Source organism: Roseburia sp., assembly GCF_041325975.1.
In the GTDB taxonomy this organism is placed as follows: Bacteria; Bacillota; Clostridia; order Lachnospirales; family Lachnospiraceae; genus Roseburia; species Roseburia rectibacter.
The window spans coordinates 1-57,671 of record NZ_JBGLEJ010000003.1; the positions used below are offsets into that span (position 1 = coordinate 1).

50 protein-coding genes and 1 pseudogene (1 of these 51 running past the window's edge) are annotated in these 57,671 nt (G+C 43.3%); 4 read left to right on the forward strand and 47 right to left on the reverse strand.

All coding sequences use genetic code 11. The features are described from left to right. A partial coding sequence (locus tag ACDD58_RS00405) for an ATP-binding cassette domain-containing protein (protein ID WP_370774943.1) occupies window positions 1-590 on the reverse strand: 590 nt, incomplete at its 3' end. A gap of 237 nt (window positions 591-827) precedes the next feature. Here ACDD58_RS00405 and ACDD58_RS00410 point away from each other — a divergent pair. Beyond that, window positions 828-3,323 carry a helix-turn-helix domain-containing protein gene (locus tag ACDD58_RS00410; protein ID WP_015520062.1) on the forward strand — a complete coding sequence of 832 codons (2,496 nt, stop codon included), beginning with the start codon at window positions 828-830 and terminating at the stop codon, window positions 3,321-3,323. Here ACDD58_RS00410 and pgmB read toward each other — a convergent pair. From pgmB to ACDD58_RS00520, 22 genes are all read right to left on the reverse strand, one after another. Beyond that, window positions 3,313-3,960 carry a beta-phosphoglucomutase gene (gene pgmB, locus ACDD58_RS00415; protein ID WP_015520061.1) on the reverse strand — a complete coding sequence of 216 codons (648 nt, stop codon included), beginning with the start codon at window positions 3,958-3,960 and terminating at the stop codon, window positions 3,313-3,315. The two genes, ACDD58_RS00410 and pgmB, sit on opposite strands and share 11 nt — an antisense overlap. A 114-nt stretch (window positions 3,961-4,074) precedes the next feature. Continuing rightward, window positions 4,075-5,043, reverse strand: coding sequence for a helix-turn-helix transcriptional regulator (locus tag ACDD58_RS00420; RefSeq protein ID WP_022111898.1), 969 nt, complete (start codon window positions 5,041-5,043; stop codon window positions 4,075-4,077). A 30-nt stretch (window positions 5,044-5,073) separates the two neighbouring features. Continuing rightward, on the reverse strand, window positions 5,074-6,711 hold the full coding sequence (locus ACDD58_RS00425; protein WP_022111899.1) for a spermidine synthase: 1,638 nt from the start codon (window positions 6,709-6,711) through the stop codon (window positions 5,074-5,076). Between the two features lie 34 nt (window positions 6,712-6,745). Continuing rightward, window positions 6,746-8,440 carry an AAA family ATPase gene (locus tag ACDD58_RS00430; RefSeq protein ID WP_349202475.1) on the reverse strand — a complete coding sequence of 565 codons (1,695 nt, stop codon included), beginning with the start codon at window positions 8,438-8,440 and terminating at the stop codon, window positions 6,746-6,748. 35 nt (window positions 8,441-8,475) lie between these two features. Further along, window positions 8,476-9,795, reverse strand: a complete 1,320-nt coding sequence (locus ACDD58_RS00435; RefSeq protein ID WP_370774949.1) for an ATP-binding protein — start codon at window positions 9,793-9,795, stop codon at window positions 8,476-8,478. Continuing rightward, on the reverse strand, window positions 9,792-10,502 hold the full coding sequence (locus tag ACDD58_RS00440; protein ID WP_022111903.1) for a LytTR family DNA-binding domain-containing protein: 711 nt from the start codon (window positions 10,500-10,502) through the stop codon (window positions 9,792-9,794). The genes ACDD58_RS00435 and ACDD58_RS00440 overlap by 4 nt, the downstream gene beginning before the upstream one ends. A gap of 195 nt (window positions 10,503-10,697) precedes the next feature. Then, window positions 10,698-13,094 (reverse strand): glycoside hydrolase family 3 C-terminal domain-containing protein, encoded by a 2,397-nt coding sequence (locus ACDD58_RS00445; RefSeq protein ID WP_370774953.1) that lies wholly within the window; start codon window positions 13,092-13,094, stop codon window positions 10,698-10,700. Between the two features lie 157 nt (window positions 13,095-13,251). Next, on the reverse strand, window positions 13,252-13,983 hold the full coding sequence (locus tag ACDD58_RS00450; protein WP_015520057.1) for a hypothetical protein: 732 nt from the start codon (window positions 13,981-13,983) through the stop codon (window positions 13,252-13,254). Window positions 13,984-14,125: 142 nt separating this feature from the next. Next, the gene (locus ACDD58_RS00455; protein ID WP_370774956.1) at window positions 14,126-15,526 is read right to left on the reverse strand and encodes a sensor histidine kinase; all 1,401 of its coding nucleotides are present in this window, start codon (window positions 15,524-15,526) and stop codon (window positions 14,126-14,128) included. A 3-nt stretch (window positions 15,527-15,529) separates the two neighbouring features. Continuing rightward, window positions 15,530-16,204 carry a response regulator transcription factor gene (locus ACDD58_RS00460; protein WP_370774958.1) on the reverse strand — a complete coding sequence of 225 codons (675 nt, stop codon included), beginning with the start codon at window positions 16,202-16,204 and terminating at the stop codon, window positions 15,530-15,532. Window positions 16,205-16,431: 227 nt separating this feature from the next. After that, on the reverse strand, window positions 16,432-16,878 hold the full coding sequence (locus tag ACDD58_RS00465; RefSeq protein ID WP_006858190.1) for an Hsp20/alpha crystallin family protein: 447 nt from the start codon (window positions 16,876-16,878) through the stop codon (window positions 16,432-16,434). 253 nt (window positions 16,879-17,131) lie between these two features. Beyond that, a complete protein-coding gene (locus tag ACDD58_RS00470; RefSeq protein ID WP_370774962.1) occupies window positions 17,132-17,659 on the reverse strand; it encodes an acyltransferase family protein in 528 nt (175 codons plus the stop codon). Next, on the reverse strand, window positions 17,568-18,035 hold the full coding sequence (locus ACDD58_RS00475) for an acyltransferase family protein (protein WP_370774965.1): 468 nt from the start codon (window positions 18,033-18,035) through the stop codon (window positions 17,568-17,570). Before ACDD58_RS00475 ends, ACDD58_RS00470 begins: the two co-directional genes overlap by 92 nt. Before the next feature lie 145 nt (window positions 18,036-18,180). Then, window positions 18,181-18,489 carry an AbrB/MazE/SpoVT family DNA-binding domain-containing protein gene (locus ACDD58_RS00480; protein ID WP_370774968.1) on the reverse strand — a complete coding sequence of 103 codons (309 nt, stop codon included), beginning with the start codon at window positions 18,487-18,489 and terminating at the stop codon, window positions 18,181-18,183. Window positions 18,490-18,549: 60 nt separating this feature from the next. Beyond that, complete coding sequence (locus tag ACDD58_RS00485) at window positions 18,550-20,172, reverse strand: recombinase family protein (RefSeq protein WP_035300463.1); 1,623 nt, start codon at window positions 20,170-20,172, stop codon at window positions 18,550-18,552. Window positions 20,173-20,279: 107 nt separating this feature from the next. Further along, a complete protein-coding gene (locus tag ACDD58_RS00490) occupies window positions 20,280-20,465 on the reverse strand; it encodes a hypothetical protein (RefSeq protein ID WP_004849804.1) in 186 nt (61 codons plus the stop codon). Window positions 20,466-20,735: 270 nt separating this feature from the next. Next, window positions 20,736-22,076: a virulence-associated E family protein gene (locus tag ACDD58_RS00495; protein WP_009321442.1), complete on the reverse strand. Its 1,341-nt coding sequence runs from the start codon at window positions 22,074-22,076 to the stop codon at window positions 20,736-20,738. Continuing rightward, window positions 21,961-22,701 (reverse strand): CHC2 zinc finger domain-containing protein, encoded by a 741-nt coding sequence (locus tag ACDD58_RS00500; RefSeq protein ID WP_014079457.1) that lies wholly within the window; start codon window positions 22,699-22,701, stop codon window positions 21,961-21,963. The genes ACDD58_RS00495 and ACDD58_RS00500 overlap by 116 nt, the downstream gene beginning before the upstream one ends. Window positions 22,702-22,748: 47 nt before the next feature. Continuing rightward, window positions 22,749-24,221: a MobQ family relaxase gene (gene mobQ / locus ACDD58_RS00505; RefSeq protein ID WP_074104019.1), complete on the reverse strand. Its 1,473-nt coding sequence runs from the start codon at window positions 24,219-24,221 to the stop codon at window positions 22,749-22,751. Between the two features lie 2 nt (window positions 24,222-24,223). Beyond that, complete coding sequence (locus ACDD58_RS00510) at window positions 24,224-24,541, reverse strand: DUF3847 domain-containing protein (RefSeq protein ID WP_008816380.1); 318 nt, start codon at window positions 24,539-24,541, stop codon at window positions 24,224-24,226. 286 nt (window positions 24,542-24,827) lie between these two features. Further along, entirely contained in the window at window positions 24,828-25,031 is a 204-nt protein-coding gene (locus tag ACDD58_RS00515) for a hypothetical protein (protein ID WP_004614949.1), read from the reverse strand. Window positions 25,032-25,178: 147 nt separating this feature from the next. Further along, complete coding sequence (locus tag ACDD58_RS00520) at window positions 25,179-25,403, reverse strand: helix-turn-helix domain-containing protein (protein WP_005362423.1); 225 nt, start codon at window positions 25,401-25,403, stop codon at window positions 25,179-25,181. Window positions 25,404-25,705: 302 nt separating this feature from the next. Between ACDD58_RS00520 and ACDD58_RS00525 the strand changes: the two genes are divergently transcribed. Further along, window positions 25,706-26,746, forward strand: a complete 1,041-nt coding sequence (locus ACDD58_RS00525; RefSeq protein WP_008816376.1) for a DUF6076 domain-containing protein — start codon at window positions 25,706-25,708, stop codon at window positions 26,744-26,746. Window positions 26,747-26,970: 224 nt separating this feature from the next. Here ACDD58_RS00525 and ACDD58_RS00530 read toward each other — a convergent pair. The 10 genes and pseudogenes from ACDD58_RS00530 to ACDD58_RS00575 all read right to left on the reverse strand — a co-directional run. After that, window positions 26,971-27,826: pseudogene (locus ACDD58_RS00530) on the reverse strand (ABC transporter permease); the annotation flags it as partial. A gap of 109 nt (window positions 27,827-27,935) precedes the next feature. Next, window positions 27,936-30,428, reverse strand: a complete 2,493-nt coding sequence (locus tag ACDD58_RS00535; protein ID WP_370774976.1) for an ABC transporter permease — start codon at window positions 30,426-30,428, stop codon at window positions 27,936-27,938. Between the two features lie 17 nt (window positions 30,429-30,445). Continuing rightward, window positions 30,446-31,111 (reverse strand): ABC transporter ATP-binding protein, encoded by a 666-nt coding sequence (locus ACDD58_RS00540; RefSeq protein WP_005936003.1) that lies wholly within the window; start codon window positions 31,109-31,111, stop codon window positions 30,446-30,448. A gap of 176 nt (window positions 31,112-31,287) precedes the next feature. Then, window positions 31,288-32,319, reverse strand: a complete 1,032-nt coding sequence (locus tag ACDD58_RS00545) for a sensor histidine kinase KdpD (protein WP_117676357.1) — start codon at window positions 32,317-32,319, stop codon at window positions 31,288-31,290. Beyond that, window positions 32,316-33,008, reverse strand: a complete 693-nt coding sequence (locus tag ACDD58_RS00550) for a response regulator transcription factor (RefSeq protein WP_370774981.1) — start codon at window positions 33,006-33,008, stop codon at window positions 32,316-32,318. Before ACDD58_RS00550 ends, ACDD58_RS00545 begins: the two co-directional genes overlap by 4 nt. Before the next feature lie 211 nt (window positions 33,009-33,219). Next, window positions 33,220-33,345 (reverse strand): helix-turn-helix transcriptional regulator, encoded by a 126-nt coding sequence (locus tag ACDD58_RS00555; RefSeq protein WP_330676080.1) that lies wholly within the window; start codon window positions 33,343-33,345, stop codon window positions 33,220-33,222. A 257-nt stretch (window positions 33,346-33,602) separates the two neighbouring features. Next, the gene (locus ACDD58_RS00560) at window positions 33,603-35,099 is read right to left on the reverse strand and encodes a glycoside hydrolase 43 family protein (RefSeq protein WP_370774984.1); all 1,497 of its coding nucleotides are present in this window, start codon (window positions 35,097-35,099) and stop codon (window positions 33,603-33,605) included. A 276-nt stretch (window positions 35,100-35,375) separates the two neighbouring features. Then, window positions 35,376-36,710: a diguanylate cyclase domain-containing protein gene (locus tag ACDD58_RS00565; RefSeq protein WP_243096008.1), complete on the reverse strand. Its 1,335-nt coding sequence runs from the start codon at window positions 36,708-36,710 to the stop codon at window positions 35,376-35,378. A 220-nt stretch (window positions 36,711-36,930) separates the two neighbouring features. Next, entirely contained in the window at window positions 36,931-38,511 is a 1,581-nt protein-coding gene (hcp, locus tag ACDD58_RS00570; protein WP_370774989.1) for a hydroxylamine reductase, read from the reverse strand. Between the two features lie 57 nt (window positions 38,512-38,568). Further along, window positions 38,569-39,279, reverse strand: coding sequence for a 4Fe-4S binding protein (locus tag ACDD58_RS00575; RefSeq protein WP_117922522.1), 711 nt, complete (start codon window positions 39,277-39,279; stop codon window positions 38,569-38,571). 120 nt (window positions 39,280-39,399) lie between these two features. Here ACDD58_RS00575 and ACDD58_RS00580 point away from each other — a divergent pair, with 120 nt between their 5' ends. Beyond that, window positions 39,400-40,080: a Crp/Fnr family transcriptional regulator gene (locus ACDD58_RS00580; protein WP_117922521.1), complete on the forward strand. Its 681-nt coding sequence runs from the start codon at window positions 39,400-39,402 to the stop codon at window positions 40,078-40,080. Between the two features lie 44 nt (window positions 40,081-40,124). On the opposite strand, the gene ACDD58_RS00585 is transcribed toward ACDD58_RS00580, so the two are convergent. The 14 genes from ACDD58_RS00585 to ACDD58_RS00650 form a co-directional block, all read right to left on the reverse strand. After that, a complete protein-coding gene (locus ACDD58_RS00585) occupies window positions 40,125-41,213 on the reverse strand; it encodes an HD-GYP domain-containing protein (RefSeq protein WP_370774993.1) in 1,089 nt (362 codons plus the stop codon). A 50-nt stretch (window positions 41,214-41,263) separates the two neighbouring features. Beyond that, complete coding sequence (locus tag ACDD58_RS00590) at window positions 41,264-42,028, reverse strand: HAD family hydrolase (protein WP_370774996.1); 765 nt, start codon at window positions 42,026-42,028, stop codon at window positions 41,264-41,266. 209 nt (window positions 42,029-42,237) lie between these two features. Next, complete coding sequence (locus ACDD58_RS00595) at window positions 42,238-42,972, reverse strand: SigB/SigF/SigG family RNA polymerase sigma factor (RefSeq protein ID WP_117922518.1); 735 nt, start codon at window positions 42,970-42,972, stop codon at window positions 42,238-42,240. A gap of 1 nt (window position 42,973) precedes the next feature. Beyond that, window positions 42,974-43,423 carry an anti-sigma F factor gene (spoIIAB, locus tag ACDD58_RS00600; RefSeq protein ID WP_243006942.1) on the reverse strand — a complete coding sequence of 150 codons (450 nt, stop codon included), beginning with the start codon at window positions 43,421-43,423 and terminating at the stop codon, window positions 42,974-42,976. Between the two features lie 36 nt (window positions 43,424-43,459). Further along, window positions 43,460-43,795: an anti-sigma factor antagonist gene (locus ACDD58_RS00605; RefSeq protein WP_117922516.1), complete on the reverse strand. Its 336-nt coding sequence runs from the start codon at window positions 43,793-43,795 to the stop codon at window positions 43,460-43,462. A 142-nt stretch (window positions 43,796-43,937) separates the two neighbouring features. Further along, complete coding sequence (locus ACDD58_RS00610; protein WP_118209666.1) at window positions 43,938-45,302, reverse strand: tetratricopeptide repeat protein; 1,365 nt, start codon at window positions 45,300-45,302, stop codon at window positions 43,938-43,940. Between the two features lie 47 nt (window positions 45,303-45,349). Next, window positions 45,350-45,493, reverse strand: coding sequence for a hypothetical protein (locus ACDD58_RS00615; RefSeq protein ID WP_015560889.1), 144 nt, complete (start codon window positions 45,491-45,493; stop codon window positions 45,350-45,352). Between the two features lie 177 nt (window positions 45,494-45,670). Further along, window positions 45,671-47,047 carry a DUF342 domain-containing protein gene (locus ACDD58_RS00620; RefSeq protein ID WP_370775002.1) on the reverse strand — a complete coding sequence of 459 codons (1,377 nt, stop codon included), beginning with the start codon at window positions 47,045-47,047 and terminating at the stop codon, window positions 45,671-45,673. A 279-nt stretch (window positions 47,048-47,326) separates the two neighbouring features. Further along, entirely contained in the window at window positions 47,327-49,990 is a 2,664-nt protein-coding gene (locus ACDD58_RS00625) for a valine--tRNA ligase (protein WP_370775005.1), read from the reverse strand. A gap of 602 nt (window positions 49,991-50,592) precedes the next feature. Continuing rightward, window positions 50,593-50,730 (reverse strand): hypothetical protein, encoded by a 138-nt coding sequence (locus ACDD58_RS00630; protein WP_186900032.1) that lies wholly within the window; start codon window positions 50,728-50,730, stop codon window positions 50,593-50,595. 238 nt (window positions 50,731-50,968) lie between these two features. Then, complete coding sequence (locus tag ACDD58_RS00635; RefSeq protein ID WP_186900033.1) at window positions 50,969-51,829, reverse strand: carbohydrate ABC transporter permease; 861 nt, start codon at window positions 51,827-51,829, stop codon at window positions 50,969-50,971. 5 nt (window positions 51,830-51,834) lie between these two features. Next, the gene (locus tag ACDD58_RS00640; RefSeq protein WP_117922450.1) at window positions 51,835-52,749 is read right to left on the reverse strand and encodes a carbohydrate ABC transporter permease; all 915 of its coding nucleotides are present in this window, start codon (window positions 52,747-52,749) and stop codon (window positions 51,835-51,837) included. A gap of 200 nt (window positions 52,750-52,949) precedes the next feature. Next, a complete protein-coding gene (locus ACDD58_RS00645) occupies window positions 52,950-54,395 on the reverse strand; it encodes a carbohydrate ABC transporter substrate-binding protein (RefSeq protein WP_117922451.1) in 1,446 nt (481 codons plus the stop codon). 137 nt (window positions 54,396-54,532) lie between these two features. Further along, entirely contained in the window at window positions 54,533-55,543 is a 1,011-nt protein-coding gene (locus ACDD58_RS00650; RefSeq protein ID WP_117922452.1) for a LacI family DNA-binding transcriptional regulator, read from the reverse strand. A gap of 437 nt (window positions 55,544-55,980) precedes the next feature. Between ACDD58_RS00650 and ACDD58_RS00655 the strand changes: the two genes are divergently transcribed. Then, window positions 55,981-57,671 carry the 5' portion of a GH36-type glycosyl hydrolase domain-containing protein gene (locus tag ACDD58_RS00655; protein WP_370775011.1) on the forward strand. It continues 754 nt past the right edge of the window, so 1,691 of the gene's 2,445 nt are visible here — the first part of the coding sequence; its start codon is at window positions 55,981-55,983; its stop codon lies beyond the right edge, outside the window.

Genomic DNA, 57,671 nt, shown 5'->3' on the forward strand with positions numbered 1-57,671 from the left:
GACTTATTTTCTTTGCGGAAACGATTCATAATATCATATAAAATTTCCCTTCCATCATGAGATAAGGCAGTGCTTGTCTCATCAATTACCAAAATCTGAGGCTGTTTCATCACGACCTTTGCAATCTCTACAAGCTTTCTTGTCTGAAAATCCAGCTGTTGCATAAGCATATCGCCAGTAATATCATTTACCCCAATTTTTTTCATGACTTCAGTTGCATCTGCATTCATCTTCCTGCGATTGATCAATCCAAACCTGTTTTTATACCTCTCTGTCTCTGCCAGAAAAATATTTTCCGCAACTGTAATTCCCGGTATTGTTCCGCTTTCCTGAACGATCATTCCAATCCCCTTGTGAAGTGCATCAATCATACTAAGAGGTTTCCAGTCCTGATTTTTAAATATCATCTTACCACTATCGCATGCCTGCATTCCTGCTACAATGGAAGTAATGGTTGACTTTCCTGATCCATTCTCCCCAATTAATCCCCGAATTTCCCCCGGATATACAGAAAGTGACACATCTTTTAAAGCCACTGTACTTCCGAATCTTTTATTCATGTTTTCAACTTTTAATATTGGTTCACTCATGTTTATCACCTCGTCTTTATAGATATTATAAGTTTTCATTAATTTTCATGTGATTTTGTTTTTTATCTGTTTCACTTTAATTTTTAACTTTTTTATGTCTGCTCTTCTTTTCTTTCCACATCTTTTCAATCCGTCATACAAAACAGATTAAAAATTCGATGTTTTTATTGATTTTTTCATTACATTTATGTTTTAATCATTACAATATCTTATTTAGTTTTAAATGGGGGATTTTTTATGTCAGAAAATTACGATCTTATTTCAGAAAATGATATGCACATGCCCATTCGCTGTATAATGCAGCGTTTTGATCATATTCGTTCACAAATGCATGACTATTTTGAATTATCAATGATTGTTTCCGGGAACTGTACATTGCAACTGGATGATCATATATACAATTTAACAGAAGATGACGTGTTCTGTGTTAATCCACTCTCGCTTCATGAACTTCATGGTGTCAACTGTGTGATTGTAACCGTTTTATTCAACCAGACTTTGTTTGAACAGATTCTACCCGTTCCATTCCATCCTCGCTTTTTCTTTATCAGTACGATGACCGATAATCAGGAAGCTATTGTCCAACTCCGCACTCTGATAGCGCACATTATCAAAACAAATATTGATAAAAAAGATGGGTATGAATTACGAAACTGGTCTTATATCTACAATATTATGGATGTACTGTATCGGAACTTCCGCATCAAACTCTCTACTGCTAAAGAAAAGAAAAATCACAAGTATGCTTTACGTATTTCCGAAATCTCACAGTTGATCCAGCAGCATTACACGGAAAATATAACCTTACAAGAACTTGCTGATGCAGTCCATTTGTCCGTTCCATATCTTTCTAAGTTTTTTGTGGAATATTACGGAATGAATTTTTTAAGCTATCTTAACCAATACCGCCTTATGCACGCAGTACAGGAACTCTCAACCACTGATAAGAATATTGATGAAATAGCGATTGACAGCGGTTTTTCCAACAGTCATGCCTTTGTAACTTTTTTTAAAAAGCAATACGGGATGTTACCAAAAGACTATCGCCGTGAACAAAAAAAGAAGAAAGAGAATACTGCCCAACGTGTAGAACAACATAACTATATTTACGGATTAAAAAAATATTTGAAAGAAGATACATTTTTTCAGGTTGTATCTCCTGTGAAAAAAACTGAAATTGAGATTTCTGTAAACGGAAGTTCCTATACTCTGCTTCACACCTGGAAAAAAATGATGACCGTTGGGCGGGCAAGTGATGTACTAATTTGTGATGTTCAAAAAATGTTAACACAGATTCAGGAAACAGTTGGATTTGAATATATTAAATTATGTGGCATCTTTTCTGATGATCTGCATATATACAATGAAACTGCAAGTAAAGTCCCGGTCTATAGCTTTTCTTATCTTGATAAGATTTTGGATTTTGTTATCGTCAATCACCTAAAACCCTGGCTTCAATTATCCTACATGCCGGAAAAACTTGCAAAATATCCAAACAGACGATTGTTTGGTGCAAATGTCAGCCAGCCCCACTCTGTCAGTGCATGGTGTCAGCTGGTCCATGAATTTTTGCTTCACATCACTGACCGTTACGGGTTAGATACCATAAAGACCTGGAAATTTGGTCTATGGAACCAACCGAATACTTCTTCCGACCTATTTGGCTTTACAAACGAAAATGACTTTTTTCTATTCTATAAAAGCACTTATGATTGTATTAAAGATTTTTGCCCTGATATCGAATTTAGTCTTCCTCCAACCTACTACATTGTAGGCGAAAGCTATGAAAACTGGTATCTGAACTTTTTGGAATGGTGTAAAAAAAATTCCTGTCTTCCAGACTGTTTAAGTTTTACATACTACGACACTAAAATGATTTCCGATAAAAATCATTCCAAGGAATCGTTTGGTTTTGTGTATGCAATGAGTCTTTCTGAATCTCCTGATGGGTTAAAAGATTTTGTTATGCAGGTTCTCCGTGAACGACGCCAGCTTGGACTTGGTAATATGCCAATCTACCTGTCAGAATGGAACAACACACCAAGCCAGCAGGATTTGCTCAATGATACATGTTTTAAATCGTGCTACATTGTAAAAAATATTTTGGAAAATTATGACCGACTAGATAGTTTTACTTATCAGGCTCTTACCGATCTTATGGCAGATGACGCTCTGCCCAACAAACTCTTTTTCGGTGGACTAGGTCTGTTCACGGTAAATGGAATTCCAAAAGCAAGTTATTATGCTTATACTCTCTTACGGCAGTTAGGAGATCAGTTTTTAGGACGAGGAGACGGTTATTTCATTACCCGTAAACACAACAGTTATCAGATTATGTTGTACAATTACAAACATTTTAACTATCTTTATGCCAACGGAGAACGTTTTGATATGACAGAAACAGATCGCTATACTGTATTTGCAGATTCTGATCCAGTCACAATCGAACTATGTCTTTCTAATATTCCGCAAGGTACATACAAAATTTCTGAGACTTATGTAAATCGAACACATGGGAGTTCTTATGACCAATGGGTTTCCATGGGTGGATTAGAACTTACCACTCCTTATGAATTTGACTTGTTAAAAAAAGCATCCTCTCCAGGATTCCATCAGAAGCTGATGCATATCGCTTCTGATGAAACCCTAAGATTGAATGCAGAATTAGAACTATTAGAGATTCGACTTATTCAAATCACACCTGTCATCTGCCCATCTGACGTTAGCAGATAGAACAAATAGAAAGCAGATCTTTAAATGCCTGAATCGGATATGTCACTTGGCTATGACCTGCGGCATCTCCGATTCCAGCACTCTGAAAATCACCAGCATAAGCAGCATCAATACCGGCAAGCGCATCCTCTACGACCAGACAATTTTCAGGTTTTTCACCAAGCATCTCAGCCGCTTTCAAAAATACTTCCGGATCCGGCTTTGATTTCGTAATATTCGTTCCGTCACTGATTGCATCAAAGTATCCGTTTAATCCAATCTGTGTCAGAATCTTTTTCGTATTTTTACTGCTTGATCCAATCGCAAGCTTATACCCTCGCTGACGTAATATTTCCAGTGTCTTTTTTACCTCCTGCGACAGATCATCCGGAGACATCTTTTCCAACAGACGAACATAACTTTCATTCTTCCTTGCGGCAAGTTGTTCTTTTTCCTCCTGTGTATATTCTCTTGATGCTTTCTCCAAAATAATGTCCAGACTTTCCATACGACTTACTCCCCGTAGTCTGCCATTAATTGTCTCATCGAAATAAATTCCTTCTGCGTCTGCCATTTCTTTCCATGCCTGATAATGATACTGATCCGTAAAGCATATAACACCATCCAAGTCAAAAATAATTGCACGTATTGTATTCATAGGATACCCCCTTGTAAACTTATAGACTATGTATCTTTTTTTAAGATAACAAAAATAAGGACAGCTTTTTAGACTCTCATTCGACTAAAAAACTGTCCTTATTTTCTGCATTGTCTATCTTTTATAATGTTCTAACCGATACTTTCGCGGTGTCATTCCATATCTTTCTTTAAACTGCCGGAAAAAATAGCTCTGATTTTCATAACCAACATCTAACGCAATCTCTTCCACTGACAAATCTGTCTCCAATAATAAATGTTCAGCTGTCTCAAACCGCCTGTGCTGCAAAAGTTCCTGAAAATTATATCCGGTCTTTTGCTTGATGAGTCTGCTAAGTACCGTCATGGACTGATGGGTATCTGCTGCTATCTTGGTAAGATTTGCATTTTTGCAGTCACTGTTAATATATCCAAGTACTGCCTGTACAACCGTCTCCTTATAATCCATGGAAGAATTATGGCTTAAGCTTTCAAGATGATTCAGCAGATATAAAAATACAAGTCCCATAGAATACTGATTAATTACATCCTCATTTGCATGTTCATGTAACATGGAATCAATCATATTTTCCATAAGATTTTCCACCTGCGGATCTTCCTGCAGCTGGAACAGCAGGTAATGTGAAACGGGATCTTTCTGCCGGAACGCACCGACAATAAATTCCGCCAGTACATTTTTCTCATGCAGCATGGAGAGCGGGATTTCAAAAAACTCCGGTAGCGCAATAAAATTGATCCCGATATCCTCATATTCCGCCCGCCGGATCGCATGACGCACCTGCTGGTTTAACATCAGCACATCTCCCTTGTGAAGGGTCAGCTCTTTTCCCTCAATGATATGTGTGATGTTTCCCTGCACCACATACATCATCTCCACATAATTGTGCCTGTGCTCCGGGAATTCCACAAAACGGCTGTGCGGGCGCACCGTGACGAGCCGTCCTCTCTCTAACAGCAGTTCCCGGTCGATCTCACTGATCGAATCCTTCGCATATAACTGTTTTTCGATGTTTCCCTGTCCTGACTGATACTTCTTTTCTTCTTCTGATATGAGTTTCAGTTCCTGTAAAAGCTGTTTGCGCATGCGCTTGATTTCCTGTCTTCTAAAATCTTTTTATAGTGACTCCAGCAGTCCGTTGATCCCGTCTTTTTCAAAAATATCCTTATAATATGCAACTTCCCCCTGGATCAGCTGGTCGATCACCTGCATGCCGAGAAGCTCCACAGGCGCCTTGTCGTCCGTCATGATATAATCTCCCGCCTCATACACACTGCTGGTGTCTGCCACATGAAGCATCATATCGCGCAGATCGGAATGTCCGGTCTCATTTGCGTTATTCTCTAATGTCTTTACCATGTCTGCATTGGAGGAAGCATACAGCTCCCGGTTTGTGGAACCGTCCACATCCACGGTCACGATATGGTCAAATACGGATGCAATGGTATCCGACAAATACTGGTTGATATTGCCCTCATTGTTTCCGCGCATATTCATGTTTACGACCATCACGCCGTTCTCGTTTAAATGCTCTTTGACCATCGTAAAAAATTCGACCGATGACATCTGAAACGGGATGGTGATATCCTGGTAGGCATCCACCATGATAACGTCATATTTCTCGTCGATCGCCTGTAAATATGCCCTGCCATCATAGGTCGTCACTTTGACATCGTCCGGCAGGGAAAAATATTGTCTGGAAAGCGCCGTGATCTTATCGTCGATCTCCACGCCCTCGATTGACATATCACCGAAATATTTTTTACACTGGGTCGCGTAAGTTCCGGTTCCCATTCCAAGGATCAGAACATTCATATCCTCTGCCTTTTTATCCGGGATCATGAGCGGCGCCGCCATCGCATAATCGTAATACATTCCGGTCAGACCGCCGTCTTTCATGTAGAGTGACTGCACACCGAACAGGACATTCGTGGATAAGATCACGCGCCTGTCATCCTCGGAGACCTGTAAATAATTATAAATGGATTCCCCTTCGTAACTTAAGTCATTCTGCCAGAATGCAAAAGAATCCGAATAGCCAAGTCCACAGCAGAGTACGAAAATAACTGCCGATACTGCCACCTTCTTCTGTCCCCTGTGGCTGCTCAAAAAATACACTGCGGCTAATGCGATCAGAATTCCCGCAAAAATGAGAAACGTGATAGAGGTTCCGACTGCCGGAATCGTCACAAAAGTCGGCACAAATGTTCCGATAATGCTTCCGATCGTGTTGAATGCTCCCAGCGTTCCGACCGTTTTTCCACTGTCGTCAAGACTGTCCACCGAGTATTTCACAAGGGATGGCGTCACTGTGCCGAGTAAAAACAGTGGGAATACAAAAATCACCATACATGCCACAAATGCGGCAATAATGAGGAAATTGCTGCTGACGGTAAAGATCAGCAGTGCCGATATTCCAAGGATAATGTATTTTCCGACGACCGGTATCAGTGCGATCCAGATCGCAGCGATCAGTATTCTGCGGTACAGTTTGTCCGGGTCCGGCGACCGGTCCGCACTTTTTCCTCCATAAATATTTCCAAGCGCCATTGCGATCATGATCGTTCCGATGATGATCGTCCACACGATCTGCGACGAGCTGAAATACGGCGCCAACAGCCTGCTCGCACCCAGTTCTACTGCCATCACGGACATTCCGGCAAAAAATTCCGTGAGATACAAAAACAGCTTATTTTTTAAAATTCCTGACTTTTCCATAATTCTCCTTTCTTTTTCCCCTCTAGTATAGCTCATAAAGTGGACTCCAAGTCAAGTTTTTTATCCCGCATCAGGATTTTTCCCCAATCATTACCCTGCATCTCTTTTTATAAAATGCGATTCCATATTTCAGAATCTTTTCCACACCATCCTCTTCAAGAATGTCTATATAATTGTTCCCACCGATCTGTTCTAACGCAGACTGGCATGCCGTTTCCAAATCTCCATCCTGTGCATACTTAAGTTCCAGAATGATTCCCATTTCACCGTCATCCGTCTCGATCACAATATCACTGTAACCATCGCCTGATTCTTTATTCGAAGAAACACTCCACGATTCCTCATACCCGAGAATTCCAAGTAAGATACCGTGATAAAAGTTTTCTTTCATCTTTTTTCTCACAAAAGTATCCCGGATACTGATGGCCCGCCGCAGATAATCACACAGGCATTTTTCTATCGTTTCTGTTTCTCCGTTTCTTAATGCTTCACAGAATGTATTTAACAGCACGCCATTCTTCGGTACATTTTCTTTAAAAAAATCCATAATCTGGTCTGTAAAAATCTTCCGGATCTCCATATTCGGAATCACCAGCTGGAACGTATCCCCCGCTGCCCGTCCTCTTTGTGTAAGATATCCTGTTGTAAATAATACACTCCATAGATTGTCAATACTGTCATACATTTCTTTATAAGTCAGTTCCTGATGGATTTCTTTCTCGATCACTTCACCTGCAACAAGCCGCTCTATCTCACGCCTTAGCGTTACTTTATCCGATTCCCTGATAAATCTTTTGACCGCCTCATTGCTGCTTGTATTTGACCAGTAATTTTTAGGCTCTGCCAGCGGGTCCGCCCGCAACGTGTCCACATAATTGATTACATCCCATGGACAATAAACTTCTGCTTTTCCGAACTGATATCCGTCATACCACTCCCTAATATCCTCGTAATGATCGGAAAGTTCATAGTATTCCAGCATCTCCCTTACTTCTTCATCGGTAAATCCGAAATACTCGTCAAACTGTACATCTGCAATGGAAAGAACTTTCAGATTATTCAGTCCTGTAAAAATACTTTCCCTGGAAATGCGCATACATCCAGTCAGCACCGCAAATTTCAGGCTGTCATTTGTCTTAAGCGCATACTCAAACAGGTTGCGGATAAAGATAACCATCTGATCATAATAGTCCCGTTCAAATGCTTTTGCCAGTGGAACATCATATTCATCAATCAGAATAATTACTTTTTTCCCATAATGCTTTTCAAGAAGTTCGGAAAGCACTTTTAAACTGCTGCATAGTGTTCCCTCATCCACATCCGTTTCAAGTAATGCCGTATATGCTTTTTTATCATATCCCGTGAGCCTGCTGCTTTCTAACAGATATTGAAACCTTCTTGCCTCCCCTTTGATAAGCTGGACCGTCATCTCTATTGCTTTTTCATAAGTCTGCGCATTGATTCCTTTTAAAGAAACAGATATCACCGGATATTTTCCCATGTACTCTTCACACAGCCTGGTTTCTTGTGCAATCTTTAAATGCTTAAAAATTTCTTTATTTCCGTTTATGTCAAAGAATTTTTTTAACATACTCATATTCAGGGACTTTCCAAATCGCCTTGGACGGGTAAAGAGTGTGACTTTTGCCCAATTTTCCAGAAGTTCTTTGATCAAATATGATTTATCTATATAATAAAATCCAGCTGACTGTATTTCTTCAAAATTTTCTATTCCAATCGGTAATTTTTTCTTCTCATTTTTCATTTCAACACCCCAAATAGATTTTTACATTTTTGTTTTCATATAGCCTTATCTCTCATCGGGATCAGGATCTTTAAATCAAACCAGTTCTCTTTTGTATCAATGCTGACCGCACCGTCATATTTGTTGACCGTATAGCGGATACTTTTGAGTCCGTACCCGTGATATTCTTTCTCTTTTTTGGTCGTGACCAGTTTTCCCTCCTGATACTCTAAGTTCCCTTCGTAATAATTTTCAAACCGGAGGATCAGGAAATTTTTCTGCTTGGAAACCGTCACATGCACAAGCCGCTTCTCTTTGTCCGGTATTTTCAGTTCACACTCAATCGCGTTATCGAGCGCGTTTCCAAAAATGCTGCAGATATCCATCACATCCATAAAATCAAGCAGTGTGCCGTCCGCAACACAGGTAAACGTGATCCCATGTTTCGCACAATAGAGGCTTTTGGTAGTGAGCACCGTATCGAGCACTTTGTTTCCGGTCTTATTCTGTGTCTCATACTGTCTTATCTCATCCTCCATGCGGTTTAAATATTCTTCGCGTTTTTTCGGATCATCCTCACTCCGCAGGAATGCGATCTGGTGTTTTAAATCGTGATATTTATAATTGATCAGTTCGATGCTCTCTCTCGACTGCTTGTACTGCACATACTGATTCTGCAGCACATTCTGCACGGATTCTAGTTCTTTTCTCACACGCAGTTCCCGGCACTGGATCAGATGCGCATAAAGGATCGCGATACCGCCAAGATCTACTAATGTACGGATATTTCCGATCTCAAACGAATAGCGCCCGGAAAACGGTGTATTTTCCGTTAGAAAACTCATGTTGCTGACAGCAAACACCGCAACTGCGATCAGTCCGGCGGAAATATATTCCCGGTGGCTGATATTCATTTTCCCATCTTTAGGCATATGTACCCGCAGAATTTTATACAGGATCAGTGCGATCGCACCATAGATCAGAACCAGAAGACCTCTGCAAAGCCACCAGTTTGTCATCGCCTCGTCGAAAAAGTAACATACAACCTGCCATTCGAACGATGCCATAAATTCCGCGACAACAAATGCGATCATCCCAAAATAGGCAGCATCGGTAAAAGTAATTTCGCAGCAGCTGTAGATAAATACGATCATTAAAAATACAGCCACGATCATACAAGGAATCCAGAAATAAATCTTAATATCATCCGTCATGACTAAAAACACACTCTGTATCAGAAGCACAGCCGCCATAATGCCTGCCGTCTGCCATTTTTGAAATCTCTTTTTGACCGGCAGGATAAATAACATGCATGCCATCCACTCTGCGACCGCTGTGTAGATTCTTGGTATATCCGGCATAATATGTTCCATCATTTGATAACCTCTCCCCAGTATTTTGTCAGTTCTTCCATAAATTCTTTTTTGCGCGCACGGCTTAATACCAGCTGCTCACCTTTTACCATGGCACAGCCGTCCGTGATCCCGTCCACATGCGCTAAATTGATGAGATACCCCTTGTTACCACGGCAGAAGTTCATATCAGCTAATTTTTCTTCCATCTCTTTCATTGTGCCTGTTGTCTCATAGTCGCCAAGAATTGTGTGCAGGATCAGCGTATGCCCCTGGCTTTCGATATAATAAATATTTGCGATATTGATCCGCACCGTCCCGCCTTTCATGCTGACCATGATCATCTTTGTCTCTCTTTTTTTCATGCGCCCGATCGCACGGCTCAGTCTCTGTGAAAATGCAAAATAAGACACCGGTTTTAATACATAGTCGAGTGCATCCACCGCATAGCCACGGATCGCATACTGTGCCATGTTTGTGATAAAAATGATAACGACCTCCGTGTCCACTTTTCGGATCTCCTCCGCCGCTGACATGCCATCCATGAATTTCATCTCCACATCCATCAGAATAATGTCATACTGCGACCGATATTTATTGACGATCTGATCCCCATCCGAATAGATCGTGATATCAAAAGCCTCCCCATTTTCTTTTTCATATTGCCGCAAAAACTCTTCAAGCTGTTTTGCATACATCGCTTCATCTTCTACGATTGCAATTTTTATCATATATTTTTCTCCATTTTCTTTTCCAGTGTACCTGCTCCAATTCGCCGTTCGGCAATCATGTGAACATGTTGACTCACTTGCGCTCATGATATCATCCCCCACAAACGTTTTGTGAACGCAAATGGGGACCTGCACCAAATTTATTTTAGTACAAGTCCCTGTTATTTACCACTTTTTTATCTGATTACATTTTACCTAATCACGTTTCACTGCCGCTTTGATCAGGTGCGCTGTTCCCTTAATGCGGTGTCCGTTTGCCATCTCGGTCAAAGCTTCTGCCATCTTCATTGTGACAAAACCACCTGTCATTTTTGCATAGCCGCGGATCGGCATATTGTAATTAAACAATACGTTCAGATTCGGTTTTCCCTGCCATTCGCTGATCTTTAACAAAATACGCAGTACCCCGTAAAACAGTTTACCAAAAATTCCTTTTCCATAATAAAGCTGGCAGACTGCATCATTCATACGGATTTCTCCGCTCCAGCTTCCATCCGGGATCTCTCTGCCATACAGTCTGCGGAATGTATCATCAGAAATATTTTTGATCTCACCATTAAAATATTCCGGCAGGCTTTCTCTGCTGTAACCACCCTCTGTGACAGTTCCATTTACCGCAAGTGATCCCTCAAGCAGCATTTCTTCCGCATTGCTTCCGATCATGATCTGATAGGTTCCCGTTTCCACTTCCCAGCTGTCTGTCCGTGTATCATAAAAACGGAATGTCTTATCGTCAAATAAAATCCTTATTTCTTTTTCTTCTCCCGGAGCCAGTTCCACCCGCGCGAAGCCTTTCAGTTCGCGCAGCGGACGGAACACGGAATCAGATTCTTTTCCGACATAAAGCTGTGCAATCTCTGTTCCGGTCACATCTCCGGTATTTTTAATTTTAAATGTCACACCATCCTGATCTACCGCCAGATCACGGTAAGTAAATGTGGTATAACTGAGTCCGAAACCAAACGGGAAACGCACTTTTTTACCTACTGTCGTGTAGTAGCGGTATCCTACATAAAGTCCCTCCCGGTATTCGCTGCTTCTCTCTTTGCTCGGATAGTATTCGTATGCCGGCGTATCTTCATAATGAAGCGGATAGGTTTCATTCAATTTTCCGGATGGACATACTTTTCCGGTCAGAACATTAAGCATCGCAGACGCTCCCGCCTGACCGCCGAGGTAACCGTGCACAATTCCTTTGACATACGGATACCACGGCATTTCCACGGAAGATCCCGCTGAGAGGACTACAATCACATTTTTGTTTACTGTGGTAAGCTCATTGATCAGTTCATCCTGTGCCACAGGCATATGCATATGGGCACGGTCGAGTCCCTCCGATTCGCTGATCTCGTCAAGACCTCCGAAAAACAGCACCACATCCGCATTTTTTGCTGCATCAACAGCTGCCTTTACCAGTTTAGCATTTGGTTTTCTGTTTCTGATATAACCCTGTTCACAGGCTGTCATCGTAAGTCCGCTGTCTTTTATCTCCTCTAATATGGACTCCGGCGGCATTGCCGGATTCACTAAGGAAGATCCTGCTCCCTGATATCGCGGAGTCTTTGCAAAGTCTCCGATCACAGCCACTTTTGTCCCCTGTTTTAATGGAAGGATCTGCTCTTCATTTTTTAAAAGGACGATGCTCTCCTCGGCCGCTTTGCGTGCAAGTTTATGATGCGCTTCCTTATTGAAAGTAGTTCCTTTTCCATCCACGGTCGCCTGATGCGTCGCAAAAATGACACGGAGCAGTTCATCTAAGCGCTGATCTAACACACTCTCCTCTAATGTTCCGTTTTTCACGGCATTTACGATATCATGCATTCCGGATTTTCCGGTGCCCGGCATCTCAAGATGACTTCCGTTTTTCACTCCGAGTGCGTGGTCGTTGCTTCCACCCCAGTCGGATACCACATATCCGTCAAAGCCCCATTCATCGACTAAGATTTCCTGTAACATGTGGCGGTTCTCATTGGCATAGACACCGTTTACTTCATTATAAGAAGACATGATCGACTTCGCTTTTCCTTCTTTTACCGCGATCTCAAATCCGGTCGTATAGATCTCGCGGAAGGTTCTCTCATCCACAACGGAATCATTTGCCATACGGCGCAATTCCTGGCTGTTTGCTGCAAAATGCTTCGGGCAGGCTGCGATTCCTTTGCTCTGGATTCCCCTTACATAGGCTGCCGCCATTTTTCCTGCATGGTACGGATCTTCGGAAAAATATTCAAAATTTCTTCCACAGAGCGGGCTTCTCTTGATGTTTAATCCCGGTCCTAAGATCACATTGACATCCATGGTCACGGCTTCCTCTGCTAATGCCGTTCCGATCTCCTCACCTAATGTTTCATCCCAGCTGTTTGCAACCGAGGCTGCGGTCGGAAAACAGGTCGCAGGGAGACTTGCATTTAATCCCAAATGGTCTCCGGCTCCCGCCTGTCTTCTCAATCCGTGCGGTCCGTCAGACATTGCCATGGACGGGATTCCGTATTTTTCAAAATCCACTGTCTCCCAGGTGTTTTTGCCGGACATCATCAGGGCTTTTTCTTCGAGTGACATCTGTTTTATGATAGATTCGTATTTTAAACTCATGATTGATCCTCTCTTTATTTGTGATCTGCGCATCTTTCACTTTCGTAATTTCAGCATAGCACAAACAAAAGATGACGAGGGAGTATTACACAAATGGGGGCATTTTTTGCATAAACTGTCAAAAATGCCCCCGAAGAGCTTTCGCTCTCAATCATGCTCAATCATAGTCATCATAATAGTCATCATCGTAGTCATCATCATCGTAGTCATCATCATCGTAGTCATCATCATCCGCAATAACATTCACGGTATATACTACTTTTTTACCCTTTGCCTTACCACTTGTACATGTACAGGTTACCCGTACTGTTCCTGTCTTTTCCGCATAAAACTCAACGTCCGTTCCGGTTGTTTTTCTTTCTGCAAACGAGACAATACTTGTATCACTGATCTCCCATTTTAACTGACTGTTCTTTATTGAGGATCCTTTTTTGACCTCTAAATCAAAATCATCCCATGCTTCTACATATTTGACTGATTCTCCAACCTTTGCCAATGAATAATCACTCTTTTTCTTCGTCACAGTTACAGTTATTGTATCACCATATTTCTTCTTACTCTTTCCCTGTACATAACACCGGATTTTTGCTTTTCCTGGTTTTACGGCAATGAAATCCATTTCATCGCCTGTGCGGTCACGATCCTCAAATTTTACATATTTTTTTCCTGAAATAATTTCCCAGCGGATATAATCGTCCTCAGCATCTATTGGAGTTACTTTCGCTCTGATTTCAAACTCCTTGCCCTGAGAAACCTTTTTTGCCGACTGCGCTATGGAAACCTTCTTCGGTTTCCAGTTATAATCTGCCTGTGCTGAAATGTTTCCCGTACCAATTACCGCCATCACAACCAAAAGTACAATTAAAACCTGTTTTGCTGCTCTCTTCATAAACAAATCCTCCTTTTTTCATGAGAGTTTCTCATTCCTAATTGTTTTGCTTTGTACTTTGATTATATCATGCATTTATTAGAACATTATTAATACGACAAATTTTTTATAATCATTATTGATTTCCATATGTCTGCTTTTATCAAAGCGGCAGTTTTACCTGAAAAACACTCCCACTGCCTGCCTCACTTTTCACTTGGATTTTTCCTCTGTAAAACTTCACAATTTCATAAACCATGGCAAGCCCAAGTCCACTTCCCTCGCCTCCTCGCGATACATCAGTCTGATAAAACCGCCGGAAGATCTTTTCCTGCTCTTCTTCTGCAATTCCTATCCCATCATCCGTTACAGACAAAACAAGTTCCGTTTCTTCTTTCTTTAATTTCACAAAGATATGCCCATTCTCTTTCCCATAACGATAGGCATTGCTGACAAGATTAACGAGAATTCTTGATAAAAGTTCACGATTTCCATAAAACACTGCCTGCTCCGTCTCATAATCAAGCATAATTTCCTTTTCTCTTATCAGCTTCATATCAGAGCAAATAGATGCCACCAGTTCTTCCATATCAACAGCTTCCTCTGCATATTTTCCTGATTTCATTTCCAGTCTGGCAAAGTCCAGCATATGATCAATAAGTTTTGTCATTTTCCGCGCCTGACGCCTGATTACCCGCAAGGCATCTTCATATTCCCCTACGCTTCTTTCTTTTTCAAGTGTATACTCACACTGTGCTGAAATGACAGCCATCGGTGTTCTTAGTTCATGTGAAACGTCAGATGTAAATTGTTGTTCCTTTTCAAATGTACTTTCCAGTCGTTCAAACATCTCATTAAATATATCCGCAAGCTGGTGCAGTTCATCATTCCCTTTTCCAAGATTGATCCTGCATTTCAAATCATTTTCTTCTCCAATCTTTCTTGCAGTCCCAGCTATTTTCTGAATTGGATTTAATGTACGTCCAGCAATAAAATATCCTCCCGCAGATGCTATTACGACCAGAACCGGCAGAAGAACCAGTGCAATCCGCATAATCCCAAAGCTCTGACGCTCTCCCTGTTCCTCTGATACCACTCCACGAAGCCATAATCCGTTAAGTCCTTCTGCTGTGAGTTTCCGGTCAAAAATATAATACCCCGTTCCATCCTTCATTACTTTTTGAATCTCGGAATCCACAAATTCCAGATCTGCCACTTTTGCAGCTATTGGATTTTCTCCATAAATAAGCCTTGACTTTTCATCATACAATCCTGTATAGACTTCATTTACCTTGCTCAGAAAATCGTCGTCAATTTCCAGATACCCTTTCCGGTAATCAATCAAATAATCAATATCCGCATCTGTACGGATTTCATCCATCCCAGAAAAATATTCAATCTCATCCACATTATTTTCCACTGTCTCCACCAGACTATCCTGTATTGTTTTTATCAAAATCTGACGGCTGACGACAAAAATCACCAGATATGCAAATAGTACTATTACCACCAATGCTGCAGTAAACCAGATTGTTATTTTCAGACGGATTGAGAATCTCCCCATATCTTAAATTTCCTCTCTCATTATATATCCTCTTCCACGGACTGTATGAATCAGCTTTTTGTCATATCCATCATCAATTTTTTTTCGAAGATAGCTGATATAAACATCCACTACATTCGTGCCCCCTTCGTAATCAAAATTCCAGACATGATCCTCTATCATCTCACGAGACAGCACACGCCCCTGATTGTACATGAAATATTCCAGCATGGCATATTCTTTAGCCGATAATGTGATCTCTTTTTCCCCCCGCATTACCCTGTGGGAAGTGCAATCCAAAGAAAGATCCGCAATATGCAAAACATTGTCAGTAACTCCGAAAGATCCCCTCATCATTGCGCGCAGACGTGCTGACAACTCTTCAAACGAAAATGGCTTCACAAGATAATCATTTGCCCCACTGTCTAATCCCTTTACTCTGTCCGAAACAGCATCCTTTGCTGTCAGAAATAGCACCGGTGTTGTCTTTCCCATTCCCCTCAGCGCACGCAGCACTGTAAATCCATCTGCTTTTGGCATCATAATATCAAGAATCACTGCATCATACTCCGTACAGGAAAGGATATCTATTGCTGTCCTGCCATCAAAACAATGATCCACACTGTAACCATCCTCAGTCAGTTTTTGAACAATAATGGCATTTAAATCCTGTTCATCTTCCGCCAAAAAAATTCTCATGTTTGTTTTCTTCTCCTTTGTTTTTTACCGCGTCATTATAATCCCCTTTAAATCCAATTGTTATATAATAAAAGTAACGAAACCAACATTTATAACATTCACGAAAGAAGATATTTCTTGCAGATACTATACAACATTCATTTCTCATATACAACCTGTAAAAAATCTCCTTACGCACAAAAATGCCCCCGAAGAGCTTTCGCTCTCCGGGGGCATCCTCTCATCTGTTATCCCTCAATGGATATGTATCGTTTTTCCGGAACTTTCTTTGCTTCTTCCTTCGGGACATCCAGTGTTAAAATACCATTTTCGTATTTTGCGTGGATATCGTTTTCGGTAACACTCTCGCCTACATAGAAGGTACGGCTCATACTTCCGGCGTAACGTTCACGTCTGATGTATTTGTCTTTCTTATCCTTCTCTTCCTTGTCGAGACCCTTCTCAGCGCTGATTGTAAGGTAACCATCGTTTAACTCAAGCTGGATCTCGTCTTTCTTAAATCCTGGAAGATCAACGGCTACTTCGTAACCTTTCTCGGTCTCCTTTACATCTGTCTTCATCATGTTCTTTGCATGTTTACCATACAATGTTTTATCAACATCCGGAATCTCTGGGAATGAGAAATCCATCCAGTCATCAAATAAGTTTTCTCCAAAAATGCTAGGCAGTAACATAAGTCATCTCTCCTTTTTCTACCGGTCCACTTTCTGTGGAACCTCCCATGTTTTTTACCTTTGTTTTGGAACCTCAGACGAAGGAACTCTGGGGAATCATCTTCTCTTTTTGTTCCCTCTTCCTTTGTTCTGACTATGTTATACCACCACTTATTAGCGCTGTCAAGAGGTGAGTGCTAATTTTCTGTGAACTTTTTGTGAAATCATATTTTAGCTGATATTTTTATCAAAAAAGTCCATTATATCTCGCTTTTCAAACGTTATTCCGTTGTTTCCGAATCCCCAAAATCCAGTATCTAAGCACCGGGATCCGACGTATCACTTCATATAATAAGATTGAAACCACAAATCCACCCACCAATTCAATACCATAGACTACAGTCAATGGCAGCTCCTTTCCAGCCAGAAGATAATTGATCACTAAAAGTACCGGGATATGTAATACATAGATACCGAAACAGCATTTTCTCATATAATTCGTAAAATTATTGGAAAAATCAAGCCATTTTGGACCTGCACCAAGCACGAGCAAAACCATAAAAAATGCATACAGGTTTAAATCCCATCTTGACAGTACCTCTTTGTCCGTATATGCCATTCCATAACATCTTACGATATAAAATATGCCGCTTACAGCTGCACAAATGCCCAATAGGAGCACTGCATTTTTTATTTTTTCCATGACACTTTCATTCGAAAACAGGTAATATCCGGCTAAAAATGCCGGAATATAAATGCCGTTCCGGTAGGACGTGATAAGCAGCGCTGCATTTTCCTGCAATTTTCCGGATCAGAAGCAGAAATAGTGCTGCCACAAACAATACATGGCAAAACCACAGTGCCCCGATACCACAGCATAAGATGATAATGACTCTCACAAAAGCCGGTACACTCTCCGGCATATTGCCACGCGCAGTGTGAAGATAGATCACATATCCACCGAGCCAGCCAAATGCCAGAACACCAAGTGTCGACGGCGCCAGAATCTTATCCACCCTCTCTTTCAAAAACTGTCTTTCTGTCCTCTTTTCCAGTGCATATCTTGCACTGATTCCGGCGACTACAAACAGCAGTAACATAAACCACGGGTATACAAAATACTGGTAAATCCCCGCAAATGTAACTGCTCCTTCATACGGTTTTAAACCGGCAAACATCGCCTCGGTTCCAATATTATTGTAATAAAAATAAACATGAAAGATCACAACAAAAAAATCGTCAGAAACCGGATATTATCCAGATAATGTTTTCTCATAAAAATCTCCATTTCCTCCTGCAGTGTTTTCCTCACTTTTTTGTGTCTTAGTTCTTATCCTTTTGATTTGCCATTTTTAATGCCTGCTGCACGAAATCTATCATATCATCTGCTTTGACCAGGGCAATCCCCTGTGCTTCATCACCTAACACCATGATCGTATCTCCCGCTTTGATCTGAAAAACTTCTCTCGCCTTCTTTGGCAGAACGATCTGTCCTCTCGCTCCGACTGTAACCGTTCCAAACATATGCTTCCCTTTTGGCGGAAGTGGAATACTTTTATTTTTTTCCTCATAATGCAGCATATCCTCCAACGCCACACCAAATGCTTCTGCCATCCTGTCACAGGCGATCACATCCGGAATACTCTCCCCCGTCTCCCTTAATTAAAGATATTGTTGGGTAAAAAAGAAAGGTCAGTCGATTTTGCCGATGAAGCGGTAGTAGATTTCTACTTCCTGCTCACGGCTTCCGTCCTCGCCCTTGACAGCTTCGTGGACGGTTATTTTTTCAATTAGAGTGTTCAGAAGTTCGGCGGTCAGCTCCACAGGGTTGACATACTGTTTCATCAGGGCAATCCACTTTTCAGCATCCGCTGCGGTCTGTACGGCGGCTTCCATCGTTTCGTGAAGCTGTCTTATTTTTGTTTCAAGCTCCTTTTGCTCGTTCTGGTACTTCTCGGACAGCATATTGAAGTTATACTCGGTTATGCGTCCGGCAGACCAGTCCTCATACATTTTAGCAAACAGCCCGTCAACCTCGGCTTTACGCTTCTCTGCCTTTTTCAGCTCCGCAGCCTGCTTTTTCTTCGCAGAGTTTCTTTCCCTGTCGCTGGCATTGAGCAGGCGTTTCAGCAGCTTGTCCTCGTCTTTCTGTGCCAGCATAGACCAGTATTGCAGTCTTGCAAGCACATAGGCATACAGTACATCATAGCGGATATAGTGCATGGAACACTGGCGTAATCCCTGCCCGTTCTTGCTGCAATGGTAGTACCCGTATGGGTTCTTATTCTGCTTGTTTTCCCCATAGGCTAAAGACCATCCGCAGTCTGCACATTTTATCAATCCTGCGAAAATCTGTGTCGTACCGTTTCTGCGTTTCCTGCGTCTGCTTGCAATCAGCTCCTGAACTTTTTGGAACACTTCTTCAGAAATGATGGCTTCGTGGGTATTTTCCACACGATACCATTCTTCCTGCGGCTTCCGCACCTTTTTCTTGTTCTTGAATGAAATGTTGCTCTGCTTGTTGTGAACGCTGTGACCGATGTAGGTTTCCTCTTTCAAAATGCTCTTGACCTGTGCTATCGTCCACGCATAGGCTTTTTCTGCGGGCGCACCGGCGTAGATATTGGCGAAAGTCCCGTATCTTTCATAGTTCAGCCAGCCGGGGGTAGGTACTTTTTCCTCCACCAGAATCCGTGTAATGCTGGCGGCTCCACGCCCGTGTACAGCAAGGTCAAAAATCTTCTCTACAATCCAGCGTGTTTCCGGGTCGATCAGAAGATGACCTTTTTTGTCCGGGTCTTTTACATAGCCCAGCGGTGCATAGGCTCCATAGTGTGCGCCATTGGCAAATCTTGTGTGCATGGCAGCCTTGACCTTTTTGCTGGTCTGTCGGGCGTGCATTTCATTCAGGATGTTTAAGAACGGTGCAAGCTCGCTTTCTCCGTTGATGGTGTCCACATTGTCATTGATGGCAATGTAGCGTACTCCCTTGCTGGGGAAATAGATTTCCGTGTACTGACCGGTCAGGATATAGTTTCTTCCCAGACGGGATAAGTCCTTTGTGACAACGCAGTTGATTTTCCCGTCTTCGATGTCATCAATCATCCTTTGGAAACTTGGACGCTCGAAATTTGTCCCACTCCATCCGTCGTCAATGTACTCGTCTACAACGGTCAGCCCATGCTCTGCGGCATACTGTCTAAGCATCATGCGCTGGGTCTGGATACTGCCGCTTTCCCCCTGTAATTCATCGTCACGGCTCAATCTCAAATATAGTGCAGTGTTATAAATCGTTGTATTGTATGGTTGTTTCACGGTTAAAAATCCTCCTTCTAAAAGAAACAACCCACGCTTATACAATACTCGCTGGTACAAGTATATCATAAGCGTGGGCTGATTGACAGTCGTTATTCCGTATTTTTTCAGGAAGCGGCGGCAGCGTGCTGGATCACATCTTCCAGCAGGCTGTCAAGCGGCTTCCCATCCTGTGCGAAATGCTCCGATACCTTGATACGGACTTTCCCCATGACAAAATACTGGGTGCCGTCTTTTTCGGTAAGCAGGGTGCCGCTGTTTTTGTTATTGCTCTCGTTTTTGCTTTTTGCCATAGGCAGTTACCTCCATAAATGAAATATGCCCGACAAGGGAATGTCAGACAGGTGTACAGCCGCAGACTGTCTCCGTGTCAACCAAACCGTGTCAACCGGCAGAAAAGACTTTGAAAACAATCCATAGGCGCTCTATTATTACTTTTTACTTTTTCTTTGATTTCTTGGTTGACATGGTTGACAAAGGAGAGAAATGCCCCAAATATCAGGCTTTTCCCCGTCAACCGGCTGTCAACCAAAGCGTCAACCAAACTGTCAACCGGTGGCTTTTCAGAATGGAAGTTCCATTTGCCGGGCTTCTTCTTCCGTGATTTCCTGAAAACCGTCCCCCTCCGGCGGAGCTTGGTTGACACGCTCCCAGCCTTTTTGAGAACCGTATTTCTTATACCGCTTCGGGCTTTTGTAGGCTACCCAGCCCTGTATGATGCCGCCCGCAATGCCGGTATTCATAATCTCGCAGATTGCCCGTGTCTCCCAGTCTGCCGGGGAATTTAAGTTCCCCAGCGCTTCCTCATAAAGCTGCTTGGAACATACCCTGTCGCCGGTGTAGTCCTCCAAATAGGCGTAGATCATGCCGGCCTGTGTGTCTTCCTGCATAAAGTCCTGCTGGTGGGCGTTCAGGTATCGGTTCATTTCCATGCTGAATGACAGCTTATACTTCCCACTGCGATAAACCGTCATGGCTTCCGCCCACATCTGTTCGATATACGCCCTCGCCGCCGCTTCATCGTCCAGTATGTGAACCTCCGCCCGTTCCGGGTACACCGTCACGGGGAGAAAGCGCCGGTTGCCGGTGCGGTCACGGGGCAAAAAGTCCTGCCGGTTGGTCGTCCCTCCAAATACACATTGCCGCAGCCGGTCTGCCGGATGTGTCTCATACGGCACTTTGTAGGTTTCTTTCTGGCGGCTTAAGAATGACTTGATTTCCTCAATACTCTTGGCGTTGGCTGTGGCAATCATCTCCGACATCTCGATAATCCAATGCCCTTGCAGCTTGCGGTACACATTTTCATCGTCCAGCTTTTTCAAATCGTCTGAAAACCATTCGTCCCTGCCTGCCAGCAGCCGGAAAAAGGTAGATTTCCCGGCTCCCTGACCACCAACCAGACAGAGCATGACCTCAAACTTGCTCCCCGGTCTGAATACCCGCCGGATGGCTCCCATCAGGAACAGTTTCAAGGCTTCATAGGTGTATTCGTCCGTATCGGCTCCCAGAAAGTGATGCAGGGCGTAACGGATGCGCTCTGTGCCGTCCCATTGCAGGCTGTTCAGGTAATCCCTGACTGGATGGTAGCGGTTTTCATTGGCAACAATCTTGATGGCGCTCTGCACCTTTTTCTCGCTGGTAAGCCCGTAATTTTCTTCCAGATACAAAAGCAGGTAGTTCATGTCCATGTCGGTCAGCGTGGTACTGGTGCGCTCCCAGCCCAGCGGCTTCACAATGTCAATCTGCTCCGTCAAAAGGTTCAGGCGCAGCGCCCCGCGAAACAGAGGGTCACGCTGGAACACCGTCAGGCAGTTTCGGATGCTGTTCTTCACGCCGCCTTTCTGCGTCCCCTCTAATGTTTCCCGGATTTCTGCCGGTGTCTGCGCCGGTTCCATTGTGTCCATCGTCCTTTTGACCGCTTCCTGCGTTTCCGGCGGCAAGCTCTGAAATTCGCTGTTCAAGCCGCAACACCTCCTTTCCCTGTGCGGCGATCAATGCCGCTTTTTCTTCTATTTCTCCGTATAACAAAATATCCAAAAGGTATTCTGTGTAGCTTATCCTCTGCAACGCTTCCACAAAAAGAGGATGCCAGATGGCATCCTGCGGCTGTGGGGCGTGTGCTGTTTTCCAATGCTCCAGCAGGCGCAGATAATCGCATAGCACCCGGAAACAATACCGTTCCGTTTCCTGAAATCTCTGCTCCGCTGATTTTTGTCGGGGCTGTGACCTGTTGTGACGCTTCCTATCTGGCGGCGCATTGCCGGATTTCTCATAGGAAACGCCGAAGTCCTCCGCAAGCCTGACCGCAGCTTCCCGTTTCCCCAATCCATGCAGCAAAGCGGCAAAGTCGATCACATCCCCGGAAGCCCCGCAGCCGAAGCAGTAAAAGCGGCTGTCCACTTTCATGCTGGGCGTGCGGTCATTGTGGAATGGACAGCAGACCATGCCGTTTCTCCCCACCCGGATTCCATAGAATGAAGCAGCCTGCCGGGTGGTAACAGACTGTTTCACCGCTTCAAATACATTCAAATGCTCCCTCCATAAAAATACTGGTAGCGGTAAAGCTGCCGGTTATATCATAGCTCCATCTCATGTTTCTTTCTCTGTACTGCCTGTGGCTGCTCCCTCCGGCGCAGTGCGGTATCTACGGCGTTCTGCACCTGCCGTAGCCGTATGACTTCCTCCCGGAGTGGCTTGTGCTGCGGAGACAGTTCGGCATACTCTGTTTTTAACTGTGCGTATTCCTGTTTCCATGCTTTCAGGGCAATGGGTTTTCCGTCCAGTTTTTCTTTCAAAATACGGCGGGCGGCATAAAACAGCCGTAACTCCGCATCGTGGGATGTTTCAAATTTCTCCCTCTGTTTCTTAAACTTGATATTGTTCAATTCCGTATGAACAGGTTTTAGCCGCTGGTAATTCTCGCCCTCCCGTATCAATTCCTGCAATTCCTTTATCCGGGCAGATTTCTTTTTCATGGAGTCGCTTAACGCTTCAAATTCTTCGTTGACAGAGGAAAGACGCTCCTGCAAATCCTCTAATGTGAGCAGCTTGTTTTCCGTCAGATAATTGACGGCTTCGGCAAACTGCTTTAAGTTTCCGGTTCTGGCTTTATTGCTCCATGCCCCTGCGTTGCGCTGGTTGTAATAAGCGATCAACAGGTCGGCAAGGCTCGGTGTCTGCGGTTTGGAAAGTTCTTCTTTTACCTCTGCCATCCAGACAAACAGGGCTTTGATCTTCTTCCTCACATCCTGCATGAGCCGGTTGGTGGCTTTAATCCAGCGGTTCAGTTCCCCTTTCTCGGTGCGGATGCCCTTTGCTTCCATCTGCCGGACATTAGCTCCCTCGTGGACAGTAGGTATCAGGTCAAGCCCCTGCCGCACATAGGAACGGTGGTCGATACGCACATCCAGCCCTTTTTCCTCAAATTTTGTATTAACGGCAGCCGCCCACTGCTCCCGCCAGTGTTCCAGCGTTTCCGGCTCATGCCAGTCTGTTGTATGGACAGCGTTAAACATATAATCGCCGTTTTTATCCCGGATTCGGTTTCCATCTTCATCAAGAAGATATTCCCGACGCTGTTTTTGTCCCCATGTGCCATCCGGGTTCAAAGGGCGCATGGTTGTCATCACATGAAAATGCGGGTTAGGGATGCCGCCGTCCTCTTTCTCCGGGCTGTGAAAAGCAAGGTCGGCAATCATGCCTTTTGTCACAAACTGCTCCTGTACGAACTTCCTCGCCAGCTCCATGTTTTCTTCCAGCGTCAATTCATTCTGCATGGCAATATCAAAGGAATAGGCAAGCTGTGCTTTTGGATGTTTCTCGCAGTTCTCCACAGCATTCCAGAGGGTCGCCCGGTCAAGATATATTTCCGGCGCATGGGGCGGCAGCATGATTTCCGAAGCGATCACGCCGCCCTTTTTGGTGTAGTCGCTGACTTCTCCATAGTAGCTGCTGTAAAGACGCTCCCCGGCTCGATAGGCTGCGCTGGCAATGGCGCTCTGACCGGCGCTGCGCTTGATCTGTGCGATTGAAAAATGATAAAGTGCTATCCTTAGTCACCGCCTTTCTCCTGCCCGGAAATACGGGCGTGGTTCTCTGTGGCAGACCGGATGAAATGCTCCGCCTGCGGCAGATTCAAAATGCTTTCCATGAGGGAATAAAATTCCGCTTCGGATAGCTCCTTTGTCTGTGGTGCAATGCTCTCAATAGCTGCCCCACGGGTAATCAGCCGGTGCGTCCTCTGTTTCCGGGAACCGCTTTCCAGATACGCCTGCCGGTTTTTCAAACGCTGCATTTTCCGTTTTTCCTGTTCCAGCAGGACAGTGGTTTTTTCATATTCCTGCTTCAACTGTTCCAAAGATTTTTCCATGTTCTCACATCCTTTGCTGATAAGATAAAGAAAGACCATCCGCAGACAGTCCGTGTGTCAGTGCTTCTATAAAACCCGATGAAAAGGGAAAACCGCAGAGCGGATTTCTCTTTGCGGCGGGTACACAGGGGATAGCCGCTTTAGCGGCGCAAGGGGGTGTAGCCACCTTGTCGGAGCGAAGCGAACGCAGACCTCGGATTGCTGATTTTATCAGCGGCAGAGGTAAGCTCCGCAGGACGCACGATACATGGTCTTTAGACTATGTATAGAAGTGCGCCCTTAGTTCCTAAGGGATTTTGCCGTTTCCGGCAGTCTTGTCCTTTTTCTTGGAACGCTTGGAAAGATACTTCGGGCAGTCAACCACAACCGCCCGGAAGCTCTGTTTACATTCGTGCTGGCATTTCCGGCACAGTTCGTTGTAAGTGATACGGCTGCGGTCATTTAAGAAGAAAGACCATTCCAACCGCCGCTTGTTACTCATTCTTGCCATAACCGGCTCCTTTCTCCGTTTCTATCTGATGTACGCAGATAGGCTGTTTTGATGTAGCGTCTCGGTATCATTTTTAAGTTTTTTTCCCTCTGTATGCCCCTTTGGAAAGTGCGGCAGTATTGCAAGTCAGGGAATGATACCTCACGCTTATTTGTCGCTTCCCGGTACGGTTTCGGAGCCTTTTGCCATCCATTCAAAGAAAGCAATTTTGCTGACCTTGATAAGTCTGCCCCTGCGGAACGCTGGAAAGCCGGGTGTGTGTACCAGCTCATAGGCGCTCGCTCTTGAAATTCCCATAATCCGCTGAATGTCCGCCACATCCAGAACCAGCGGTAAATCCTCGTAGCTGTTCAATCTCTTTTTATCGTTCATTCTGTTCCTCCCATAAATCAAATAGGTTAAAATGCTTCCTGTTGCCGTTCTCCCCAAAAGCCGTTTTCCTGCCCCATTCCTGCGGTGTTTCCCTGCATTGGTGCGCCGAATGCGTCACTTCTCCTGCCGGTCATATCCCTTTTGGACGGTCATTCACTTGTCAAGGTACTGTGCGGTACGAAATTACCAACCGCAATCATCATAGCGTACTATCCTTGACAAAACAATGATTCTGCGATACCATGAGTGTAACGGATATAACTGAATTATATAATTACCATAAACAAAGGCAGGGGATAGGGATGGAGAATCAGTTTATACGGCATGAGCCATGTTTTGAGAGGATTTTGTTTGTCCTGACGCTGGACAGGAAGAAAATGAAAGAGCGGATTTTGATTGGGGAAGAACAGCAGATCCGCTTCCGTCTGAACGGGAGCCAAAACGCAGAGGTGCTTTGTGATATGACACGCCCACTGGGAACTTTTTTGATAAACTTTGAGCGTGACACGGACAGAGACTGGAACTTATACGGGCTTTCTCCGCTGCGGCAAGCTCTCCACTCCAACCGATGGAAACAGCCGGAGCTGGAGCAGGCGGCAAGCGAATTTCTTTGGGAGAAATATCTTAGCAACGACCCTCTGAAAATGTATGTGGCGTTCCGTATCTGGAACAGCTATCTGCTTGCCAGAGAACCCCGTGACCGTAACGCTGCCTGTGACCGCTTCATGGATAAAATGAGCAGACTGACCGGGGTATTCCAAAACGAAACCATGAGCTTTGACAGGGAGACAGGAAAACCGAAACAATTTCAAGCTGGCAGCCTTTATTTCAAAGGCGCACCGTCAGAAGATACCCGGCTTGACCTCTGGTTCCCGGACAACCGGCGCACAGAAGAATGTGTGTCTGCCTATGCGTCCCTCTACCCGTTGATTACCTATTATCTGAACAGGCTGAATGACTGGGGGCTTTGCTTCCGGCGGTGCAAGGTCTGTGGAAAATATTTTCTGGCAAAGAGCCAGCGGTATGAGCTGTGCAGCGACAAGTGCCGAAAAGCACAGGCGCTTCAAAACAAGCGGGAATTTGACGAGAGGTCAAGAGAAAATAACTATGACCTGCTTTATAAAAATGAATGCCAGAACTGGCGCAACAAAATAAACCGGGTAAAAAATACCGCAGGCTTTCCGGCTGACCGTCTGGAAAAAATACAGGCTTCCTTTTCCGACTTTAAGAAAGAAGCCTTACAGAGAAAAAAGGCTGTAAAAACAGGAACGGCCAGCCCGAAAGAATTTACGGACTGGCTGTATCAGCAGAGTAATGTAATTGTTGAGCTGACCGAGATATGAAAAACTTTCTATCGTCAATTTCGCATTATTGCAATAACAGATTGCTTCTTCCATGAATGGTAATATTATCATCAAACTTTTGGAAGAACTATAAATGTCCGAGGTGCCTTTGATTTCGACAGAAAAACAGGCTGAATTGTTACAAAGCTCGGACATTTCAAAAATTTTTTGAGAAATGGCGAAAAAAGCGGGGCAGCACACGCCGCCCCGCCGATCCCATACGGTTATTCCATCGCCCGCATTTGTTCGATCAGGGATTGCTTTTTCTGTCTGCGGATTGTCCATACAGACAAGATCAGTTCCATTCCGAACAATACCAGAATGAACAGTCCCATTTCCAAAACCGGGAATTTGTAAGGCACTACATTTCCGGCAAAAGCTCCTATACTCATTTTTCTGCAAGCAAAGATGGAAGCCGGAAGCCCAACGATCAGCGTCGCCAATGTTGCAAAGAGCGCATAGCACAGCCCCTCGCAGATGTTCATTTTACATAGCTGTTTTTGTGTTAGGCCGATGGAACGCAAAACACTGTTTTCCTGCTTTCGGGACTATCTGGTTAGAGAGTGTCGTATTGATAAGGTTGATAACGCCAAAGAGAAATACCAACCATGAAAGTATCTCCATACTGCCAAACGCAAAAGAATTTGTCATTTCTTCATATTCAATCACTGTATTGATTTCATCTAAGGCAATGTTACTATGGCTGGCAACAATATTTTTCAATCCAGCTCCCACGCTAGTCCGCTTTTTTCGGATCGCTTGCAATGCTCCACGAATAGTCAAATGAAGTGATTTCCGGGTGCAGTTCATGGAACAATGCTTCTGGTGCGAAAAAGAGTACTCCATCGAGGGCCAGTTTTCCATGCCCGGAAGGCGTCTTGTTGGAATCAAACAATCCTGATACAGTGACGGAAACAGGCGGTTGCCCCTCTCCAAAATAAAAGTCAACTGTTGAACCAACACCCATATCCTCATTCTGCTTTAGCACATTATAGTCAATTACAATACTACGGGAATCTTTTGGCATCGTTCCTGCTGTCAGATGCCGCTTCAACCTGTAGCATAATTCTGGTTACAAAGCTCGGACATTTCAAAAGAATTTTTTGAAAAATACTAAAGAAGCGGAGCAGCTAAAATCTGCTCCGCTTCGATATGATTGATCTAAGGATGTTTTGCTATTTGATTAAACTCACTCTGTCAACCGCAATCGCTCCACAACTGGAAGGTTAACGTCAGTTTTGTAGACCCATATAGGCACAATAAGGCAGATTAGCAACACCAGTCCAGACACCAGCACCAGTGGGATAAATGGATAGGAGAAAACAGCATAATAGGCCACTTTACTAAAAATCATATATAGCAAGATGAAGATTGCTGTTCCAATGGTGACTGCAAGAGAAAGGGAAACGCCCCAATAATAGAAACCTTCCATAAATAGCATTCGTTTGATTTGTCGCTTTGTCATTCCAATGCTTTCAAGAACAGCTAATTCATAGCGCCGAGTATTTACATTGACAACCATTGTATTGACAAAGTTCATGACACCAACAAGCAGCAGGATCACGGACAACCCTGTTCCTAAAACCTTTGCTGTAATGAGATATTCCTGCATTTCTTCTCGCCGTTCATATCGGGATATAATATCAATGTTAGCTTGTGATGCGGTGATTTGCTTTAATTCTTGCAGTATACTTTCGTCATGTTGACCATCCGTATCAAAGGCCACGCGGAACACTCTATATTGCGGAAAGAGTTCTTTCAAAGCTGTTTGACTAATATACAAATCAGGAGCCGTCCCTCTCTCATTGCCTCCTCCTGCTCGAAACCCTTCATTCAAATAACCGTTCGCTACAATAAAGGAATGCTGTCCGTTCTGCGTCTGGATTGTTATTTCCTGCCCCGGCTGAATAAGGTCTTCTACTGTTTTGGACAGCAGCACAACCTTTCCTTGTTCAAAGGCAGACGTGTCAATAGGCAAGTTTAAGGTTTTATTGATTTCTTCCAAATATGCACTGTCAATTCCAAAAACCCCGCTAAAAAAGTTTTGCTGATAATTTTCTAATTTTGCCGGATCAGAAAAATCAATGCCGTTTACTCCGTCTAATGACGCAAGAAACTCGTGAAATACAGCATCGTCATATACAACATCTGCTACTACTTGAGGATAAGGTGCATAGGTCAACCTCAAATTCTCAATGCCGTCAAGCTGACCAATCTCTGAAACCATTTCGCTGGAAATTAAATCTTCTCTTTCGTGGATACTATATGTGAGTGCAAAATCGCTTACTCCCCATTGGCTCACATAATTCTCCGGGCTTAAACCATGTAATAGCCCTGTGACGACAAGGAACAAGGAAAGGCCGAAAAAAAGCGATGCAAAAACAAGGGTTGTACTCTTAGCATTACGAAAGACATTGTTCCATGCCATTCTGGACAACTTCATTTTGCTACAATTTCTGGCGCTACTCTTTGTGCTGGCTGCTGTATATTGGAGTGCTGCTATTGGTGAAACACTTCCGGCAATTTTGGCGGGCTTCATGCTTGCAATCATAACGGTAATGAACGTAAATATGGCCGCTCCTATGAAAATAAACGGCGAAAAAGATACTTTTGTTCCCACATCAGAATTTGTTGAATACATCATATTCAGGAAGTAAGGAACAATGCCAAAGGAAACAACCGCACCAAGTAACAGACCAATCGGAATACCAATACAAGAGATTCTGATTGCCTGCTTATAGATAATTCTCTTTATCTGCCTTTGGGTCGTTCCAATCGTTTTAAGACAGCCATAGAATTGCACATCTTTTATGACAGAGACATAAAGAATATTATAAATCAGCAGATAGCCGCTAAAGGATATAAAAACTGCTAAAATTATTACAGCTAAAATAATAGTTCCACCATTTGCCTGTTCTAATGGTACAATTTCAAATGTTTGCCCTTCTGTAAAGTCAATCTCACGCCGCAATCTTTCACAGTTTTTGTCAGCATTATCATTGCCTTGAAAACGGATCATTGCCGTAACACTATTATCCAGTGATACATTTAAGCTATCCTTAAAAGCGGATGAAACATAAACATAACCACGATTATTTGTGCGCATTGGAATGTAGTCCGTATAGTAGCCCGACAGCAAAAAGGTGTCCGTGACATAATCATAGCTATCGCCAATTTGGTATGACAACACAATCTCCATCCCTATTTGCGGATCAGAAATGCCCATCTGTTCAAGCACCCATGTAGGTAGCATAATTTCGTTTTTACTTGATGGGTAATTTCCTACAACACCTGATATAGTAGGAAGACGGTGGTGTTCCCACTCGGTATCATCTATCCAAACTATACCTAATCTCGCATTTTGCAGTTGCTCTGTATCAACACTGCCTAAACGCTGCTGTATGCCTACGTCAAGTACAAGACTTGATTTTGAAATCTCAACCAACTGTTCTTCCGTTACATTTGTGATTCCGGCATCTGCGGTAGTTCCCATTAAGCGGATTTGTTGCATTTGGTAGGTTTCAAAGTAACTAAAGCCAATACTGAATGTCGCAGTTATCATAAATGCAGTTAGCGCCAGAGCAATGATTGCAAATAAATTACGCTGCCGTTCATGGTGCAAACTGCGCTTTGCCAGTTTCTTTTCAATGTTACTGGTATCATTTTCAAAAGGCCATGTCATAGTCTGCCACCCCCTACTTATTCCACAATTTTGCCGTCCTCAATGCGGACAATCCGATCTGCAAGACGGGCAATATCGTTGTTGTGGGTAATCATCACAACGGTTTGCCGGAACTCTGCACTGGTGCGCTTGATAAGCCCCAGCACCTCGGCGCTGGTCTTGCTGTCAAGGTTACCGGTTGGCTCATCGGCCAGCACAATAGCCGGTTTGGTAATCAGAGCGCGGGCAATCGCCACACGCTGCTGCTGTCCGCCAGAAAGATTATTCGGCATATTTTTCAGTTTATCTTCCAGCCCCAGCAGGTGAACGATCTCGTCCAAAAACTTCTGATCTACCGTGTCCCCGTCCAGCTCCACCGGCAGGACGATGTTCTCATACACATTCAGAATAGGAACAAGGTTATAGTTCTGGAAGATAAAGCCGATGTTGCGGCGGCGAAAGATGGTAAGCTGTTCATCGTTCTTCTTTGCCAGTTCTTCGCCCCGGACGATCACGGTTCCGCTGGTGGGAGTGTCCAGCCCGCCCATCATGTGAAGCAGGGTGGACTTGCCGCTGCCGGATGTTCCCACAACGGCCACAAACTCGCCGTCCTCCACGGAGAAGTTCACACCGTCAAGGGCGCGGGTAATGTTCGGCTCTGTGCCGTAATACTTTTTCAGATCAATCGTCTGTAAAACGCTCATACTCAAAACTCCTTTCAAGGCTTTCTGCCTGTTGATAAGGGTATTGTAAAACCCAAATGTCCGCGAAATGTTACAGCGGCCAAAAAATTTCATTGAAAATCAGGGTGAAATGTTACAACGCTCGGACATTTCAAAAAAATTTACGGCGGCAGCCGGAAATGGCCGTCCGCCGCGTTCTATTTTGTAGGCAGCATAATGGAAAATTCCGAACCCTTGCCCGGCTCCGAAACCACTTTGATATAACCGCCCTGTCGCGTTACGATCTCGCGAGCCAGATATAGGCCAATGCCCACGCCCTGCTGTTCGTGTACTTCTTCCTCACGATAGAAGCGCCGGAAGATGGCGGCCTGATTGCTTTCAGAAATGCCCTTGCCGGTGTCGGTCACTTTGATCTCCACATACATTTCCCACAGCACCACCGACACAGCGATTTTCCCGCCTGCCGGGGTGTACTTCACCGCATTGTCCAGCAGGTTAAAGAGGGCTTCGGATGTCCACTTGCTGTCATGGGAAACGGTCAAATCCTCCGGGCAGTCCACGGACACGGCAATTTCCTTTTTCTCCGCTGCATACACGATCCCACTCATGGCCTGCGCCACGGTATCAAAAAGGCGGCCCGGCTTCTTATCCAACTGGATCACGCCCGTTTCCAGCCGGGAGGTTTTCACAAGGGCCTGAAAGAGAAAGTCCAGCTTATCCGTCTGGCTGCGGATTCCCCGGATAAAGTCGGTGCGCTCCGCCTCAGTCATGGGCTTTTCCAGCAGGGTATCCGTCGCCATTTTCAGATTGCTTACCGGCGTTTTCACCTGATGGGAAATATCCGATACAAGGGTCTGTAACTCCTGCCGTTCCTCGTCCACCCGGCGGCGGTTCTCCTGCATGATCTGGTAAAGCCTTGCCAGCCGGTGTCCAATTCTGGCAAGCTGGGTTTCGCTGTCCTCTGGCCGCTGGGGTGCTTCATTTCCGGCGATCATGTGGTCTAAGGTCTGGCACAGGTCAGCGGTAAACTGCGACAACCGCTTTCCAAACGCCTGCGTCAGTACAAAAATCCCCACAAGGGCGCACAACAGCAGCGCCCCGCCCGTCAGCAGCACCGCCGTCTGTTTTGTCACAAGAAACAGGGCTATGGTGATCCCGGACATGGAGAGGACAAGCCCTATTGCCACCCGGCCAAATAGCCGCTTTACCGATAGATTTTGAAACTTCATTTTGCCTCGCCTCCCGTCCATTGATAGCCCATACCGTAAACGGTCTTGATGTATGGCACACCTCCGTCGGCTTCAATCTTGCTGCGAATCCGGCTGATGGAGGTTGTCAGGGTGTGTTCGTCCACAAACCTTTCATCTATATCCCACAGCTTTTCCAAAAGCTGCCCACGGGTCAGCACTTGCCGGGGATTTTTGCGAAACAGGTTCAGCATTTTGTACTCCATCGGGGATAGGGTCAGGGGCTTGCCGTTTAGGGAAGCCGTCTGCTCCGAGAAGTCCAGAAACAGCCGTCCATCGTCGTAAATGTCTTTAGCCGGTTTGTGGTGTTCCAGCATGGCGAACATGGCTTTGATTTTCCGCTGCAAGGCTCTGATCACAAAGGGCTTTGTGATGTAGTCCACCGCGCCCACCTCATAGCCCCGTATCTGGTCGCTCTCCTGATCGTTGGCGGTCAGAAAAATCACGATGGTGTCCGGGTGTTGGGGCTTTATCAGCTTGCATAGCTCAAAACCGTTCCCATCCGGCAGGTTGATGTCCAGCAGCACCAGATCAAATTCCCGTTGGCGGATGGCTTCGGCTGCGGTTCTGGCATTTAGAGTAGAAGTCACGCCGTAGCCGTCTGCGGTCAGGTTGTAGGCCAACATCTTATTTAAAAAACTGTCGTCCTCGACAATTAAAATCTGCTTCATATTCTCACTTCCTTTGCTTTTTGCAGATAGTATAACAGGCAAATGTCCGAGAATTGTTACAAGGACAAATATATTTATCATTTTACAGCTTTTTTATGTGTACTGCAATTTTATAAAAGAAAGGACAGCAGTATCATCAAATTGCTGTCCTTGCGGTTTATTATAGCTGGTAGTGTATAAGCGTGGGTTCATCATATTTGGTGTGGTATCTTTAACTATGGGAAACTCCAGATTCCCATTTTGAGACCGTCTGTCTGCTCGTTTCCGTCAGTTCCGCTAACTGCTCCTGTGACATTCCTGCCCGTTTTCTAAGTAACTGTATATTATCTGAAAGCATGTTTTTCCTCCCATCTCCTCTCGTGTTCTCATACATTTCATACTTTTCATACTTTATTGTAAACATACGAAACATCATTTTCCAGCAAAAGATATAACAAAAAGAGACCACATATGTTATTTTTTTTAACATGGGTGATCTCCTGAAACATGTTTTGTTTTTCCTCTGCTTCACTATACAATACCGTTGTAAAAACCAATGTCCAAAGTAGGAAAAATTTGAGTAAATTCCGACACTTATTTTATGCAGTTCTATCTTTATGAGATTTCATCAACATCATAATACTTAAAATCCCGGAAGCAGGCACTTCCTCCTGTTTCCTCTGCCGCATAGCAGAACAGACCAAACCGGCAACCAGTAAAATGATCCAGTTTGAAGTACAGCTTATGCACGTTTCCGATGGGTAGCCAGTCTCCCTTATTTACCCGGTAATAGCAGCGTGCTTCATCCTTCATGTTACAGAAATCTGCTTCAAGACGAAAATCCATCTGATGTGATTCAACAACAGTTCCTTCCGTCATATCCAATATACCATCTTCTTTTTTATCCAGCATAAGGACTTCATATTTTCCATGATGTTTTGTAATGCCAACTGCAGCATAACAGCCCTGCAACGCACACAAACCTGCGACATCGCCCTCTTTCAATGCAGAAGCATCAACAGTAACCTCAGCTGCGCAGGACGGATAACTCATCCTTTGCGTAAGCGTATTTACTGCCTGTGTAAGCTCTGTACAAACTTCCCGTGTTGTAATTGTATAGGTTCCCTGCAATGCATCCAGATGATAGTACCGTGGATCTGGATCATGATTAAACTGCCAGCGCGGAAGCAGCCCATTACAGAAATCATCACTTCCCACTAATGGCTGATAAATATATCCTGGTCTGGTACTGTGAACCTCTATTTCTTCCGGCACATGTCCGTTCTGTCCAAAAATCGGAAAATGATCCTTCCAGGTAACCGGAAGCAGAATAGGAATCCGTCCAACTGCTCCGGAATCCTGAAACAGCATTGCATACCACTTTCCATCCGGCGTATCCACTATTCCTCCCTGTGCCACGCCCTGTCCACAATATCCACGATCATCACAAAGTACATCTCCACCCGTGAATTCTCCTTCCAGAGAATCACTGTAAAAGCATGCTTCCGTCCGCATCCAGCGGTCTCTCAGGGAATGAACCAGAAAAATATAATAATAGCCGTTTATTTTTTGAATATGAGAACCCTCATAGCCTAGCTTCGGGTTCTTATGATCACTGACTAAAAGACGATGTAATCCGTCCTTCTTTGGTGCAGTCAAATCTTCATTCAATTCTGTAATCCAGATTTCATCATTTCCATATACAATATAGTTTCTGCCATCCTCATCAAATAATAAAGAGCCGTCATGATAAAAGCCTTCTATCAGCTGCTTTTTCCATGGACCATCTATTTTTTCCGAAATATACAAATAAGTCTTACGGGTATCATTTGCCACAAAGCAGACATAAAATCGGCCTTCATGATAGCGCAGGGAAGCTGCCCACATGCCCTGTCCGTAAATATTCTGACCGCTTTTCAGTTGCTGCGCATCCGTATGATCCAACGTCTCATAGACATAATTCACATGCTCCCAGTGCACCAGATCAAAAGACTGCAGAATCTCACAGCCCGGCATAAAGTGCATGGTTGTGGATACCATATAATAGGTATCTTCTACGCGGATCACGTCCATATCTGGATAATCCAATCTTGTTATAGGATTTACATTCATTGTTTATTCCTTTCTGTTTTATCTCCATATTCTTTCTTTGTTCTATTCTATTTTTACTATTTTATCTTTGTTTCTTATCCGTCTGCCTTTTCAACTCTTCTCTGCCCCATTTCACTATTGCTAATATCACAATCTCACAGTAAAATATAATAATCGAAAACGATCCTGCACCATGTTATTCATCAGAAATTTCCGGTTTGCACAGATTTACCGGGAATAAACAGAAGGAGACCAGCATGAAGGAAAATATAACACTTAATTCTGCAATGCAAGGATTTATCTGCGCCGTTTCAGTCCGTGTTCCTTATAATACCTGTCTTTATCCTCATACATCAGGCGCTCCGATTCGTTTAAAAGCAGATCAATATCCTTAGGACCATGTTCTTTCCATATCATGCCAACCGCCATCGTAACCTGATGTTCTTTCATATCCATGTGCAGTTTCTCAACGTGTTCCCTCAGGTCTTTTTCCTCAATTCCAAGACAAAGTACTAAAAATTCATCGCCGCCGATCCGATACAGACCATACCCCTTAAATACACCCGCTAAGCACTCACATGCCCTGATGATCAACCGATCTCCGGCTTCATGCCCCTGCTCATCATTGACCTTTTTCAGCCCTGTGATATCGCAGTACACTACACCGATCTGTTCCCCATTCCACTCATGCTCCACAAACCAGTCGACCGCATAACGATTGCCAAACTGAGTGAGCTGGTCACGATAACTCATGCGTTCTAACTGACGGAGCAGATTTCTTCTCCGAATGGAGGAAACAATAAAAGATCCCATGATATGAAGCATATCGGAAACATAATCTAATGATTCTGCCGGTGGATTATCCACTCCGTAAAATCCAATGATCTTTTTCTCCCAATAAAGTGGAACAACCACCAGTGAATGGATATCCTGACGTTTCAGATTCTTATACTGTTCCGAATCTTCCTCTCTGATGTTCTCCAGATTTTCAATTACAATGTTTTTATCTTCTTGAAAATTCCGATACCAGTTGGCACATAATTCTGGTGGAAGGTTCTGTAAATTATCTTTCTCCGGCTTGATTCCATTTGCAACCCACTCGTAAGTGTTGTCATCGCACCCATTCTCATTATGCTCAAAAATATATGTCCTCTCTCCATCTAATGCCTTTCCTATATATTCCAGAATGATGTCCAGCGATTTATCCGCAGAAGATGTTCCAAGGGCAAGACGCAGTCCCTCATTAACGATTTTTTCCAGTTTTTCGTAGCGGCGTACCACATTTTTCTGATGTTCCTGAGAACTTATATTCAGAGCAATCTCTATTCTATATCGTCTGCCATTGTCCTCCACAACAGTATCCTTAATTTTAAAGTATTTATTTAAAAGCGGGTTAAAATACCGCCACTCCTTAAACTGTCCCTCCTGCAGTTCATCATTATTGCAGATCGTACAGGGCAGGCTTGAATTCTGAAGCAATTCATAACATTTTTTGCCGGCAAGTTCTTCTTTTGAATGTATCCCATAAGTATCTCTCATCTTTTTATTCATATAAACCATTTCATGGGTATCCGCATCTGCAACATATACATATTCATTCATATTTTCAAAAAAATTCCAGATTCTTTCCATACCATTCCCCATTTCGTGCTTTTTTATAAAAACAATATTCTCATTCCTGACAAGCCTGAATACAAACTTATTATCTATTATAACTCAAAATTCGACAATATACAGTATATTTTTTCATTTAACCAGAAAAAGGAAGTATGAAAAATAAAAAATCATTTTTCACACCCCCTTTTCTCATTTAGGGCGACAGAAAGGTTCCCAAAACATTTATTTTATTGATTTATCCAAGGATCTCTGCTAAATCTGCTTCCGGTGTCGTAATCGGTGCGATTCCATAATTATCTACCAGATAATTCAAGATATTTGGTGAAATAAATGCCGGCAGTGTCGGTCCCAGTTTTATATTTTTGATACCAAGGTGGAGCAGTGTCAATAAAATGCAGACTGCTTTCTGTTCGTACCAGGAAAGCACCATGGAAAGCGGCAGCTCATTCACGCCACAGTCAAATGCCTCCGCAAGTGCCACTGCGACACGGATCGCACTGTAGGCATCGTTGCACTGTCCCATATCAAGGATTCTCGGCAGTCCACCGATCGTTCCAAGGTCAAGATCATTGAAACGGTATTTTCCACATGCAAGTGTTAAGATCATGGTATCTTTCGGTGTCTGTTTCACAAACTCCGTATAATAATTTCTTCCCGCGCGGGCACCATCACAGCCTCCTACCAGGAAGAAATGACGGATATCCCCGGTTTTTACAGCCGCGATCACCTGATCTGCCACGCCGAGTACAGTTCCGTGACCGAATCCGGTCATGACCTTTGTACCGCCATTGATACCGGTAAACTGTGTATCCTCTTTGTAACCGCCAAGCTCTAATGCTTTTTCGATAACCGGGGTAAAGTCTTTATCTTCCCCGATATGCACCATTTCCGGATAAGAAACCACTTCTGTTGTAAATACACGGTCTGCATAACTTTCTTTGACCGGCATCAGGCAGTTTGTTGTGTAAAGAACCGGTGCCGGAATATGATCAAATTCCTTCTGCTGATTCTGCCATGCAGTACCAAAGTTGCCTTTTAAATGCGGATATTTCTTTAATTCCGGGTAAGCATGTGCCGGCAGCATCTCACCGTGTGTATAAACGTTGATTCCCTTGTCTTTTGTCTGCTCTAACAAGAGCTTCAGATCATAAAGATCATGTCCGGTAATAACGATAAACGGTCCCTTTTCCACCATCAGAGGCACTTCCGTCGGTACCGGTGTTCCAAATGTTTCTGTGTTGGCACGGTCTAACATCTCCATGCAGGTAAGATTTACTTTTCCTGTTTCTAACACGAGTGGTAGCAGATCCCCCATCTCGAAATCTTCACCGACTGCAAATAAGGCACGATAGAAAAAGTCATTTACTTCCTCATTTGTATATCCGAGTACCATTGCATGATAAGCATAAGCTGCCATACCACGGATGCCAAATAAAATTAAGGATTTTAAGGAACGGATATCCTCATCTGCCTCCCACATCCGCTTCATATCATAATCATTGGTATTGCCGCACGGTGATATGCAAGTCGTACATCCAGGTGCAACTTTCGCTTTTTCTTCTCTGACACGGGCGATCATTTCACGCAGTGTCTCATCATTAAAATTCACATTTGTGATGGTTGTAAATAAACCTTCTATTATAATGCGGTCCGTCTGCTCTGTCTTTGGGTTGTTCATGCAGGCATGTGCAAGTCCCACAAGTGCTCCTGTCAGTTCATCCTGCAGATCCGCTGTTGCACTCTTCTTTCCACATACACCGGCAGCTCCCGTACATCCGCTGCATCCCGCTGTCTGCTCACACTGAAAACAAAACATATATCATCCTCCATTTATGTGTGTAAAAATGTTATTTTCACACTATCTTCGTTTTTCTTAATCTAAAATTTTTCCGTCAATTGAGATCGTCACAACATTCCATGGAATGAATTTTCCGCTGTTCTTTAATGCAGTCACTGCTGCATGCTCGATTCCTCCACAGCAAGGTACTTCCATTCTCACGATCGTCACGCTCTTAATATCATTATTTTTAATGATCTCTGTCAGTTTTTCACTGTAATCCACATCATCTAATTTCGGACATCCGATCAGTGTCACTTTTCCACGGATAAAATCCTGATGGAAATTACCATACGCATATGCGCTGCAGTCTGCCGCGATCAAAAGTTTTGCCCCGTCAAAATAAGGCGCATTGACCGGTGCAAGTTTGATCTGTACCGGCCACTGACGTAATTCTGAACTGACCGGTGAAGCTGCACTCTGATTTTCTTCTGCAGGTTTTCTTTCAAGCTGACGCATTCTTGCACCCGGACATCCACCGGAAAGTGCCTGTCCCATTGCCTGCATTTTTTTCTTTTTATTTTCCTGGACTGCTGCCTCATCATAAGCTGCCGCCTCACGCTCTATAAAAGAAATTGCTCCAACCGGACAGTTTGGCAGACAATCACCAAGTCCGTCACAATAATCATCACGAAGCAGTTTTGCCTTTCCGTCCACGATGCCGATCGCACCTTCATGACAAGCCTCTGCACAAAGACCACATCCGTTGCATTTTTCTTCGTCTATCTGTATTACTCTGCGTACCATATAAATTCCTCCTGTTTTCTGCGCTCTTGACATTACTCGTACACTATACTAGAATTTTTCTCAAAAGTATGTTGTCATAACAACATTTAAAAAAATTTTAAAAAAGAAGGTTTCTCTTTTATGGATTATCAGTTTTTAAGTCAGACAATGCTGTTTTCGGGCGAATCGCCGGAAGAAATTAAAGAAATGCTCTCCTGTCTTGGAGCAGTCACAAGAAGTTACGGAAAAGGCGAGATCATCTATCATGCCGGGGAATGTGTTCATTCCATGGGACTTGTACTGTCCGGAAATGTTCAGATTGAAAATGATGATGTATGGGGAAATCACAGTGTATTAGATGACATAGCCCCCGGCTTTTTCTTCGCTGAAACTTACGCAAGCCTGTCAAAAGAACCTCTGATGGTCAATGTTGTCTCTGCATCCGCAAAGACAGAAGTATTGTTTTTAAATATAGGACGGCTGCTCACAACCTGCAATAACAGTTGTTCACATCACAACCGCCTGATCCATAATATGTTTTTTATTTCGGCACGGAAAAATCTGCTTCTCTCCCGCAGGATCTTCCATACCACACCAAAATCGATCCGCGGACGGCTTCTCTCTTACCTTTCTGCACAATCTGCCGCTGCGAAAAGCCTTGATTTTACGATACCATTTAACAGACAGCAGCTTGCCGACTACTTAAACGTAGACCGCAGTGCCCTGTCTGCAGAACTATCAAAAATGCAGCGGGAGGGACTCCTTAAAACGGAGCGCAATCATTTTATTCTGCATGAAGATTCCCTCGACTCTGATCTCTGATCATGCTGCAAGTGAATCCACTGCATGATAGGACATCACGATTCTTATGCCATATGCACACAGTACCAGTCTTCGTCTACCTGTCTTGCTTCTTCTCCGACGGAGACGATCGGATGATCCATATCATTTAACGGAATATATTCAACGCATCCTTCCCTGCCATCCGACATAATAACCTGCTGATGTCTGTATACTTTTACCATATTTTTTATAAATATATTGAGAAGATTCTGGTCAAGTCCTTTGTACCCCTCAGTTACAAACCACTGCAGCACATCAAACGGAATCTTCTCTTTTTTATAACTGCGCGCAGAAAGCATTGCATCATAAATATCCGAAATTGATGTAATTCTTGCAAAATAAGAAATGGAGCTTCCTTTTAAACCATCCGGATAACCGCTTCCATCTAATTTTTCATGATGCCAGCGCACTGCATAGCGTACATCCTCGCTGATATCCTCCCCCAGAAGTTCAAAAGAATAAAGCGGATGTCTTTTCATAACCTCAAATTCTTCCGGAGTCAGTTTTCTCGGTGCATTTAAAATTTCTTCCGGAATCTTCGTCTTTCCAATATCATGAAGCACACCTGTTAAAATCAGACTCCGGATGTCTTTTTCATCGAGTCCTAACCATTGTCCCATGATTCCGTTTAAAAGTGCAACATTTAAGGAATGTCTCTGCAATGCCTCGTCAACCGGTCTTGGCACGGTAATACACTGGAAAATCTCTCCGGCATCCACGGATACCATTCTGCTGTATACTTTCTCCATCATACCTTCCACTTCAGCATGATTGACAAACATCACATTTTTACTCATCTGAAGCACATGGTCGACGCCTTTGCGCAGTTCTGTATACCCGGTTCTGTTTTCCAACATTTTCTGCTGTATTTCAGCCGGACGGTCTTTTCCCTTCATGATATACTCGTAAGATCCGCGGAATGTTGTAATATAATTATTGCCATCGCTGAAATTGATCAGTTTATCAAGTTTGCTTTTCGTGATAACTTCTCCGCTCGGCACTAAAAGTACACTTCCATTATAATTGTAAAGATTATCTGATAAAACAAGTCCTTCCCACAAGTACTCCATCGGTACTTTTTCGAGACGTTCTGTTTTTTCGTATTTTGCCATAACCGGTCCTCCATTCATATATGAATGTATCGGCATTTTTCTCTGTCACATTAATCGGAAATCAATATCTGTCTCACTTTTAACAGGTCCATCTGCATCAGCACATGATCTGCATCCGGTCTCTGACTGATATCAGGTGAAATATTCGAGTGAATATAAAATGTATGAAGTCCGACCTCTTTTGCCCCCCTGATGTCACTGACTGCATCATTTCCGATCATAATACTCTCCTCCGGTAAAATGTGATGTTTATCCAGTAAAAGATGAAAGAAACGTGGATCCGGTTTTTTCACTTTGCACGCGGATGACAGAAAGATATCATCAAAATAAGGCTCTAACCCCAAAAGATTCAGTTCATATGCAGTGAAAATACGCTGTGCATTCGAAAGCAGATATACTTTTTTTCCTCTTTCACGCAATGCCGCAAGAAGTTCCTCTGCCCCATCATAAAGTCTGATATATTCTGTGGAAAGAATCCGGAAAAACTGCCCCGCATGAATGGCAAGTTCTAAGTCTGCCTGCACTCCTTTTTCCTGAAACAGCGCAAGAAAAACTTCCTCAATCTCTATCTCCGGATGTGCTTCATGGGTATCATCTTTTTTCATATCTGCCTCTGATCCCATCTCCTGCCGCAGGGCATCCTCTTTCTGTCCTGTGAGGCATGTATATGCATTTTTCAGTTTCTGCGCTGTATAAGCTGCACCGTAATATCCGTAAAACTGCGCAAGTTTTTCCCATAACTCCGGTTTTTCCTCATCCGTGCGAATATCCACTAAAGTTCCATATAAGTCAAATATATAATTTTCGTATTTCATGTTAATTCTCCCTCTTCTGCACCAAAATCCTTTTTCACTTTTGCACAAAATTCTTATTTTTTCACACTGTTTTCCACTTTGCACAGCCTTATCATGTTAATTTCTCTGCATTTTATAAAAAAATAACATGTTTATATGGGAAAATCAACCGGATGTGGCATAATCATTACAATTTGCCCGTTTTTTTAATATATTCGCCCTGCACTTTTCTATCCTAAATTTTTTCTAAGACCAATCAGAATCTTTTTTTCAAGCCTGCTGACCTGCACCTGCGTCATTCCAAGTTCTTTTGCAGTCTCGCTCTGCGTCCGGTTTTCAAAATAACGGCACCGGATTAGATTTTTTTCCCGCTCATCCAGTAGTGCTAACAACTGCTCGATCACCATCCGGTTTAAGACCGCTTCCTTTTCCGGTTCATCTATGCCGTTTTCTTCTCTTTCACACAACTGATCGACCATTAAAAGCTCGTCCCCGTCTTTCTCATAGACCGGCTGATAAATAGATTCCACATCCCTTGCTGATTCCATTGCCATAATGATCTCGCCACAGCTTAACCCTGTCCGCTCTGCAATCTCAACCATTCCCGGCTCTCTTCCAAGTTCTCTCCACAATTCCTCTCGTGCACGTCCTGCCTTATAAGCATTTTCCTTTAACGTCCGGCTTACCTTCACCATACCGTCATCCCTTAAAAACCTGCGGATTTCCCCCATGATCACCGGAACAGCATATGTAGAAAATGCAAGATTTAATGAAAGATCAAATTTATCTACCGCCTTCATAAGTCCAATGCATCCGATCTGGAATAACTCCTCCCTGTCATGCCCACGGTTTTCAAACCGGTACACGATCGTATGTACAAGTCCAAGGTTTCCTGCGATCAGTGCATCCCTCGCACTTTTATCCCCCTCATGTGCCTGCTGCATCAGTTCCTTAAAATGCTCCATATCAGACGCCCATCCCTGCGCCGATCTTTTTTTTCATTATCACTGTAGTCCCTTTTCCGGGTGCCGAATGTACCTCCACTTCATCCATAAAGGCTTCCATAAAGGCAAATCCCATACCGGAGCGCTCCAGTTCCGGTTTTGTTGTAAAAAAAGGTTCCATGGCTTTTGGTACATTTTCAATTCCATGACCATGATCCTTTACCGTGATCTCAGCGCAGTTTCCACACAGTTTACAGGATACTTCCACCTTTTCCTTTGGACTGTCGTACCCGTGGATAATCGCATTGGTCACCGCCTCCGAAACAGCAGTCTTAATATCTGAAATTTCATCCAGTGTCGGGTCTAATTCCGCTACAAACGCAGCTACTGCCATTCTTGCAAACCCTTCATTTACTGACCTTGCATCAAATTCGAGTTTCATTTCGTTCTCATTACTATGATCTGTCTGCATATTGATTCTCCATTTCATTTTCTGATTTTCACTTTTTTAATCCTGCATGTCCCATTCTTTTCTGACCAGATCCGTCCGGATCAGTTTCTGCAGTCCTGACACCATAAATATTTTTTTTACACGCTCGTTCATATTCATCGCCATCACTTCCCCACCGGAAAATCCCATACTCTTGCACCTTCCAATGATCACACCGATCCCTGAACTGTCCATGAACTCCGTCTCCCGAAAATCAAATACAAGCCGTCTGACATGGTATGCCCCGATCAGATAATCTGCTTCCAGCTTAAGTCTGCCCGCCTCATGATGATCAAGCTCTTTTGGCATCTGAATCGTTAAACACCCTTCCTTTAATTGATATTTTTCTTCCATAAATACTCCTTTCCCAGCGTTCCCTGATTCGCGATATCATTGATAAAATGCCTTTTTGTGAAATAAAAAGACGCCTGATATTATCCAGACGTCTTTTGTATAATGGCATTGCTGATATTTAATTTTGTTTATTCCAAATATCCTATTCCTCAATATTAAGATAATTCTGTGCATTTGCTGCACGCTCTGTACCAGGATAAAGTTCTACGATCTTCTGGTAATAAATCTTTGCTGTCTCAAGATCATTGTTCTTGCGGTATGCCTGTGCCAGATAATACAGTGCATATCCGTCTTTGTAGGTCTCTTCCATGTCTACAACTTTCTGTAAACTTGTGGCAGCCTCCTCAAACTTCTGGCTGTTATAATCGCTGTATCCCTGATTATATAAGGACTCTAAATAGTCTGCATTGACCTGTGCATTGATCGTCTCATAAACACTCTTAGCACTGTCACTTAAATATTCCTCATTGACATTGCCAAGTGCATTCCCTGCCGCCTCAATATTACCATCCGAATAAGATGCATAGGCAGAGAGCAGCTGATCATATGTGCTGATCTTGTTCTCCGATCCTTCTGCACTGTCCTTGACCTCAGTCATCTGACTTGTCAGATCGTCGATCTGTTTCTGCAGAGTGCTGATTTCCTGATTCTTTGATGAAACTGTGTTATTCGCATCAAGCACCTGCGCTTTTGCATCATTCTGAACCTGACGGCGCACACCCGGCACAACCAGAAATCCGGTAATTGCCGCACCGATTGCGATTCCTATGACCATATTAAGGATTGTTCCCATCGCAGAATTATCTTTTAAATACTTTGGCTGGATGATCGTCTCATTGCCACTCTGATAGGAAATCTGTTCTTCTTTTGGTTTTTTCCCGGAGGTATTATCCTTTAATCCTGCATTCACTTCTTTCAGATAACGGAGTGTGATCGTATTATTTGCATCGATCTTTCCTGCATTGCGTAAAGACTTCTTTGCGAGATCATACTTGCCCTCCTGAATGTAAAGCAGTGCTAAAAGCTGATGCCCGCTGACTAATTTCGGATTCAATGACAATACTTTTTTTAACTGGATAATTGCCAGATCGCGGCTGTCCTGTCTGCAGTATAATAATGCCTGATTGTATTTTTTGATGGTCTGATTGATCGTCTCAAGCCTTGACCTGTTATTCTGTATCTCATCCAGATAACGGCTTGCAGCATTATCAGACGGCTGATAGTTCTTACTGATCACCCACTCTGTCAACGCCTCCACGACTTCGCCCATCTCAAAATAGACCAGTCCAAGCAGATTTCTTGCATCTATATTTAATTTATTGAATTTCAGACTTGTTTTGAGACTTTCAATTGCTCCTGAAAGATCACGGACCCCCGCCTTTGCCAGTGCATCATTATAATATTCATTGGATGCCATGACAATTTTTTTATATATTTTTACATTTACGCCACATTCAGGGCAGATATTTTCCCTTCCAAGCTTTGCTCCACAATTATAGCACTTCATTCTTTCCCTCACTTCACGAACTTACATTTGACTTTTCAAAAGATATCTTACATATTATGCTTTAATTCCTGCATCATCTCTTTTAAAACATCTGTCATATCTGTTAATTCATGATTATATATCGCCTGCTCTGCCTCTTCTACCTCTAAGCTCGGTTTAAAATTCTTTAACTCTTCTTCAAAATTAATCATAATCGACCAGTCCTTTTCTGCCAAATTTTATGGCAACATCTATTTTAATATTCTTCGCTCCTTTGCACAATTTCGGGGCAAAAAGAATCACCACTATATTATAATATAGTGGTGACAATAATCAAGTAAATTTATATTAAGTTTTTCGTAAAACTTCTGCCATATTCGACAGCAGTTTTATGAGCATTCTCTCGTCTTGATCTTATCCTGCAGCTTGTAAAACTCCGCTGATTTTACATTGTTCTGTACAAGCAGCTTGGTATCCTCGATCTGGATCACCACTCCCGGATAAGTCTCCCGCAAAACGGTAACACATGCACCGCTCGCACTCTCGATCAGATTACGAATCTGTTTTGCCTCTTCTTTGCTGTTTGCTAACGTTGCAGTATCACGGATCTTGACACGGAGCAGTGTTACTCTCCTCGGATCATCTTTATAGCTGACTCCACGAGCTTTTTCGAGTTCTTCAAACTTTCGCAGTCCCTCATCGATCTGCGCTAATCCCTGACTCAGCTCCTGGATCGTCTTCTCTAACTGTCTGAGCTTTTCATATTCCTCCGGACTTGCACCAGCCATAATAACGGTCTTCTTCTCGGCATCGTTCCCTAATGTCGTAACCTCGATTCCACACACTCCATGTGTAAGGCCACCGATGATGCCTCCGCGTTTTCCATTCATGATGATCTTTCCAAAGCACTGTACCTGGCAATCCATCAACACATCTGCACAGATATCGCCTGCACATTCAATACGGGTAAATTCAAAAAACTTTGCGGTAATACTGCCTTTTGTCTTTACTGATGCCTTATTTCCACCGAGCATTCCACTCCTTAAAATGATATCTTTTCCTGCCTCTAACGTGCATGCCTCGACGATTCCATCCACTGTGATCGTACCGCTTGCTTTTACTATAACGCCGCTTTCCACGCTTCCGTGGATCACAACATCACCATGAAAATCAATGTTGCCACTGGAAAGATCTGCATTGCCGGACAATTCATGTACCGGAAGGATCACAACCCTGTCATTCTGTGTCTCAATCTTACCACTCATCAGCGCAACATAGGTATTATCATCCCGGCGTTCAAATCCTTTTCCTTTCAGTGGAAGCTGTTCTCTTCCCCGCTTTGCAGGTATCGGCTTTCCAGTGACTGTCTTGCCGTCTGTTCCCTCCACACAAGGATGGTACTCCGCGATCACCTGATCCTGCACCACAGACTCTATCGACTTTACAGACCAGTAATCCACGGTTCCATCCGGTTTTATCAACGGTTTTTTATCAAAGTTGCAGTTAAAATTATAATCATAATAACCGTCTTTTCCATCTACCGCCTCTGTGCCCCGTGCTATTAATGTCTCCAGTCCATATTTTTTTTCATCAGCCAGCTTTTTCAACGCTGATTCATCTATTCCGTACTTGACACCTCTCTCATCCAGTGCTTTCTGCAATGATTCAACTGTATATTCTCCCCCATCGTCCGGTGTTACAAGCATAATATAAGCTTCCATGCCATCCGCCGTTATCTGTACGATTGGCTTTTCCTCTGTTACCATAGGCGTGCTCCCCAATTCTTTCTCATGTATGTATATATATAGTAACGTAGAATATTCCTTATCTTATATAATACTAGTACTTTTATGCTTTTTCAAGTAAATTCTTTAACAAAATGTTTGTTTTTTGGTGCTATTTTACTAAAAAGAGCTATGACAGGCAGGCTCCTTTCCGGCTCGCCGGTAAGGATGAAACCTTCATGCATAGCTCCTTTTTACTTATATCATGTACAAAATCAGCACATGATCCAATTCGCCATTCTTGCGCTCATTATCTTGCAATTATTTTGACATCTGTGCCAAACGTTCTTTGACCTGTGCCATCATCTGCTCATATCCGGCAAGTTTATCTTTTTCCTCCTGCACTTTTGCTTCCGGTGCTTTGCTTAAGAATTTTTCATTGGAAAGCATTCCCTTAGAACGTGCAAGTTCTTTCTCTAAACGTGCCTGTTCTTTTAACAGACGTTCTTTTTCCTTTTCAAAATCAACCAGATCTTCCAGTGGCAGATATAATGTTGCACCAGGTATTACAACAGATACAGCGTCCTCCCCGATTCCTGTCTTATCCTGCTGCACCATGACCTCACTTGCGCCGGCAAGGTTTGCATAAGCCTCTTTCGTCAGTTCAAAGGAATCACGCAAAGCGGCATTTTCAGTAACAATAAAGATTTTTGCTTTTCTTGATGGCGGAACATCCATCTCTGTGCGCAAATTACGGACACCTTTTACCAGATCCTTGCAGTGCTCTAACATTTCTTCCTCTGCCGGGAAATTCCAGTCAGCACGGTACTCCGGCCATTTTGCAAGCATGATCGTGTCTTCTTCCGGATGCAGTGTGCAGAAAATCTCTTCTGTGATAAACGGCATGAACGGATGAAGCAGTTTTAATGCCTCTGTCAGTACGGTCTTTAATGTCCAGAATGCTGCGTTTGCAGATGCCGGATCATTTTCTTTATTATAAGTACGGGTCTTAGTGATCTCAATGTACCAGTCACAGAATTCATCCCAGATGAAATCATAAACTTTCTGTACGGCGATTCCCATCTCGTACTTATCCATATTTTCTGTCACATCTTTTGCAAGTGTGTTTACTTTGGATAAGATCCATTTATCTGCCGGTTTTAACTCGTCAAGTGATGGGGTTTTGATCTCACTTCCCTCAAGGTTCATCATAATGAAACGGGATGCATTCCACACTTTATTTGCAAAGTTTCTTGATGCCTCAACACGCTCCCAGTAGAAACGCATATCATTTCCAGGTGCATTTCCGGTGATCAGTGTCAGGCGGAGTGCGTCTGCACCGTATTTGTCGATAACTTCCAGCGGATCGATACCGTTTCCTAAAGATTTACTCATCTTACGTCCCTGGGAATCACGAACCAGTCCGTGGAATAATACGGTATGGAACGGTGCTTTTCCCATCTGCTCATAACCTGAGAAGATCATACGGATAACCCAGAAGAAAATGATATCGTATCCGGTTACAAGTACGTCTGTCGGATAGAAGTAATCTAAGTCTTCTGTCTTTTCCGGCCAGCCTAATGTGGAGAACGGCCAGAGTGCGGATGAAAACCAGGTATCTAAGGTATCCGGGTCCTGCTCCATATGGTCACAGCCGCATTTCGGACATTTTTCCGGCGCAGTCTTTGCTACGACCATCTCACCACAGTCCGGGCAGTAATAAGCCGGAATACGATGTCCCCACCAGAGCTGTCTGGAAATACACCAGTCACGGATATTGTCTGTCCAGTTAAAATATGTTTTCTCCATACGTTTTGGAAGTAACTGGATATCTCCATTTTTTACTGCCTCAACAGCAGGTTTGATCAGCTCATCCATCTTTACAAACCACTGCTGTTTTACCATCGGCTCTACGGTTGTGCCACAGCGGTCATGGGTTCCTACATTATGGGAATGTGGCTCTACTTTTACAAGAAGTCCCTGTTTCTCAAGATCTTCCACTAATGCTTTTCTGCACTCATAGCGATCCATGCCCTCATATTTTCCGGCATAATGATTCATCGTTGCATCATCATTGATAACCGTGATTTCTTCTAAGTTATGGCGTTTTCCGACCTCAAAGTCATTCGGGTCATGTGCCGGTGTGATCTTTACGCATCCGGTTCCGAACTCTTTATCAACATACGCATCAGCGATCACCGGGATCTCGCGGTCTGTCATCGGAAGTTTTAACATTTTTCCAACAATATCTTTGTATCGGTCATCATCCGGGTTGACTGCAACTGCGGTATCGCCAAACAATGTCTCCGGTCTTGTTGTTGCGATCTCGACAAATCTGCCTTCTTCACCGACAACCGGATAGTTGATGTGCCAGAAAAATCCGTCCTGCTCCTCATGTTCTACCTCAGCATCTGAGATGGAAGTCTTACATACCGGACACCAGTTGACGATACGGGAACCCTTATAAATCAATCCTTTTTCATATAATTTTACGAATACCTCAAGCACTGCCTCAGAGCAGCCTTTGTCCATGGTAAAACGCTCTCTCTCCCAGTCAGCGGAAGATCCCATTTTCTTTAACTGGTTGATAATGCGGCTGCCGTACTCATCACGCCACTCCCAGCATTTTTCAAGGAAACCCTCTCTTCCGAGATCACGTTTGTCAATGCCCTGTTTTTTGAGGTTCTCGATTACCTTAACCTCAGTTGCAATGGAAGCATGGTCTGTACCAGGCTGCCACAGTGCATTATAACCCTGCATTCTCTTATAACGTGTTAAAATATCCTGCATGGTGTTGTCAAGTGCATGTCCCATGTGAAGCTGTCCTGTGATATTTGGCGGCGGCATTACAATGGTAAACGGCTTTTTGCTGCGGTCTGCCTCGGCGTGGAAATAGCCGTTATCTTCCCATTTTTTGTATAAACGGTCTTCAATGCTTTTTGGATCGTAGGTCTTTGCTAATTCTTTACTACAATTCTGACACATAATCTGTTCTCCTTTTTGATTAATGAACAAAGAGTTGCTTGCGACTCTTTCGCGCTCGGGCGGTGCTGTTTACAGCTAACTTCTTCTCTGCGAGATGCGCATCCCGCCCGGAGGGCTTTTTGATTCATAGGACGAATTTCCTATGAATCAAAAAAGCCCTTTGTATCCCATACGGAATACAAAGGGCGAATATGATCGCGGTACCACCTTTGTTGGTGCTTGTGTCCAGCCAGTCCATGCCTGACCGGTCATCCTGTAACGTGGATGAGTCGTGAATACCTGTGCATACCTGCAATGCCTGTTCTTATGTCCTGTCATACAGCTATACTTTCTCAGTATTCCGGTTCAAAAGCTACCTTCCACATATCTTTCTCTGGGATGTCTTTCAGCCGGTGAACTTCCCTCTCTGCAAAGAGTTTATGTGTACTCTTCTTTCTCACAACCTTTGTTTTTTTGCTGTTTTTATCATACGAGGGGACGCATGGTTTGTCAACTGTTTTTTTAGATCTCTTCCTTGCAGCAAAGAATCCTCCCGTAAATGCAAGCGGGATCGTGAACATAATAATAAATGGTGACGATCTTCATCCATACCGGCTGTATTCCTATTCTTCCTCTGATTCCTCGTCATCCACGATCGCTGCCGCAGCGCCTGATACTGCTGACACTACTGCAACCACAGTTGCTATGAGCACTACTAAAAGTAAACAAATCAGAAAAATCCATAATCCTGTCTCCGTCATATTCCTCTCCATTTCTATGTGTACTTTGCAAATGGTCAGCCTGTCCGATTTCAGCTGCACCTGTTGTACCCCAACACATCCGATCTTTTTTCTACCAATTATAAATAATAGTATAGCACACAACCGCCCTGTTTACCAGTGACATCGTCAAAGATTTTTAATCAAAAATGAGACCACCTGTCTGGCAGTCTCATTTTTTATAGTACAGCAATTTTTTACAAATTTTTGAACAGACTTGTTAACCCTTTACACTACCAAGTGCGACACCCTGTACGATATGTTTTGATAAAAACAGATATACAATAATAACCGGGAAAATAGAGAATGCGATCATTACATATACCTGCCCCATATCGAATTTGAGCCAGTCAGCTGCACGCAGCTGTGCGATTAAGATAGGCAGTGTCTTTTTCTTATCGTCGTGCAGGATCAATGCCGGTGTGAAGTAATTATTCCAACTGCTTACAAAAGTAAAGATCATCTGTACGGCGATCGCTGGCTTCATTAATGGCATTACGATAGAGTTAAATGTACGGAACTCCCCAGATCCATCAATGCGCGCTGCCTCAACCAGTGACAACGGCAGTGTACTTTCCATGTACTGTTTCATATAGAAAAATGTAACCGGAGCTGCGATTGTCGGCACGATCAGAGGAATAAAGGAATCCTCTAAATGCATACCAGATACAAGTTTGATAAATCCAAGTGCAGTTACCTGTGTCGGGATCATCATGATCATCAAAATAAACGGATAAATATATTTTTTCAGTTTGAAATCATATGCATGGATCGCATAAGCTGTCATCGTTGAAAAATATACACTGAGTATTGCACTGAGTGAGGAAACGATCAGACTGTTGAACATACCGTTCCAAACTGGAAGCGTTCCATTTCTTAAGTTCTTCCAGTTTTCCCACAAATGACTGCTTGGAACCAGTGTAAAACCGGACTGCATCTCACCATTTGATCTGGTCGCATTGATAAATAATACATAAAACCAGAACAGACATAATATAGAAACAATGATGAGTACAACGTATGCGATTGCTCTTCTTGCATGAATACCTACGCCTTTTTTCAAATTACGATTTTCATTCATGATCTTCACCCCTTCCTCTTATCATTGCCGGTAATCTTAAATACGATCAGACTTAAAATACCTGTAATGATAAACAGAATAACTGACAATGCACCAGCCATACCATAGTTCTTACTGTAGAGATGTTTATTTAAGAACATGATCAGTGTCATAGTAGAACGCATCGGATCACCGGTTCCATTGGTTAAGATCTGTGGAACATCGAATAACTGTAAACCACCGATCAGAGATGTGATGACCACATATACAAGGATCGGACGTAACAGCGGTAACGTGATCTGCCAGAATACCTGGGAAGAAGTTGCTCCATCGACTTCTGCTGCCTCAAATAAAGAAGTATCGATACCCATCATACCAGCCATCAGAAGGATCGTTGTATTACCAAACCACATCAGGCAGTTCATCAGTGCGATCAGTCCTCTTGCACTTCCCGCATTTGATAAAAATTTATATGGTGTATCAATAAATCCGATCTGCATCAGCATTGAGTTGATCGGTCCTCCATCGGAGAACAAGGTAAAAAACAACATGGAAAATGCGGATGCCATGATCAGGTTTGGAAGATATACGACCGTTTTAAAGAAACGTGTTCCTTTTAATCTGAGACGCACATCTGAAAACCATGCCCCAAGTACAAGCGATAAAATAATCTGCGGTACGAAGCACATGATCCACAATAACAGAGTATTTTTGGTATAAATCCAGATATCTCCATCCGAGAAAAGCTTTTTATAGTTTGCAAGTCCGACAAAATTCGGTCCGACCTGTGTCAGTCCTGACATATAGTTTTCGAAGAAACTGTTATAAATAGTGCTGATCAATGGAATCAGCTGAAAAACAACATATACTACAATAAAAGGAATCAAAAAGATATATCCCCATTTATTGTACTTTACTACCTTTCCACTGCTTTTTTTCATAACAACCTGACCTCCTTTTCCAGAGTGCATGATTTTCGTTCACAGAGCTCACAGCATCCCTCACTCTTATCCTGTGTAAGTCTGCTGTCAGCTCTGCGCTTACAGTTTTTACACAAATTTGGATATAAAATGAGCCGCGCCCGCCTCCCTTACGGTCCGGCAGGCGCGGCATCTGATCATTTTTTATACCGTTCGTCTGCTTAGTATGTTAACTCCGGATATTTCTCTACAACTGCTTTGTAGAACAGATCTAATGCTTCTTCCTTAGTAGCTGTTCCCTCGAAGTAGTTCTTCATTGCATTCTGGAACTCTTCGTTACATCCCTGATCATAAGAAGAAAGATTGCTTAAATCAAGTTTGGAAACACCTGAGCTGTAAATGCCAAGTGGATTCTGTCCGCCTAAGATCTTGCTTGAGTAGGAGCTGTCTGCCATCTCAGTGATTACATCCTGATTGTTTACGAAGTCATCATCTTTCTCGATGATCTCTTTCATAACGTCATCATTGGTTGTCATCTGAAGCATGATATCTTTTACAAGGCTCTGGTTATCAGTTCCTGCTGCTGCACAGATCCATGTACCGCCCCAGAAGAAGCCCTGAGGTCCTTCCGTTGCACCCCAGCCACCGTTGTAACCGATACTGCCTTCTGTATCTGCTGCCATTGAGAAGTTTACTAACCATGCAGGTCCAAAGTAGCAGAATACATTTCCTTCCGGATAGAAACCTTTCTTCCAGTCATCACTCCACAGTTCGTATGTTCCTGTCTCACCTGCATCTACAAGTTCTTTGGAATCATCCACCCATTTCATAATGTTGTCATCAATATTGATCTTGCCGTCAACAACCCATTTTGAAGTAACGTTGTTGGAGTATACACGGTAAGTATCGTTTGCGGAAGATGTGATTGTGTAACCTGCATCTTTCATTTTCTTTGCTGTATCATTAAATGTATCCCAGTCTTTTACGTAATTCTGAACTTCAGCAGGATCATCAGAACCTAATACTTCTTTTGCTGCATCTCTGTTATAGAATAATACACCAGGGCAGCCCTGCCATGAAACACCTTTTAATACACCGTTGGAATCTGTAACAACATCTTTGGTGTACTGGTACTGTTTGGAAAGATCAGCATCGGTAATTCCAAGATCTGTAACTGCCATTGTGTAATCTGTATCAACATATTTCAATGCATAATCGGCTTCTACCAAGAAGATATCGATCTTATCGTCTGCTGCTGCATCTGCCTGTTTTAATAAGGTTGCATCCAGATTGTTCTGATATGCATTGTCATCATTTGGTGTAATGTTCCATTTTACAGTTACATCACCGATCGTACCTGTGGTTGCATCCACCTCTGTATATCCTGGATAATGATCTGTCAGACGGCTCTTGAACTCTTCATTCCAGCAGTAGATGTTAAGTACTTTTCCTTCATCAGAAGCACTTGCATCTGAACTTGTATCAGCGCTTGCTGCTTCTGTTGCCGGAGCGGCTTCATCTGTGGTTGCTGCTGCATCACTCTTCGTATCTGCTGCGTTGCTGCCACTGTTTGTGCTGGTGTTTGCTGCATTGCTGCCGCCGCATCCTGCCATCATGGTTACGAGCATTGCTGTGCATAATAATGTGCTAACGATTTTCTTTTTCATGGAAAACCCTCCTCCTTAATATGTGGTCTTTTGACCATTGTTTGTTTGCTACTTTTCAGTAGATAGTTCAGAATCAAATGCCTATCTTCCGTATACATTTCTGCAAAAATGCTGTCCGTATGTAGCTGCAACTACTTTTAAATACGTCCAACGGATTTACCGGCAACTAAGATTCCTTCTATAACGACTCTCTCTACGAGAGTTGTTCTCGGTTTCTCAATAGTGCCTATCAGCCGCTTGGCTGCCTCGCTCCCGATCAGCTCTGTGTCCTGTCTGATCGTTGTAAGCTGTGGATGTAATAACTGTGACATCCTCGTCCCGTCATATCCTGCAATTGAAATATCCTTCGGAATCCGAAGTCCCATCTCTATGATAACATTCCTTCCTCCTATTAAAGAGGTGTCATCCGGATATATGATACAGGTTGGCGGATCTTCTAAATTGAGCAGTTCCTTTGTCTGCTTTGCTGCTTCCCTGGTTTCCAGATAATCTGCTGTCCGGATATATTCATCCGGAATCTTTAAACCAAGTTCATCAACTGTCCGGTAAAAACTTGCCAGCCGGTCTTTCGTAACGTAAGAAGCCTGCTGCCCATGAATATATGCAATTTTTCGATGTCCCTGCCCGTATATGTATTTTACAAGATCTTCAATGCCCTGAATATTATTGGAACTGACTGCCGTACAATTATGATGTACATAATCGATTGTAACAACCGGCAGGTCACTGTTCATCAGTTCTAAGACATCCGGGTCATTGAAATCGGCACAGACAATTGCAACTCCTTCAAAATTCCGGTATCTGCAATGTTCATAATAAGACATCTTGCGATTTTCAAAACAGGTATTGATAAATGTAATGTCATATCCCTGTTTCTCTGACTGGACTTTTAATCCATTCAGTACTCCCGAAAAATACTCATGTGTCAAACCGCTTCCCGCATCTTCTTCAAAAAGAACTCCTATATTATAGGAACGGTTTGTCTTTAGAGCTCTCGCCGCTGCATTAGGAAAATATCCAAGTGCTTCTGCTGTCTTTCTGACACGGTTCTTTGTCTCTTCGCTGATATCTCTCTGGTCATTTAAAGCCTTGCTTACAGTGGCAGTGGATACTCCACATTTCTCTGCAATCGTTTTTAATGATACCATGGAAACCTCCAGCTTCTCTTCGAAAACGAAATGTTGTTTCCGAAATATTGCTTAATCGTTTTCGTACTTTTACTATATGCCATCCATAAGCAAATTGCAACTGGTTTTTGGCGATTCGTCGCTTTTTACACTTTTTTACATTAGTTTTTGTGTATTTTTACATTAAATATTAGACCAATTATCTGTAATCTTAGTACTTTGTATCTACTTCTTATACGTTTTCGTAAAATACTTTAATTATTCATCAAAAAATAGCCATTGTCGCTTTCATCCATAAAAGTATGTTTTTTTTGTCTAATCTGCTATATTTGCCTGTTTTTCAATGTTTTATATTGATTTTTATTCTTTCTGAATATATACTTTTTATTAAGAAATGAAAACTTAATCGTTTTCGAAACTGCTACTTATCAATATTTATGTATATGGAGGATTTTATTATGAAATTCGGTTATTTTGATGACGCCAACAAAGAATATGTCATCACATCCCCAAAAACACCACTGCCATGGATCAACTACCTTGGTTCCGAGAACTTCTTTTCCCTGATCTCAAACACCTGCGGCGGCTACAGTTTCTACAAAGATGCAAAGTTACTCCGCCTGACCAGATACCGCTATAATAATGTACCGCTCGATTCTAACGGACATTACTACTATATTAAAGATGGCGATACGATCTGGAATCCAGGATGGATGCCGTCAAAGACGGAACTGGATGCCTATAGCTGCCGTCACGGCATGGGTTATTCCGTATTTAAAGGAAGTAAAAATAAACTGACTGCAGAACTTACCTCCTTTGTCCCGGTTGGTGAGACCTGTGAGGTCGGCAAACTTTCCCTTACGAACGAGTGTAATGAAACCCGTAATTTTTCCGTATTCTCTTACGTAGAGTTCTGTCTGTGGAATGCAATGGATGATATGACCAACTTCCAGCGTAACTTCTCCACCGGTGAAGTTGAGATCCATGGTTCCGCTCTTTACCATAAGACAGAATACAGAGAGCGTAGAAATCACTATGCTGTTTACGCTGTCAATGCCCCGATCGCAGGATTTGATACAGACCGCGATTCTTTCTTGGGTGCATATGGAGAAAATTCTGCTCCGGAAGTTGTCGTAAATGGAACTTCAAAAAATTCTGTAGCAAGCGGCTGGGCTCCGATCGGTTCCCATCACCTTAAAGTTTCTCTTGCTCCAGGTGAGACAAAAACCTATGTTTTTGTACTTGGCTATGTCGAAAATCCGGTAGAAGAAAAATGGGTAGGCCGTGCTGAGGACGGCATCATCAACCGCAAACGATCTGATGAGCTTCTCTCACGCTTCGATACCGCAGAAAAAGCAGATGCAGCACTTGCTAAATTAAAAGATTACTGGAATGAACTGCTTTCTCATTTTACTGTTTCTTCCAGTGAAGAAAAATTAGACCGTATGGTTAACATCTGGCATCAGTATCAGTGTATGGTTACCTTCAATATGAGCCGTTCCGCTTCCTATTTTGAGTCCGGCATCGGCCGTGGCATGGGATTCCGTGATTCCTGCCAGGATCTTCTTGGTTTCGTACATCTGATCCCTGACCGCGCAAGAGAGCGTATCTTAGATATCGCTGCTACCCAGTTTGAAGACGGAAGTGCTTATCATCAGTATCAGCCGCTCACAAAAAAAGGTAACTCTGACATCGGAAGCGGATTTAACGATGATCCGTTATGGCTGATCGCCGGAACTGCCGCTTATATCAAAGAGACCGGGGATTATACAATTCTTGACGAAATGACGCCATATGACAGCGATGCTTCCAAAGCAACCACCTTCATGGAGCATTTACGCCGTTCCTTCCATTATACAATGGATCACTTAGGGCCGCACAATCTGCCTCTGATCGGACGTGCTGACTGGAATGACTGTCTCAACTTAAACTGCTTCTCGACAGAACCTGGCGAATCATTCCAGACATTTGGTCCTTCCGAAGGCCCGAATGCAGAATCCGTATTTATCGCAGGTATGTTTGTCCGCTATGGAAAAGATTATGCTGCAATCTGCCGCCATCAGGGTATGACAGAGGAAGCAGAAATCGCAGAGAAAGCAATCGCAGAAATGGAAAAAACCGTTATGGATGCCGGCTGGGATGGCGAATG

Coding starts and splice junctions, on each gene's coding strand:
- ACDD58_RS00410 (WP_015520062.1), top strand. CDS start 828: ATGTCAGAAAATTACGATCTTATTTCAGAAAATGATATGCACATGCCC.
- pgmB (WP_015520061.1), bottom strand. CDS start 3,960: ATGAATACAATACGTGCAATTATTTTTGACTTGGATGGTGTTATATGC.
- ACDD58_RS00420 (WP_022111898.1), bottom strand. CDS start 5,043: ATGCGCAAACAGCTTTTACAGGAACTGAAACTCATATCAGAAGAAGAA.
- ACDD58_RS00425 (WP_022111899.1), bottom strand. CDS start 6,711: ATGAGCTATACTAGAGGGGAAAAAGAAAGGAGAATTATGGAAAAGTCA.
- ACDD58_RS00430 (WP_349202475.1), bottom strand. CDS start 8,440: ATGAAAAATGAGAAGAAAAAATTACCGATTGGAATAGAAAATTTTGAA.
- ACDD58_RS00435 (WP_370774949.1), bottom strand. CDS start 9,795: ATGATGGAACATATTATGCCGGATATACCAAGAATCTACACAGCGGTC.
- ACDD58_RS00440 (WP_022111903.1), bottom strand. CDS start 10,502: ATGATAAAAATTGCAATCGTAGAAGATGAAGCGATGTATGCAAAACAG.
- ACDD58_RS00445 (WP_370774953.1), bottom strand. CDS start 13,094: ATGAGTTTAAAATACGAATCTATCATAAAACAGATGTCACTCGAAGAA.
- ACDD58_RS00450 (WP_015520057.1), bottom strand. CDS start 13,983: ATGAAGAGAGCAGCAAAACAGGTTTTAATTGTACTTTTGGTTGTGATG.
- ACDD58_RS00455 (WP_370774956.1), bottom strand. CDS start 15,526: ATGGGGAGATTCTCAATCCGTCTGAAAATAACAATCTGGTTTACTGCA.
- ACDD58_RS00460 (WP_370774958.1), bottom strand. CDS start 16,204: ATGAGAATTTTTTTGGCGGAAGATGAACAGGATTTAAATGCCATTATT.
- ACDD58_RS00465 (WP_006858190.1), bottom strand. CDS start 16,878: ATGTTACTGCCTAGCATTTTTGGAGAAAACTTATTTGATGACTGGATG.
- ACDD58_RS00475 (WP_370774965.1), bottom strand. CDS start 18,035: ATGTTTGCCGGTTTAAAACCGTATGAAGGAGCAGTTACATTTGCGGGG.
- ACDD58_RS00490 (WP_004849804.1), bottom strand. CDS start 20,465: ATGGCAAAAAGCAAAAACGAGAGCAATAACAAAAACAGCGGCACCCTG.
- ACDD58_RS00495 (WP_009321442.1), bottom strand. CDS start 22,076: ATGGACACAATGGAACCGGCGCAGACACCGGCAGAAATCCGGGAAACA.
- ACDD58_RS00510 (WP_008816380.1), bottom strand. CDS start 24,541: ATGGAAAAATCTTTGGAACAGTTGAAGCAGGAATATGAAAAAACCACT.
- ACDD58_RS00515 (WP_004614949.1), bottom strand. CDS start 25,031: ATGGCAAGAATGAGTAACAAGCGGCGGTTGGAATGGTCTTTCTTCTTA.
- ACDD58_RS00520 (WP_005362423.1), bottom strand. CDS start 25,403: ATGAACGATAAAAAGAGATTGAACAGCTACGAGGATTTACCGCTGGTT.
- ACDD58_RS00525 (WP_008816376.1), top strand. CDS start 25,706: ATGGAGAATCAGTTTATACGGCATGAGCCATGTTTTGAGAGGATTTTG.
- ACDD58_RS00535 (WP_370774976.1), bottom strand. CDS start 30,428: ATGACATGGCCTTTTGAAAATGATACCAGTAACATTGAAAAGAAACTG.
- ACDD58_RS00540 (WP_005936003.1), bottom strand. CDS start 31,111: ATGAGCGTTTTACAGACGATTGATCTGAAAAAGTATTACGGCACAGAG.
- ACDD58_RS00545 (WP_117676357.1), bottom strand. CDS start 32,319: ATGAAGTTTCAAAATCTATCGGTAAAGCGGCTATTTGGCCGGGTGGCA.
- ACDD58_RS00550 (WP_370774981.1), bottom strand. CDS start 33,008: ATGAAGCAGATTTTAATTGTCGAGGACGACAGTTTTTTAAATAAGATG.
- ACDD58_RS00555 (WP_330676080.1), bottom strand. CDS start 33,345: ATGCTTTCAGATAATATACAGTTACTTAGAAAACGGGCAGGAATGTCA.
- ACDD58_RS00560 (WP_370774984.1), bottom strand. CDS start 35,099: ATGAATGTAAATCCTATAACAAGATTGGATTATCCAGATATGGACGTG.
- ACDD58_RS00565 (WP_243096008.1), bottom strand. CDS start 36,710: ATGGAAAGAATCTGGAATTTTTTTGAAAATATGAATGAATATGTATAT.
- hcp (WP_370774989.1), bottom strand. CDS start 38,511: ATGTTTTGTTTTCAGTGTGAGCAGACAGCGGGATGCAGCGGATGTACG.
- ACDD58_RS00575 (WP_117922522.1), bottom strand. CDS start 39,279: ATGGTACGCAGAGTAATACAGATAGACGAAGAAAAATGCAACGGATGT.
- ACDD58_RS00580 (WP_117922521.1), top strand. CDS start 39,400: ATGGATTATCAGTTTTTAAGTCAGACAATGCTGTTTTCGGGCGAATCG.
- ACDD58_RS00585 (WP_370774993.1), bottom strand. CDS start 41,213: ATGGCAAAATACGAAAAAACAGAACGTCTCGAAAAAGTACCGATGGAG.
- ACDD58_RS00590 (WP_370774996.1), bottom strand. CDS start 42,028: ATGAAATACGAAAATTATATATTTGACTTATATGGAACTTTAGTGGAT.
- ACDD58_RS00595 (WP_117922518.1), bottom strand. CDS start 42,972: ATGGAGCATTTTAAGGAACTGATGCAGCAGGCACATGAGGGGGATAAA.
- spoIIAB (WP_243006942.1), bottom strand. CDS start 43,423: ATGCAGACAGATCATAGTAATGAGAACGAAATGAAACTCGAATTTGAT.
- ACDD58_RS00605 (WP_117922516.1), bottom strand. CDS start 43,795: ATGGAAGAAAAATATCAATTAAAGGAAGGGTGTTTAACGATTCAGATG.
- ACDD58_RS00610 (WP_118209666.1), bottom strand. CDS start 45,302: ATGAAGTGCTATAATTGTGGAGCAAAGCTTGGAAGGGAAAATATCTGC.
- ACDD58_RS00615 (WP_015560889.1), bottom strand. CDS start 45,493: ATGATTAATTTTGAAGAAGAGTTAAAGAATTTTAAACCGAGCTTAGAG.
- ACDD58_RS00620 (WP_370775002.1), bottom strand. CDS start 47,047: ATGGTAACAGAGGAAAAGCCAATCGTACAGATAACGGCGGATGGCATG.
- ACDD58_RS00625 (WP_370775005.1), bottom strand. CDS start 49,990: ATGTGTCAGAATTGTAGTAAAGAATTAGCAAAGACCTACGATCCAAAA.
- ACDD58_RS00630 (WP_186900032.1), bottom strand. CDS start 50,730: ATGACGGAGACAGGATTATGGATTTTTCTGATTTGTTTACTTTTAGTA.
- ACDD58_RS00635 (WP_186900033.1), bottom strand. CDS start 51,829: ATGAATGAAAATCGTAATTTGAAAAAAGGCGTAGGTATTCATGCAAGA.
- ACDD58_RS00640 (WP_117922450.1), bottom strand. CDS start 52,749: ATGAAAAAAAGCAGTGGAAAGGTAGTAAAGTACAATAAATGGGGATAT.
- ACDD58_RS00645 (WP_117922451.1), bottom strand. CDS start 54,395: ATGAAAAAGAAAATCGTTAGCACATTATTATGCACAGCAATGCTCGTA.
- ACDD58_RS00650 (WP_117922452.1), bottom strand. CDS start 55,543: ATGGTATCATTAAAAACGATTGCAGAGAAATGTGGAGTATCCACTGCC.